This window comes from Streptomyces longwoodensis (genome assembly GCF_001514125.1).
Taxonomy (GTDB): domain Bacteria; phylum Actinomycetota; class Actinomycetes; order Streptomycetales; family Streptomycetaceae; genus Streptomyces; species Streptomyces longwoodensis.
Genome location: NZ_KQ948560.1, coordinates 223,134 through 280,185 on the forward strand (window position 1 = coordinate 223,134; position 57,052 = coordinate 280,185).

At 70.7% G+C, this 57,052-nt stretch carries 53 protein-coding genes (1 of these 53 running past the window's edge); 26 read left to right on the forward strand and 27 right to left on the reverse strand.

What is annotated here, in order from left to right; genetic code table 11:
• Together AQJ30_RS28380 and thiC are read right to left on the reverse strand one after the other, a co-directional pair.
• On the reverse strand, positions 1-579 hold a 579-nt coding region (locus AQJ30_RS28380; RefSeq protein ID WP_169808504.1), incomplete at its 3' end, for a TerD family protein.
• Between the two features lie 86 nt (positions 580-665).
• Positions 666-2,474, reverse strand: coding sequence for a phosphomethylpyrimidine synthase ThiC (thiC, locus tag AQJ30_RS28385; RefSeq protein ID WP_067239608.1), 1,809 nt, complete (start codon positions 2,472-2,474; stop codon positions 666-668).
• A 244-nt stretch (positions 2,475-2,718) separates the two neighbouring features.
• On the opposite strand from thiC, the gene AQJ30_RS28390 reads away from it, so the two are divergent.
• Entirely contained in the window at positions 2,719-4,350 is a 1,632-nt protein-coding gene (locus AQJ30_RS28390; protein ID WP_079084352.1) for a YibE/F family protein, read from the forward strand.
• Positions 4,351-4,516: 166 nt separating this feature from the next.
• Here the strand turns inward: AQJ30_RS28390 and AQJ30_RS28395 are convergent, their stop codons facing one another.
• The 4 genes from AQJ30_RS28395 to AQJ30_RS28410 all read right to left on the reverse strand — a co-directional run bounded on the left by AQJ30_RS28395 (position 4,517) and on the right by AQJ30_RS28410 (position 6,840).
• Positions 4,517-4,963, reverse strand: a complete 447-nt coding sequence (locus AQJ30_RS28395) for an SsgA family sporulation/cell division regulator (RefSeq protein ID WP_067239611.1) — start codon at positions 4,961-4,963, stop codon at positions 4,517-4,519.
• Between the two features lie 99 nt (positions 4,964-5,062).
• Positions 5,063-5,797, reverse strand: coding sequence for an IclR family transcriptional regulator (locus AQJ30_RS28400; protein ID WP_281200971.1), 735 nt, complete (start codon positions 5,795-5,797; stop codon positions 5,063-5,065).
• 334 nt (positions 5,798-6,131) lie between these two features.
• On the reverse strand, positions 6,132-6,344 hold the full coding sequence (locus AQJ30_RS28405) for a DUF5326 family protein (RefSeq protein WP_067239613.1): 213 nt from the start codon (positions 6,342-6,344) through the stop codon (positions 6,132-6,134).
• A 178-nt stretch (positions 6,345-6,522) separates the two neighbouring features.
• Entirely contained in the window at positions 6,523-6,840 is a 318-nt protein-coding gene (locus AQJ30_RS28410) for a cupin domain-containing protein (protein ID WP_067239615.1), read from the reverse strand.
• Between the two features lie 58 nt (positions 6,841-6,898).
• On the opposite strand from AQJ30_RS28410, the gene AQJ30_RS28415 reads away from it, so the two are divergent.
• From AQJ30_RS28415 to AQJ30_RS28430, 4 genes are all read left to right on the forward strand, one after another.
• Positions 6,899-7,276: a phage holin family protein gene (locus AQJ30_RS28415; protein ID WP_067239616.1), complete on the forward strand. Its 378-nt coding sequence runs from the start codon at positions 6,899-6,901 to the stop codon at positions 7,274-7,276.
• 4 nt (positions 7,277-7,280) lie between these two features.
• Entirely contained in the window at positions 7,281-7,772 is a 492-nt protein-coding gene (locus tag AQJ30_RS28420) for a low molecular weight protein-tyrosine-phosphatase (RefSeq protein ID WP_067239618.1), read from the forward strand.
• Complete coding sequence (locus tag AQJ30_RS28425; RefSeq protein WP_067239620.1) at positions 7,769-8,914, forward strand: cystathionine gamma-lyase; 1,146 nt, start codon at positions 7,769-7,771, stop codon at positions 8,912-8,914. Before AQJ30_RS28420 ends, AQJ30_RS28425 begins: the two co-directional genes overlap by 4 nt.
• 287 nt (positions 8,915-9,201) lie before the next feature.
• A complete protein-coding gene (locus tag AQJ30_RS28430; RefSeq protein WP_067239621.1) occupies positions 9,202-9,684 on the forward strand; it encodes an NUDIX domain-containing protein in 483 nt (160 codons plus the stop codon).
• Positions 9,685-9,700: 16 nt separating this feature from the next.
• On the opposite strand, the gene AQJ30_RS28435 is transcribed toward AQJ30_RS28430, so the two are convergent.
• Positions 9,701-10,966: a globin domain-containing protein gene (locus tag AQJ30_RS28435; RefSeq protein WP_079084353.1), complete on the reverse strand. Its 1,266-nt coding sequence runs from the start codon at positions 10,964-10,966 to the stop codon at positions 9,701-9,703.
• A gap of 286 nt (positions 10,967-11,252) precedes the next feature.
• Here AQJ30_RS28435 and AQJ30_RS28440 point away from each other — a divergent pair, with 286 nt between their 5' ends.
• The gene (locus AQJ30_RS28440) at positions 11,253-12,119 is read left to right on the forward strand and encodes a GNAT family N-acetyltransferase (RefSeq protein WP_067239623.1); all 867 of its coding nucleotides are present in this window, start codon (positions 11,253-11,255) and stop codon (positions 12,117-12,119) included.
• Positions 12,120-12,244: 125 nt separating this feature from the next.
• Here the strand turns inward: AQJ30_RS28440 and AQJ30_RS28445 are convergent, their stop codons facing one another.
• Positions 12,245-12,670: a GlcG/HbpS family heme-binding protein gene (locus AQJ30_RS28445; RefSeq protein ID WP_067239625.1), complete on the reverse strand. Its 426-nt coding sequence runs from the start codon at positions 12,668-12,670 to the stop codon at positions 12,245-12,247.
• 145 nt (positions 12,671-12,815) lie between these two features.
• Complete coding sequence (locus tag AQJ30_RS28450) at positions 12,816-14,027, reverse strand: MFS transporter (protein ID WP_067239627.1); 1,212 nt, start codon at positions 14,025-14,027, stop codon at positions 12,816-12,818.
• Positions 14,028-14,168: 141 nt separating this feature from the next.
• Here AQJ30_RS28450 and AQJ30_RS28455 point away from each other — a divergent pair, with 141 nt between their 5' ends.
• Both AQJ30_RS28455 and AQJ30_RS28460 read left to right on the forward strand, forming a co-directional pair.
• A complete protein-coding gene (locus AQJ30_RS28455; protein ID WP_067239628.1) occupies positions 14,169-14,633 on the forward strand; it encodes a MarR family winged helix-turn-helix transcriptional regulator in 465 nt (154 codons plus the stop codon).
• 10 nt (positions 14,634-14,643) lie between these two features.
• Positions 14,644-15,096, forward strand: coding sequence for a GNAT family N-acetyltransferase (locus tag AQJ30_RS28460; RefSeq protein ID WP_067239630.1), 453 nt, complete (start codon positions 14,644-14,646; stop codon positions 15,094-15,096).
• 83 nt (positions 15,097-15,179) lie between these two features.
• Here AQJ30_RS28460 and AQJ30_RS28465 read toward each other — a convergent pair whose 3' ends face one another.
• The gene (locus tag AQJ30_RS28465; protein WP_067239631.1) at positions 15,180-16,589 is read right to left on the reverse strand and encodes a serine hydrolase domain-containing protein; all 1,410 of its coding nucleotides are present in this window, start codon (positions 16,587-16,589) and stop codon (positions 15,180-15,182) included.
• Between the two features lie 99 nt (positions 16,590-16,688).
• Positions 16,689-18,167, reverse strand: coding sequence for a replicative DNA helicase (gene dnaB, locus AQJ30_RS28470; protein ID WP_067239633.1), 1,479 nt, complete (start codon positions 18,165-18,167; stop codon positions 16,689-16,691).
• Positions 18,168-18,626: 459 nt separating this feature from the next.
• Between dnaB and AQJ30_RS28475 the strand changes: the two genes are divergently transcribed.
• Complete coding sequence (locus tag AQJ30_RS28475; RefSeq protein WP_067239634.1) at positions 18,627-19,964, forward strand: MATE family efflux transporter; 1,338 nt, start codon at positions 18,627-18,629, stop codon at positions 19,962-19,964.
• A gap of 120 nt (positions 19,965-20,084) precedes the next feature.
• Here the strand turns inward: AQJ30_RS28475 and rplI are convergent, their stop codons facing one another.
• The 4 genes from rplI to rpsF all read right to left on the reverse strand — a co-directional run bounded on the left by rplI (position 20,085) and on the right by rpsF (position 21,789).
• Complete coding sequence (gene rplI / locus AQJ30_RS28480) at positions 20,085-20,531, reverse strand: 50S ribosomal protein L9 (RefSeq protein ID WP_067239636.1); 447 nt, start codon at positions 20,529-20,531, stop codon at positions 20,085-20,087.
• An 18-nt stretch (positions 20,532-20,549) separates the two neighbouring features.
• Positions 20,550-20,786: a 30S ribosomal protein S18 gene (gene rpsR, locus AQJ30_RS28485; protein WP_003949403.1), complete on the reverse strand. Its 237-nt coding sequence runs from the start codon at positions 20,784-20,786 to the stop codon at positions 20,550-20,552.
• Positions 20,787-20,831: 45 nt separating this feature from the next.
• Positions 20,832-21,419 carry a single-stranded DNA-binding protein gene (locus AQJ30_RS28490; RefSeq protein WP_067239637.1) on the reverse strand — a complete coding sequence of 196 codons (588 nt, stop codon included), beginning with the start codon at positions 21,417-21,419 and terminating at the stop codon, positions 20,832-20,834.
• Positions 21,420-21,498: 79 nt separating this feature from the next.
• Positions 21,499-21,789, reverse strand: coding sequence for a 30S ribosomal protein S6 (gene rpsF, locus AQJ30_RS28495; protein WP_005482942.1), 291 nt, complete (start codon positions 21,787-21,789; stop codon positions 21,499-21,501).
• A 242-nt stretch (positions 21,790-22,031) separates the two neighbouring features.
• Here rpsF and AQJ30_RS28500 point away from each other — a divergent pair, with 242 nt between their 5' ends.
• The 3 genes from AQJ30_RS28500 (at position 22,032) to AQJ30_RS28510 (ending at position 24,754) form a co-directional block, all read left to right on the forward strand.
• Entirely contained in the window at positions 22,032-22,343 is a 312-nt protein-coding gene (locus AQJ30_RS28500) for a hypothetical protein (protein WP_067239639.1), read from the forward strand.
• 182 nt (positions 22,344-22,525) lie between these two features.
• Positions 22,526-23,647, forward strand: coding sequence for a peptidoglycan bridge formation glycyltransferase FemX (gene femX / locus AQJ30_RS28505; RefSeq protein WP_067239641.1), 1,122 nt, complete (start codon positions 22,526-22,528; stop codon positions 23,645-23,647).
• A 75-nt stretch (positions 23,648-23,722) separates the two neighbouring features.
• On the forward strand, positions 23,723-24,754 hold the full coding sequence (locus tag AQJ30_RS28510) for an alanine racemase (RefSeq protein WP_067239643.1): 1,032 nt from the start codon (positions 23,723-23,725) through the stop codon (positions 24,752-24,754).
• A gap of 104 nt (positions 24,755-24,858) precedes the next feature.
• Here AQJ30_RS28510 and AQJ30_RS28515 read toward each other — a convergent pair whose 3' ends face one another.
• Positions 24,859-26,358 (reverse strand): glycosyltransferase family 87 protein, encoded by a 1,500-nt coding sequence (locus tag AQJ30_RS28515; protein WP_067239645.1) that lies wholly within the window; start codon positions 26,356-26,358, stop codon positions 24,859-24,861.
• A gap of 173 nt (positions 26,359-26,531) precedes the next feature.
• The gene (locus tag AQJ30_RS28520; protein ID WP_079084354.1) at positions 26,532-29,219 is read right to left on the reverse strand and encodes a transglycosylase domain-containing protein; all 2,688 of its coding nucleotides are present in this window, start codon (positions 29,217-29,219) and stop codon (positions 26,532-26,534) included.
• Between the two features lie 363 nt (positions 29,220-29,582).
• Between AQJ30_RS28520 and AQJ30_RS28525 the strand changes: the two genes are divergently transcribed.
• The 4 genes from AQJ30_RS28525 (at position 29,583) to AQJ30_RS28540 (ending at position 33,397) form a co-directional block, all read left to right on the forward strand.
• Positions 29,583-30,266 carry a PadR family transcriptional regulator gene (locus tag AQJ30_RS28525; RefSeq protein ID WP_067239646.1) on the forward strand — a complete coding sequence of 228 codons (684 nt, stop codon included), beginning with the start codon at positions 29,583-29,585 and terminating at the stop codon, positions 30,264-30,266.
• A 44-nt stretch (positions 30,267-30,310) separates the two neighbouring features.
• Positions 30,311-31,393 carry an inositol-3-phosphate synthase gene (locus AQJ30_RS28530; protein WP_067239648.1) on the forward strand — a complete coding sequence of 361 codons (1,083 nt, stop codon included), beginning with the start codon at positions 30,311-30,313 and terminating at the stop codon, positions 31,391-31,393.
• 91 nt (positions 31,394-31,484) lie between these two features.
• Positions 31,485-32,753 carry an MFS transporter gene (locus AQJ30_RS28535; protein ID WP_067239650.1) on the forward strand — a complete coding sequence of 423 codons (1,269 nt, stop codon included), beginning with the start codon at positions 31,485-31,487 and terminating at the stop codon, positions 32,751-32,753.
• Positions 32,754-32,878: 125 nt separating this feature from the next.
• Positions 32,879-33,397: an LppU/SCO3897 family protein gene (locus AQJ30_RS28540; protein ID WP_067239652.1), complete on the forward strand. Its 519-nt coding sequence runs from the start codon at positions 32,879-32,881 to the stop codon at positions 33,395-33,397.
• A 123-nt stretch (positions 33,398-33,520) separates the two neighbouring features.
• Here AQJ30_RS28540 and AQJ30_RS28545 read toward each other — a convergent pair whose 3' ends face one another.
• Positions 33,521-34,963 carry a CCA tRNA nucleotidyltransferase gene (locus tag AQJ30_RS28545; protein WP_067239654.1) on the reverse strand — a complete coding sequence of 481 codons (1,443 nt, stop codon included), beginning with the start codon at positions 34,961-34,963 and terminating at the stop codon, positions 33,521-33,523.
• Positions 34,964-35,241: 278 nt separating this feature from the next.
• Here AQJ30_RS28545 and AQJ30_RS28550 point away from each other — a divergent pair, with 278 nt between their 5' ends.
• From AQJ30_RS28550 to trxA, 7 genes are all read left to right on the forward strand, one after another.
• Entirely contained in the window at positions 35,242-37,659 is a 2,418-nt protein-coding gene (locus tag AQJ30_RS28550; RefSeq protein WP_067239656.1) for a DUF6049 family protein, read from the forward strand.
• Between the two features lie 43 nt (positions 37,660-37,702).
• A complete protein-coding gene (gene murJ, locus AQJ30_RS28555) occupies positions 37,703-39,994 on the forward strand; it encodes a murein biosynthesis integral membrane protein MurJ (protein WP_067239658.1) in 2,292 nt (763 codons plus the stop codon).
• Between the two features lie 138 nt (positions 39,995-40,132).
• Positions 40,133-41,818, forward strand: a complete 1,686-nt coding sequence (locus AQJ30_RS28560; RefSeq protein ID WP_067239660.1) for a protein kinase family protein — start codon at positions 40,133-40,135, stop codon at positions 41,816-41,818.
• Between the two features lie 20 nt (positions 41,819-41,838).
• Positions 41,839-42,588 carry an RNA polymerase sigma factor SigM gene (sigM, locus tag AQJ30_RS28565; protein ID WP_067239662.1) on the forward strand — a complete coding sequence of 250 codons (750 nt, stop codon included), beginning with the start codon at positions 41,839-41,841 and terminating at the stop codon, positions 42,586-42,588.
• Positions 42,585-43,523: an anti-sigma factor family protein gene (locus AQJ30_RS28570; RefSeq protein ID WP_067239664.1), complete on the forward strand. Its 939-nt coding sequence runs from the start codon at positions 42,585-42,587 to the stop codon at positions 43,521-43,523. The genes sigM and AQJ30_RS28570 overlap by 4 nt, the downstream gene beginning before the upstream one ends.
• Positions 43,524-43,682: 159 nt before the next feature.
• Entirely contained in the window at positions 43,683-44,654 is a 972-nt protein-coding gene (gene trxB, locus AQJ30_RS28575) for a thioredoxin-disulfide reductase (RefSeq protein ID WP_067239666.1), read from the forward strand.
• Between the two features lie 45 nt (positions 44,655-44,699).
• Positions 44,700-45,029: a thioredoxin gene (trxA, locus tag AQJ30_RS28580; protein WP_067239667.1), complete on the forward strand. Its 330-nt coding sequence runs from the start codon at positions 44,700-44,702 to the stop codon at positions 45,027-45,029.
• A gap of 110 nt (positions 45,030-45,139) precedes the next feature.
• Here trxA and AQJ30_RS28585 read toward each other — a convergent pair whose 3' ends face one another.
• The 9 genes from AQJ30_RS28585 to rpmH form a co-directional block, all read right to left on the reverse strand.
• Positions 45,140-45,757 carry a GNAT family N-acetyltransferase gene (locus AQJ30_RS28585; RefSeq protein WP_067239669.1) on the reverse strand — a complete coding sequence of 206 codons (618 nt, stop codon included), beginning with the start codon at positions 45,755-45,757 and terminating at the stop codon, positions 45,140-45,142.
• Positions 45,758-45,945: 188 nt separating this feature from the next.
• Complete coding sequence (locus AQJ30_RS28590) at positions 45,946-47,046, reverse strand: ParB/RepB/Spo0J family partition protein (protein ID WP_067239671.1); 1,101 nt, start codon at positions 47,044-47,046, stop codon at positions 45,946-45,948.
• The gene (locus AQJ30_RS28595; RefSeq protein ID WP_079084366.1) at positions 47,043-48,116 is read right to left on the reverse strand and encodes an AAA family ATPase; all 1,074 of its coding nucleotides are present in this window, start codon (positions 48,114-48,116) and stop codon (positions 47,043-47,045) included. Before AQJ30_RS28595 ends, AQJ30_RS28590 begins: the two co-directional genes overlap by 4 nt.
• Positions 48,117-48,365: 249 nt before the next feature.
• Positions 48,366-49,082 carry a 16S rRNA (guanine(527)-N(7))-methyltransferase RsmG gene (gene rsmG, locus AQJ30_RS28600; protein ID WP_067239675.1) on the reverse strand — a complete coding sequence of 239 codons (717 nt, stop codon included), beginning with the start codon at positions 49,080-49,082 and terminating at the stop codon, positions 48,366-48,368.
• A gap of 119 nt (positions 49,083-49,201) precedes the next feature.
• On the reverse strand, positions 49,202-49,714 hold the full coding sequence (locus AQJ30_RS28605; protein WP_067239677.1) for a Jag family protein: 513 nt from the start codon (positions 49,712-49,714) through the stop codon (positions 49,202-49,204).
• Between the two features lie 15 nt (positions 49,715-49,729).
• The gene (gene yidC / locus AQJ30_RS28610) at positions 49,730-51,028 is read right to left on the reverse strand and encodes a membrane protein insertase YidC (protein ID WP_067239679.1); all 1,299 of its coding nucleotides are present in this window, start codon (positions 51,026-51,028) and stop codon (positions 49,730-49,732) included.
• 3 nt (positions 51,029-51,031) lie between these two features.
• On the reverse strand, positions 51,032-51,385 hold the full coding sequence (gene yidD, locus AQJ30_RS37390) for a membrane protein insertion efficiency factor YidD (protein ID WP_079084355.1): 354 nt from the start codon (positions 51,383-51,385) through the stop codon (positions 51,032-51,034).
• On the reverse strand, positions 51,382-51,753 hold the full coding sequence (rnpA, locus tag AQJ30_RS37395; RefSeq protein ID WP_079084356.1) for a ribonuclease P protein component: 372 nt from the start codon (positions 51,751-51,753) through the stop codon (positions 51,382-51,384). The genes yidD and rnpA overlap by 4 nt, the downstream gene beginning before the upstream one ends.
• 21 nt (positions 51,754-51,774) lie before the next feature.
• A complete protein-coding gene (gene rpmH / locus AQJ30_RS37400) occupies positions 51,775-51,912 on the reverse strand; it encodes a 50S ribosomal protein L34 (protein ID WP_003956500.1) in 138 nt (45 codons plus the stop codon).
• Positions 51,913-52,310: 398 nt separating this feature from the next.
• On the opposite strand from rpmH, the gene dnaA reads away from it, so the two are divergent.
• From dnaA to gnd, 3 genes are all read left to right on the forward strand, one after another.
• Complete coding sequence (gene dnaA / locus AQJ30_RS28620; protein ID WP_079084357.1) at positions 52,311-54,401, forward strand: chromosomal replication initiator protein DnaA; 2,091 nt, start codon at positions 52,311-52,313, stop codon at positions 54,399-54,401.
• 915 nt (positions 54,402-55,316) lie between these two features.
• A complete protein-coding gene (gene dnaN / locus AQJ30_RS28625; protein ID WP_067239685.1) occupies positions 55,317-56,447 on the forward strand; it encodes a DNA polymerase III subunit beta in 1,131 nt (376 codons plus the stop codon).
• A gap of 203 nt (positions 56,448-56,650) precedes the next feature.
• Positions 56,651-57,052 carry the start of a phosphogluconate dehydrogenase (NAD(+)-dependent, decarboxylating) gene (gene gnd / locus AQJ30_RS28630; protein WP_067239687.1) on the forward strand. It continues 474 nt past the right edge of the window, so 402 of the gene's 876 nt are visible here — the first part of the coding sequence; its start codon is at positions 56,651-56,653; the stop codon falls past the right edge of the window.

The following is a 57,052-nucleotide window of genomic DNA, read 5'->3' on the forward strand; positions in this document are numbered from 1 at the left end:
GGGGGACGGGGTGGGGGACGGGGTCGGCGTCGGTGCCGCCGGGGCGTCGTCGTCCACGGTGATCCCGAAGTCCGTGGCCAGTCCGGCGAGTCCGGAGGCGTACCCCTGCCCGACCGCGCGGAACTTCCACCGTCCCGACCGCCGGTAGAGCTCGCCGCCGATGAACGCCGTCTCCGTGCCGGCCTCCATCGCGAACCGGGCCAGTTCGCTCCGGCTCCCGGCGTCCAGCAGCCGCAGGGTCAGCCCGGCCACCTGCCCGAACGTCCCGCCGTCGGCCGACGCGCACAGCACGACGCGGTCCACGGCACTCTCCAGCGCGCGCAGGTCCACGGCGACGGTGTCCGTCGTGACGGCACCGGAGCTGCCCTTGCCCAGGTGACGCACGGCGCCGGAGGCGTGATGCGGCTGGTTGTAGAAGACGAAGTCCCCGTCGTCCCGGACCCGTCCCGCCTCGGTCAGCAGCAGGGCCGAGGCGTCCACGTCCGGCGCACCGGGCCCGTGCTCCCAACTGAGTTCGGCCCACACCCCCGCCGCGTCGACGGGCAGATTGGCACCCTTGCTCAAGGATCGCGCTGTCATGGGCTCAGTGTGCCTACTTCCTGGGGGGAACGGGCGGCTCCGGGAACGAGATCCCGGAGCCGGACCCTGCGCGCCGGAGCGCGGCGTCAGTCCGCCAGCGGCAGGTACACCCGGTTGCCGGCGGCCGCGAACTCCTTGGACTTCTGGGCCATGCCCTCCTCGATTTCGGTCCGGCTGCCGCCGTGTTCGCGGCGGATGTCCTGGGAGATCTTCATCGAGCAGAACTTCGGCCCGCACATCGAGCAGAAGTGGGCGGTCTTGGCGGGCTCGGCCGGGAGGGTCTCGTCGTGGAACTCCCGTGCCGTGTCCGGGTCGAGGGCCAGGTTGAACTGGTCCTCCCAGCGGAACTCGAAGCGGGCGTCGGACAGGGCGTCGTCCCATTCCTGAGCGCCGGGGTGCCCCTTGGCGAGGTCGGCCGCGTGGGCGGCGATCTTGTAGGTGATGACGCCGGTCTTGACGTCGTCACGGTTGGGCAGCCCCAAGTGCTCCTTGGGGGTGACGTAGCAGAGCATCGCCGTGCCCCACCAGGCGATCATCGCGGCACCGATGCCGGAGGTGATGTGGTCGTACGCCGGCGCGACGTCCGTCGTCAGCGGCCCGAGCGTATAGAACGGAGCTTCATCGCAGATCTCCTGCTGCAGGTCGATGTTCTCCTTGATCTTGTGCATCGGGACGTGTCCCGGGCCCTCGATCATCGTCTGTACATCGAAACGCCTGGCGATCCGGTTGAGTTCCCCGAGCGTCCGCAACTCCGCGAACTGCGCCTCGTCGTTGGCGTCCGCGATGGAGCCGGGACGCAGGCCGTCGCCCAGCGAGTAGGTGACGTCGTAGGCGGCGAGGATCTCGCAGAGCTCCTCGAAGTGCTCGTAGAGGAACGACTCCTTGTGGTGGGCCAGGCACCAGGCCGCCATGATGGAGCCGCCACGCGAGACGATGCCGGTCTTGCGGTTCGCGGTCAGCGGCACGTACGCCAGGCGCACGCCCGCGTGGACCGTCATGTAGTCCACGCCCTGCTCGGCCTGCTCGATCACGGTGTCCTTGTAGATCTCCCAGGTCAGCTCCTCGGCCCTGCCGTCGACCTTCTCCAGCGCCTGGTAGAGCGGGACGGTGCCGATGGGGACGGGGGAGTTGCGCAGCACCCACTCGCGGGTGGTGTGGATGTTGCGGCCCGTGGACAGGTCCATGACCGTGTCGGCGCCCCAGCGGGTCGCCCAGGTCATCTTCTCGACCTCCTCCTCGATGGAGGACGTCACCGCCGAGTTGCCGATGTTGGCGTTGACCTTCACCAGGAACCGCTTGCCGATGATCATCGGCTCGATCTCCGGGTGGTTGACGTTCGCCGGGAGCACCGCCCGGCCCGCCGCGATCTCTTCGCGCACCACCTCGGGAGAGACGTTCTCCCGGAGGGCCACGAACTCCATCTCCGGCGTGATCTCGCCCCGGCGCGCATAGGCGAGCTGGGTGACCGCCTGGCCGTCGCGGCCGCGACGCGGCTGGCGCGGGCGGCCCGGGAAGACCGCGTCCAGGTTGCGCAGCCCACCACGCGGCGCGGTGTGCTTGATCCCGTCGTCCTCCGGACGGACGGGCCGCCCGGCGTACTCCTCGGTGTCGCCGCGGCTGATGATCCAGTTCTCCCGCAGCGGCGACAGCCCCCTGCGGACGTCGGTGTCGACGTGCGGATCGGTGTACGGGCCCGAGGTGTCGTACAGCGTGACCGACTGCCCGTTGGTGAGGTGCACCTGACGGACCGGCACCCGCAGGTCGGGGCGGGTGCCCTCGACGTACGCCTTGTGCCAGCCGATGGACTTCCCGGCCTCCGGGGACGTGGCGGAAGCCGTCTCGAGCGGCGTCCCGTCCTGGACGGAGGCAGGCGTGCGTGCGTCCTTGTTGGTCATGAGACCTACTCCCTACGCCGGCATTACCCGGTAACAGGTTCGGCGGTCGACGCAGCGGTCACCGTCCCTCATCGACGTCTCGTGTGGGACATCTCTCGTTCCACGTGAAACATCGCGAAGACGGAGGTCAGCGCCCTCTCAGCCCGGTGCTCCGAGCTCCCGCGTGTGCAAAGGTGCCCCCACGCTAGCGTCCGTTCTGGCGCGGTGAACAGAGGGCCCCTGCCGTTCTTGCGATGATCGGGCGGTGACCACGACATCCCGTCCCCCGTATCCGCCGCCGGAACCCCGCCGCCCGCCCACCGGCGAGACCTTCGGCCACGAGCACGCGCCGGGGTACGCCCCGGACCCCGGGGACGGGAACGGCTCGGGAAGCCCGGGGGACGGTGGTCACGGCGGATCCGGACACAGTGGCCACGGCGGACACGGCGGTCACGGCGGATCGGGACACGGAGGTCACGGGGGATCCGGACACGGCGGCCACGGAAGCCATGGCGGATCCGGACACGGTGGCCACGCGCACGGGCACAGCCACAGTCATGGTCCCGCCGCGCCCGTCTCCCAGCACCTGCGCAAGGTCATCGCGGCCATCCTGATCCCGTTCGGCGCGGCAGTGCTCATCGGGCTGGCGGTGCTCTGGCCGGGCGGTGCGCCCGCGCACGAGCGCACCGGCGTCGGATTCGACCGGCAGACGCAGCACGCCACGGTCACCCAGGTCGCCGAGGTCAGCTGCCAGTCGGTGAACGCCTCGGGAGGCGCCCCGACCGGTGACACCTCCACGGCCGAGGGCTCCTCCGCCCAGCAACAGGCGAACGGCACCTGCAAGAAGGCCACGATCCGGGTCGACACCGGCAAGGACGAGGGCCGTACGTTCACCGAGATCGTCCAGCCGGACCAGACACGGCAGTTGCACGAGGGCCAGAAGGTCGTGGTCGCCTACGAGCCCTCCGCCCCGAAGGACCTGCAGTACTCGGTCACCGACGTCGACCGCGGCTTCCCCATGGCGCTGCTGGCCGGCATCTTCGCCGTCGCCGTCGTGGTCGTCGGGCGCCTGCGGGGAGTCATGGCGCTGGTGGCGCTGGCGATCAGCTTCCTGATCCTGAACTTCTTCATCCTGCCGGCGATCCTCCAGGGCTCGAACCCCCTGGTCGTGGCGGTGGTGGGCGCCAGCGCGATCATGCTGATCGCGCTCTACCTGTGCCACGGCCTGTCGGCCCGTACGTCCGTGGCGGTGCTCGGCACGCTGATCTCCCTGCTGCTGATCGGCGTCCTCGGCTCGCTGTTCATCGACTGGGCCGCGCTCACCGGCAACACCGACGACAACACCGGCCTGATCCACGGGCTGTACCCGTCGATCGACATGAGCGGTCTGCTGCTGGCCGGCGTCATCATCGGCTCGCTCGGTGTCCTGGACGACGTCACGGTCACCCAGACCTCGGCGGTCTGGGAGCTGCACGAGGCCAACCCGGCGATGGGCTGGCGCGGGCTGTACCGGGCGGGCATCCGGATCGGCCGGGACCACATCGCGTCCGTGGTCAACACGCTGGTCCTCGCCTACGCGGGCGCCGCGCTGCCGCTGCTGCTGCTGTTCTCCATCGCGCAGAGCAGCGTCGGCACGGTCGCCAACAGCGAGTTGGTCGCCGAGGAGATCGTGCGCACGCTGGTGGGCTCCATCGGCCTGGTCGCCTCGGTACCGGTCACCACGGCGCTGGCGGCCTTGGTCGTCTCGGCCGACCGGCCGGCACCGGACGCGGGCCGAGGCCGGGAGGTGATGGCCGGCGCCACGGTACCGGGACCCGTCGGGCCCGGGTCCGGCCCGACGTCATCGGCGCCGGCTGCCCCGTCGCACGGTGGCCGCGGGCGGCGTCGCAAGCGCTGAGGGGTCGACGACGGCATCCGGCCGGGCGCCAGGCACTCAGCGGGGTGGGCCACGGCGCCCACCCGGGTGGTCTGGAGCCGCCCCTCCCGGCCGCTTCTGCAGAACCGTTCCTGCATGGGCCACCGTCCCGCGCTGAAGCGTTCCGCCACAGGTGCGGCGGTGCGGCTCAGCCGGCGCTCTGCTCCTCCGCCAGGATCCGGTCCAGCGCCTCGTCGAGGTGGGCGTCGAAGGCGGCCAGCGCGGTCTCCTGCCCCAGCGGCACCAGCTTGTCGGTGCGGTCCAGGAAGGCCACGAGCGGCGCGGCCGAGGAGCGGAACAGCGCCTGGTCCATGCCCACCTGGAGCCGGATCAGGACCTCGCCCAGCACGTCCGGTTCCACGGGAGCGACCCGCACGTCGCCCTCCCCGCACGGTCTGCCCACCCCGTCGATGAGCAGCTCCCGCCCGAACGCCCAGGTCACCGGGGCGTCCCCGGGAAGGTGGAAGGTGAGCCGGACGGCGTAGGGATCGCTGCTCTCGTAACTCAGCTCGACCGGGATGCGGAACGACAGCTCCTCGGACACGAGAAAGCTCATCATGACCTCTGCCTCTACCGCTTGTACGGACTCGCGCATCGCCTAACCCCGTCGTTGCCGTCGACTGGCCGGGAATGGACCCCTGACTCTGCCCCGCATCTTGCTGAACGTGTATGGCAGATCACAAGGAGTGAGTTTTCAGATGCTGATAGAGAGGGCGAGCGACCCCAGTTTCCGGCCCACCTCGCTCTGCAGGCGCTGTGCCGCCAGGAGGAGCCGGTCCTCCTGGTGGACGGGCAGGGACAGGGCCATCGTGGCCGCCGTGGTGCCCACGGTGATGGGGATCGCCGCGCAGACGGTACCGAGGGCGTACTCCTGACGTTCCGTCACCGGCTGCATCCTGCGCATGCGTTCGAGACGACGCAGAAGGGTGAGGTTGTCACGCACCGTGTACGGAGTGATGGACTGCACGGGGTAGCGGGACAGGTGGTCGCGGCGGGCCTCCACATCGAGCTGCGACAGCAGACACTGGCCGATGGCATGTGCGTGCCCGGTCTCGCGGAAGTCGGCCCACTCCTCGACGGCCGGATTGCCGGGGGTGTCGGAGACGCACATGACCTCGATCTCGCCGTCGCGGTACACGGCGTAGTACACGGGGACGCCGATCGAATCGCGCCAGTGCGCGAGGGCGTCCACCACGGTGCTGCGACGTTTCTGCGCTGCTCCGGTACTGCTCAGTCGTTCGGCTGCCTCGCCGAGGAAGAACAGGCCCTTGTCGCGGCGGAGATAGCCCTCGTGCACCAGGGTGCGCAGCAGGTGGTAGGCGGTGGGGAGCGCCAGGCCGGTCTCGCGGGCGAGTTGCTTGGCGGGAGCCCCGCACTCGTGCTCGGCCACGCACTCCAGCAGGCGCATGGCCCGCTGGACGGATCCGATGAGGGTGGTCGCGGGCTGCGGCTGCTCGGGGACGGCCGGTGCGGGGGCCCGCGGGAAGGTGACGGTACGCGGCCCGGTGAGGGGCGCGTGTGCTTCTCCAGATGCGGTGTCGACCGTGGCCAAGAGTCACTCCCGAGGCGCGAGGGGGAGCCCGTGCCGGGGAACACGGGAGGGGGGTGCGCGGGGTGCGCGGGGTGCGCTGCTCGCGGGGTGTCCCCGCGTCGAGTTCCGGACTCTAACCGTCCGCCACCGCCTGCGGCCGGGCTGCCCGGAAACTTCCCCCGCCCGAGGGAACCGCTGATCCGTGTTACCGGTCAGCGGTGTCCCGTTGCGCTCACCAGTCGCCGCGCGAGGAGGATCCCGCCTTGAACTTGCGTACGACGTACAGGAGTCCGCCGACCAGGGCGACGAAGATCAGCAGCTTGAACAGCAGGCCGATCAGGAAGCCGACGACGCTGGCTATCAGCCCGCCGAAGACGACCAGGGCGATGACCGGCACCGCGACCCACTTCACCCACCACGGCAGTCCCGCGAAGATCTCTCGCATCGCCCTCGTCCTACCTCTCCGCCCGTCGCTGTGCCGGGTCCGTGTCGGCCCGGTACGTCCGCGACCGGAGCCTTTCGTTGTCCTGCACCCGATGCTAGGGGCGGGGGGTGGCCCGGCGGGGGCCTCGCACCCCTTGTCCTCCCCTGACCGATCCCCTAGGGAATGCCGGGGTCGCGGCTCAGGCTTCCGGGGGAGAGAACACCACCAGGACCCGGAGGTCCTCGCTGATGTGGTGGAACTTGTGGGCGACCCCGGCCGGCACGTAGACCACGCTGCCGCGGGCCACCTGCGTGGTCTCCAGGCCGACGGTGAGGGAGGCGCGGCCGCTGACCACGAAGTACACCTCGTCCTGGTCGTGCGGGTTCTGCGGGTCGTGCGCGCCCGCGTCGAGGGCGTACAGCCCCACGGACATGTTCCGTTCCCGCAGGAACTGCAGGTAGGCACCGTCGTTGGCGGCCCGCTCCGCCTCCAGTTCGTCCAGCCGGAATGCCTTCATCGCCTTGGTCCGCCCCTGCCCGGTGCTCGTGTCCGATCTCTCTGCGACGATCAGACACATGAAGAATTTCGTAGTCAAGACGATCGCCAACGCGGGCGCCCTGGCGGTGGCCGTCTGGCTGCTGGACAAGATCACGCTGACCGGCGACAGCACGGGCAAGAAGGTCGGCACGCTGCTCGTCGTCGCCCTGTTGTTCGGCTTGGTGAACTCGTTCGTCAAGCCGGTGGTGCGGGTGCTGACCTTCCCGCTGTTCGTCCTGACGCTGGGTCTGATCACGCTGGTGGTGAACGCGCTGATGCTGCTGCTCACCTCCTGGCTGGCCGGCAAGCTCGACGTGAGCTTCCACGTCGAGGGCTTCTGGACCGCGGTCTTCGGCGGTCTGATCATCTCGATCGTGTCCTGGGCGCTGAACATGGTCCTGCCGGACGAGGACTGACCCCATGACCTACCGCGTCTGCTTCGTCTGCACCGGCAACATCTGCCGCTCCCCGATGGCCGAGGCCGTCTTCCGCGCACGCGTGGCGGAGGCCGGGCTGGACGGCGTGGTGGAGGTCGACAGCGCCGGCACGGGCGGCTGGCACGAGGGCGAGGGCGCCGATCCGCGCACCGTCTCCGTCCTCGAGGAGCACGGCTACCCCCTCGCACACACCGCCCGGCAGTTCCGGTCGGCGTGGTTCGACCGCCTCGACCTGGTGATCGCGCTGGACGCCGGTCACCTCAAGGCCCTGCGCCGCCTCGCGCCCACCGCGGAGGACGCCGCCAAGGTCCGCCTGCTGCGCTCGTACGACCACGGCGCGGGCCACGACCTGGACGTGCCGGACCCGTACTACGGGGGGCGTGACGGGTTCGAGGAGTGTCTTGAGATGGTGGAGGCGGCGAGCGAGGGCCTGCTCGCCGCGGTACGTGACGAGGTGGAGGGACGAGCGGCATGAGGGATTCCGAGGACGGTGTCACCGGCGGCGGGGAGAGCACGCGCGCGGTGCGGGCGGGGCTGCCCGAGCCGGTGAAGTACGAGCCGACGCTGCCCGGGCCCGTGTTCGCCGCCCACTACCACCTGCCGGGCGAGCCCACCGGGCCGTACACCTACGGCCGTGACGAGAACCCCACGTGGACGCGCCTCGAACAAGCCATCGGCGAGCTGGAGGCGCCCGGCCGGGAGGACGTGGAGACGCTGGTGTTCGCCTCCGGCATGGCGGCGATCTCGGCGGCGCTCTTCTCCCAGCTGCGCGCCGGGGACGCCGTGGTGATGCCCGACGACGGCTACCAGGCCCTGCCGCTGGTGCGCGCCCAGCTGGAGGCGTACGGCATCGAGGTGCGCACCGCGCCGACCGGCGGCGACGCCCAGCTCGCCGTGCTGGACGGGGCGAAGCTGCTGTGGATCGAGTCGCCGTCCAACCCCGGGCTCGACGTGTGCGACATCCGCCGGCTCGTCGACGCCGCGCACGGGCAGGGCGCCCTGGTCGCCGTGGACAACACGCTCGCCACGCCGCTCGGCCAGCGCCCGCTGGAGCTCGGCGCGGACTTCTCGGTGGCGAGCGGCACCAAGCAGCTCACGGGGCACGGAGACGTCCTGCTGGGGTACGTCACCGGGCGCTCCGGCGCGGCCATGACGGCGGTCCGGCGCTGGCGGAAGATCGTCGGTGCCGTTCCCGGCCCCATGGAGGCCTGGCTCGCGCACCGCTCGATCGCCACCCTGGCCCTGCGGGTCGAGCAGCAGAACGCGACGGCGCTGGCGGTGGCGGAGACGCTGCGGCAGCGTCCCGACGTGACCGGTGTGCGCTACCCGGGGCTGCCCGACGACCCGTCGCACAAGATCGCCGCGCAGCAGATGCGGCGCTTCGGCTGTGTGGTGTCCTTCGCGCTGCCCTCGCGCGAGCGGGCCGAGCGCTTCCTGGACGCGCTGCGCCTGGTGGACGACGCGACCAGCTTCGGCGGGGTGCGGTCGACGGCCGAGCGGCGCGGGCGCTGGGGCGGGGACGCGGTGCCGGAGGGCTTCATCCGGCTGTCGGTCGGCGCCGAGGACGCGGACGACCTGCTGGCGGACGTGGTGCGGGCGCTGGACGAGTCGGCGTGACCGGCTGATCATGCCGTCGCCCGGACCTCGTCCGGGCGGACGGACGGTCCGAGCCTCCCCCCCTGGTGGCCCGGACCGTCCTCGGTTCTCCGCGCGAAGAACCGTTCACCACAGGCTAGTTGACTAGGTGTCAGTAGCCAATGGCGCCTGCGGCCGCGGCGGGCGTCGTACACCTTTCCCGATACGGGAAGCGTCACTCACTGGCGCACTTTGGTGACGTTTTGCGATGTTTCACGTGAAACGCGGGACGATGTTTCACGTGGAACCCAGCGGGCCACATTTCTCCCATGACCGTCCGACCCGTGGTCAAGCGCACCGCCCGCGCCGTTCTGCTCGACGGTGACGACCTGATCCTGATCAAGCGCACCAAGCCCGGCGTGGATCCCTACTGGGTCACCCCCGGGGGCGGGGTCGAGCCGGAGGACACCACCGTCGTGGACGCCCTGCACCGGGAGGTGTACGAGGAACTCGGGGCGAAGATCACCGATGTGGTGCCCTGTTTCGTCGACACCGTCGAGCACATCGGCGAGGACAGCAGCACCACGGGCGTGAAGGTGCAGCACTTCTTCGTCTGCCACCTGGAATCCATGGACCCGGCCCTGCGGCACGGACCGGAGGTCGAGGAGCCCGCCGGGGAGTACGAGATCGTCCGGGTGCCGTTCACCCGTGTGGGGATCGCCTCCGTCCACCTCGTACCGCTGTCGCTGCGGCACTACCTGGACGGCAACATCGAGGGTGTGCGCGCCATGCACGCACCCGATCTGGGGTGAGATGCCCGGCTCCCGGTCAGTGTCCCGCGACGCCCAGCTCCTCGACCGCGTCGTGCCGGATCCGCTCCGGCGGGACGCCGATGTCCCGCAGGGCGTCCACCCCGCTGCGGATCATCGCGGGCGGCCCCGAGACGTAGGCCTCGTGTGCGTCCCAGGGACCGAAGGTCCATAACGCGTGGGACAGCTGGGGCCGACCGTCCCGGTCGACCACGGGACGGACCTCGAGCCAGGGGTGCGCCCGCTGGAGCCCGAGCATCGTGTCGATGTCGTAGAGGTCCCGCTGGGAACGGGCGCCGTAGAACACCTCGACCGGCCGCCGTACGGCGCGCTCGGCCAGGTCCTCGACGAGCGCCCTGATGGGGGCGATGCCCGTGCCCCCGCCCACACAGACCAGCCCGCTGTCCCCGGCGGCGTCGACGGTCATGGAGCCGGTCGGGGGGCCGAGGCGCAGCACGTCGCCGGGTCTGGCCCGGTGCACCAGGGCGCGGGAGACCCAGCCGGCCGATATCGCCTTCACGTGGAACGTGAGCAGTCCGTCGGAGCGGGGCGCCGAGGCGAACGAGTAGTGGCGCCAGATCCGGGGCCACCACGGGGTCTCCAGGGCCGTGTACTGCCCGGCGAGAAAGGGGTACGGCTTGTCGGGGCGGAGCGTGAGCACCGCCACGTCCGGTGTCCTGAGTTCGTGGGACACGATCTCGGCGTGCCACCAGGCCGGGGCGAGGAGCTCGTCCGCCGCGGCCGCGTCGATCATGACCTGGGAGATCCTGGTGTACGCGCGTACCCAGGCGGCTTCCGTCTCCGCGTCCCACACGGCGGCGGCGTACCGGCTCAGCGCGCCGATCAGGCACTCCCCGACCGCCGGATAGTGCTCGGGCCGGGTGCCGTACTTGCGGTGTCCGCGGCCGAGCCGCTGGAAGTGATCGGCGAGCGCGGGCGTGTCGTCGACGTGCTCGACGGCCGTGAGCAGGGCCCTGAAGAGCCGGTCGCGCTGGACGTCCATGGCCGGCGGGAAGAGCGGCCGCAGACCGGGGTAGCGCACGAAGAGCAGTGCGTAGAAGTACGACGTGACCTCGTCGGCCACGGGGGTCAGCTCGACCATGGTCCGGCGGATGAGGGCCGCGTCCGGGGAGGCCTGGGGCACCGGGAGGGCCCGTTGGGGCAGTAACCGCGAGTCCGGCGCGCCGTCACCCGGAGCGGAGGGTGGCCGCGTGCGCGACCCGAACCAGCCGTCCTCCCCGCGGGACGAGCCGTTGTCGGCCGACCTGCTGGTCGGAACGTCCATGCTGTGCCTCGCCTACTCTCACAGTCGACCTTACCGTCCGTCGCCCCGACCCCATGTACCCGCTTCGCCCCGCGGAACGCTCGAGGCCGGCCCTCGCCCTTTCGCTCAACTGACCTACTGGGCAGTCCGGTTCACAGGTTTCGTACAGGCGTTGTTTCACGTGGAACAGCGAATCGGTCCCGGCCGCCGTGCGGGAGCACGAGGTGGCCGAAAGCGCGTACGTCTTCGGGGAAAGAAAAGGGAAACGGGTGGACGCCGCGGGCGCGGGTCGGAGAGCCTGACCTGCGTGCTCACTCCTTCCCCCACCGCTCCGCCCGTCCGTCGGCTGACCCACCGTGACCTCATCGCGTGCGCCGACTTGTCCGAGGATCGCGGGTGGCCCCGTGAGGAGCACAAGTGGGGCCTGCTGCTGACGGCCGGGCAGGGGTACGGCATCGACGATCCGGCGGGCGGGCTCATGGCCGCCTGCGCCGTGACCCGGTACGGCCCGCAGGAGCGACCGGAGCTGGGTGCCATCGGCATGATGCTGGTCGCGGAGCGACACGCCCGGCGGGGGCTCGGGCGTCATCTGCTGCGCCATGTCGTCTCCGCGCTGGGCCCCACCCCGCTGACCCTGCACGCCACGCCCCTCGGACGTCCGTTGTACGAGGAGCTGGGCTTCAAGACCACGGGCCGGGCCGAGATGGTGAGCGGGCGCTTCCTCCCCGGTGGGCCGGCGCCCACGGTCCCGACCCGCGCGGCGACGGCCGGGGACCTTCCAGCGATCATCCGGCTGGACGGAGACGTCTTCGGCACCGACCGCACCCACATGATCACCCGTCTGCCCGCTTTCGCCGACCGGCTGCGCGTCGCCGTGGAGGACGGCCGGATCATCGGCTACGCGGCGGCCTGGCCCAACATGGACACCCATGTCATCGGCCCGCTGATCGCCCGGGACACGGAGACCGCACGGGCCCTGGTCGCCTCCCTCGCCGCGCACACCGACCGGCCCCTGCGCACCGACGTCGACGTGCGGCACGAGGAACTGCTGGCCTGGCTGAAGGAACGGGGCCTGGCCTCGGTCGCCTTCAACTCCGTCATGACCCACGGCATCACGGAGCTGCCGGGTGACTGGACGCGCCGCTTCGCCCCGCTGACGGTGGCGGCCGGCTGACGGCGGCCCCCTGACCCCTTCTCCTGCATACGGGAACGCCGGCTTCCCTGGAAGCCGGCGTTCCCGCTGGTGCGGATGCGGCGCGACGAGTCGTCGAGGTTGTCGGCGCGCGGGGAGGGCGGTGGTCAGGCGAGGTTCGCCACGGCCGCCGTGGCGAAGGCGTGGTCCTGCTCCGGGGCACCGCCCCCGACGCCGATCGCGCCGATCAGCCGGCCGTCCCGGCGGACCGGTACTCCACCGGCGATGAAGAGCAGCGGCCGGTCGAGGGCGGTGGGCAGCGTGTGGAAGGGGCCGCCGGGCTGGACCGCGTCGACGAGGTCGGCGGTGGGCGCGTTCAGCTGCAGCGCCGTGTAGGCCTTGCGGGTGCTGGTCTCTCCGGAGATCAGCACGGCCCGGTCGTCGCGGCGGAAGGCCAGCAGGTGACCGCCGGCGTCCAGGACGGTGACACTGACCGTGACGCCGGCCGCCTCGGCGGCGCGGTGCGCGGCCGACACGAGGGCTTCCGCGTCCTGGATGGTCAGCGGGGCGACGGGGGCGGTGGTGGTGCTCATCGGGGTTCCTCCTTGCGGGTGGTGCGGTGAGGGATCCGGGTGAGGTGGTCGCGGATCCGGTCGGGTGGTCGGGGGGGGGCCGACCCGGCAGGTGGTCGAGCGGAACGGCCCCGGTCAGTTCGTCGAGGGGAAGCGGCCGGGTGGCTCAGCGCTGGTGGGCCGGGACGCGCGTCCCGGTGGGCGCGGAGCCCGCGGCGACGGCGCCCCCGGCGTGGTCCCGGCGTTCGAGGGCCGCGGACAGGACGGCGAGCAGCAGGGCGCCCGCGGCGAGGGCGGCGCCGACCCAGTTGGGGGCGGTGTAGCCGAGGCCGGCCGCGATGACGAGGCCGCCGAGCCAGGCGGAGAGTGCGTTGCCCAGGTTGAAGGCGCCGATGTTGACGGCCGAGGCGAGGGTCGGGGCGCCGTGCGCCTGGTCCAGGACGCGCTTCTGCAGCGGCGGCACGGTGGCGAAGCCCAGGGCTCCGATCAGGACGATCGTGACGGCCGCGAGGAACTTGTGGTGCGCCGTGACCGTGAACAGGGCGAGGATGATCGCCAGCGCGCCCAGGGAGACGTACAGCATGGGCATCAGGGCGCGGTCGGCGAACCTGCCGCCGACGAGGTTGCCGCCGACCATGCCGAGGCCGAAGAGGACCAGGAGCCAGGTGACGGAGCCGTCGGCGAAGCCGGCCACGTGGGTCATCATCGGCGCGATGTAGGTGATGGCCGCGAAGACTCCGCCGAAGCCGAGGACCGTCATCGCCATGGCGAGCAGGACCTGGGCGTTCTTGAACGCGGCGAGCTCGTGGCGCAGGCGCACGCCTTCCGGCCGGGGCACGTCGGGGACGAGCTTGGCGATGCCGACGAGGCCGATCACGCCGAGGGCGGCGACGATGCCGAAGGTGACGCGCCAGCCGATGCTCTGTCCGACGAGGGTGCCCAGCGGGACGCCGACGACGTTCGCGACGGTCAGACCGGTGAACATCATGGCGATGGCGCCGGCCTTCTTCTCCGGTGCGACCAGCTCGGCCGCGACGACGGAGCCGATGCCGAAGAAGGCACCGTGGGCCAGCGAGGCGACCACGCGCCCGATCAGCATGACGCCGAACGCGGGGGCGAGGGCCGAGAGCACATTGCCGACGACGAACAGGCCCATCAGCAGCATCAGCATCCGCTTGCGGGGGACCTTGGTGCCGAGGACGGTCATCAGCGGGGCGCCGAACATCACGCCGAGCGCGTAGCCCGTCACGAGGAAGCCGGCCGTGGGGATGGAGACCCCGAAGTCACCCGCGACCTCGGGCAGGAGCCCCATGATCACGAACTCGGTGGTTCCGATGCCGAAGGCCCCGATCGCGAGGGCCAGGAGCGCGAGAGGCATGAGGGGGTAGACCTTCCGAACGATTGCAGGTGCGCTTTACGTGCGTCCACAATAGTTGCAGACGCGTGTTAATTGCAAACGCCGTATATTTCGCTGTTGCTCTATCCTGGGAGACAGCCGCTCCGGACGGAGGAATCGCCCATGACCGCGACGGACCCCTCGCTCACCGCACTCGCCCAGAGCTGGTGCGTGCTCTCCCTGCTGCACGGGAGGATCGAGGCCCACATCGAGCGCGCGCTGCAGGCCCGGCACGACCTGAGCGCGCGCGAGTACTCCCTGCTCGACGTGCTCAGCCGACAGCACGACGGCGAGGGCGGCCACCTGCAGATGAAGCAGGTCGCCGACGCGGTCGTCCTCAGCCAGAGCGCCACGACGCGGCTGGTCACCCGGCTCGAGGACCGCGGCCTGCTGGAGCGCTACCTGTGCCCCACCGACCGGCGCGGCATCTACACGAACGTCACGGACGCGGGCCTGAAGCTGCTGGAAGAGGCCCGGCCCACCAACGACGCCGCCCTGCGCGAGGCGCTCGACGAGGCGGCGAAGAATCCCGAGCTGGCCCCGCTGGTCCGGGTCGTGGAAGACCTGAAGGTACCGGCCACCGCTTAGGGTGCGGGGCATGGGAGATCTTGAGATACGGCCCGCCGTCGCCGACGACGTGCCCGCGATCGTGGCCATGCTCGCCGACGACCCCCTGGGGGCCCAGCGCGAGTCCCCCGACGACCTGGCGCCCTACGTCGCCGCGCTGGAGCGCCTCAGCTCCGACCCCAACCAGCGCCTGGTCGTCGCCGTCCGCGAGGGCCGGGTCGTGGGCACGCTGCAGCTCACCCTCGTTCCCGGGCTGTCCCGGCGGGGTGCGACCCGGTCGATCATCGAAGGGGTGCGGGTGCACGCCGACGAGCGGGGCAGCGGGCTCGGTACCCGGTTCATCCAATGGGCGATCGAGGAATCCCGTGCCGCCGGGTGCCAGTTGGTACAGCTGACGTCCGACCGGAGCCGTACCGACGCCCACCGCTTCTACGAACGGCTGGGCTTCGAGGCGTCCCACGTGGGGTTCAAGCTCCAGCTCTGACACCGAAGGGGTGTGTTCCCCGGGGGGTGTGTTTCACGTGAAACACACCCCTTTCGCTCGGGCGGGAACCAGTCGGCGGCGGGTCAGCCGGTCCGCCCGCCCGAGACCTGACCGATCCCCCGCCATCCCTCCGGGTCCACCCCGCCGGGCACGTCCGCCGTCTCCTCGTACGGCTCGCGGGTGAACACGAACGATCCGACGTCCAGGTGGTCCACGCTCCCGTCCGCCCGCCGGACCACGCGCAGCGGTTCCCCGGCGAAGTACCCCTCCAGCCCGGTCCAGGTGCCGTCGCCGAGCGGCTGGAAGCGGGAACGCCGGCCGACGCCGGACAGCGGCCCCAGCGAGACGAGGCCGTCGGCCGTCACGCGCAGCGCGAAGGCAGCGGTCCCCCAGTACCACTGGCCCGCCAACTCCAGCACGCCGTGGTCCACTTCCCGCAGCGCACGCCAGGGCGCGGGGATCCGCGGCTCCGCCTCGGCGACGATCCGGACGAGGTCGGCGGCGACCTGGGACACCGCCGGGCCGGACGTGCAGTTGGTCAGCACGACGGCGGCGACGTCGTCGTCCAGCGCGATCGTGAGGTTGGCGAGGAAGCCGGGCACCGAGCCGGAGTGGCCGACGAGCAGCCGGCCGTCCCGGTGCAGGACCTGGAGTCCGAGGCCGTAGGCGGAGCCCTCGGCCAGGTCCGCCGCCTCGGCCGGGGCGGCGGGGGCCCGCATCTCCCGCAGCGTGTCGGCGGCGAGGACACGGTCGTCGCCCCGCATCAGGAAGGCCGCGAAGCGTGCCAGGTCACCGGTCGTGGACCAGAGCTGCCCGGCCGGCGCCATCGGCCCGTACTCCTCGACCGGCTCCGGCTGCACCACGTCGGCCCACGGGTGCACCGCCCAGCCGCCCGCGTGCGGCGCCTCCGGGCGCATGCTCGTCCGGTGCAGGCCCAGGGGTTCCAGCACCTCCCGGCGCAGCACCTCCTCCCAGGACGCCCCCCGCACCTGCTCGACGAGCGCGCCGAGCAGGGCGTACCCGGGGTTGGAGTAGTGGTGGCGCCGGCCGGCCGGATGGCGCAGCGGCCGGTCGCCCAGCACGTCGGCCAGCCCGGGCCGCAAGGAGCCCGGGGTCCGCTCCCACCAGGGCTCGGGGGTCTCCGCCGCCAGGCCGCCGGTGTGGGAGAGGAGCTGGGCGAGGGTGGCCTCCCCCACTCCGGTCCCCGGCAGGTGCTTCTCCAGGGGGTCGTTCAGGTCGAGCACCCCCTCGTCGCGCAGGCGCAGCACGAGCACGGCGGTGAAGGTCTTGGTGATCGAGCCGATCCTGTACTGCACGTTCTCGTCCGGCGCGTGCCCGTCCACCGATGTCCGCGCCCCGTGCCAGACGGCCCGGCCGTCACGGACGACCGTGGCGACCAGCGAGGGCGTGCGGCCCTCGGCCTGGGCGACGGCGATCCGGTGCAGCAGCGCGCGCCGGGTACCGGGCAGCAGCTCTTCGTGAGGTGTCGTCATGGGCCCAGTCCATCCCGCACGACCGCACCGCGTCGACCGCAATCCGGTGGGCGGTCCGCCGGCCGGGTCCGGGCGGGACCGGGTCCGGGCCGGGTCGGGTCAGGTCTGGGCCATGTCCACGAAGCGGGAGTAGTGGCCCTGGAAAGCGACGGTGATGGTCGCCGTCGGACCGTTACGGTGCTTGGCCACGATCAGGTCGGCCTCGCCCGCGCGCGGTGACTCCTTCTCGTAGGCGTCCTCGCGGTGGAGCAGGATGACCATGTCGGCGTCCTGCTCGATGGAGCCGGACTCACGCAGGTCGGACACCATCGGCTTCTTGTCGGTGCGCTGCTCGGGACCACGGTTGAGCTGGGACAGCGCGATCACCGGGAGTTCCAGCTCCTTGGCGAGGAGCTTGAGGTTTCGGGACATGTCCGAGACCTCCTGCTGACGGCTCTCGGCGCGCTTGGAGCCGCCGGACTGCATCAGCTGGAGGTAGTCGATGACGACCAGCCGCAGGTCGTTGCGCTGCTTCAGACGGCGGCACTTGGCGCGGATCTCCATCATGGACAGGTTGGGCGAGTCGTCGATGTAGAGCGGCGCGGCCGAGACGTCCGGCATGCGCCGGGCCAGCCGGGTCCAGTCCTCGTCGGTCATCGTGCCGGAGCGCATGTGGTGCAGGGCCACGCGGGCCTCGGCGGACAGCAGGCGCATCGCAATCTCGTTACGCCCCATCTCCAGGGAGAAGATCACGCTCGGCAGGTTGTTCTTGATCGAGGCGGCCCGGGCGAAGTCCAGCGCGAGGGTCGACTTGCCCATCGCGGGGCGGGCGGCGATGACGATCATCTGGCCGGGGTGCAGGCCGTTGGTGAGCGAGTCGAAGTCGGTGAACCCCGTCGGCACGCCGGTCATCTCGCCGCTGCGCGAGCCGATCGCCTCGATCTCGTCGAGGGCGCCCTCCATGATGTCGCCGAGCGGGAGGTAGTCCTCGCTGGTGCGCTGCTCGGTGACCGCGTAGATCTCGGCCTGGGCGCGGTTGACGATCTCGTCGACGTCGTCGTCGGCCGCGTATCCCATCTGCGTGATGCGGGTTCCCGCCTCGACCAGGCGGCGCAGGACCGCCCGCTCGTGCACGATCTCCGCGTAGTACTCGGCGTTGGCCGCCGTGGGGACCGTCTGGACGAGGGTGTGGAGGTACGAGGCGCCGCCGACCTTGTTGATCTCGCCGCGCTTGGTCAGCTCGGCCGCGATCGTGATCGGGTCGGCCGGCTCGCCCTTGGCGTAGACGTCGAGGATCGCCTGGAAGATCGTCTCGTGGGCCGGCTTGTAGAAGTCGTGGCCCTTGAGGATCTCGACGACATCCGCGATGGCGTCCTTGGACAGGAGCATGCCGCCGAGCACGGACTGCTCGGCGTCCAGGTCCTGGGGCGGTACCCGCTCGAAGGCGGGGCCCCCGCCGTCCCAGGCGTCGCTGTCCCGGCCCCGGTCGTGCTGGTCGTCGCGGCTCCGGCCGCCGTCCCCGCGTCGGCGGGAGGCCGGCAGACGATCACTCGGACCGCTGTCGGCCCACGGGTCGTCCAAGGGCTCGGAAATGCTCACCGAGCGACCTCCTCCCGTCCGCCGAGCGGACCTCGCCGTGCCCCTCATTTCTACGGCACGGCACTGACAATCGAGAGGCCCAACTCCGTTTGTGGCGCGTCGGTTTTGTGCTGGTTTCCCAACCGGCGGACGGAGCGGGCGCCGGACCACGGTAGGCCCGCGGGCACCGTCAGCCAATCTGGTTATCCACAGGCCATGTGGACGACGGCCCGGATGTTGTGGAGAACTCCGCGAAACCTGTGCACGAGCCGGTGGACAGCCCTGTGAACAAGACCTCGATCTTTCGTGCGGTACCTCGCTGACCTGCGCCTTCCGCGTCCACCGGCTGTGCAGAAGAAAAACTTTCCCGGTCGGCGCAAGATCGGTTCGAACTGTGCGCACCAGCACGTACGACCGCACGGCGCGTAAGGGTCAGTGACTCATTGCATCTCTTACCTGTGGACGGTTAGATTGGTGCTCATGACACAGGCCCCCGCGACCCCCCAGAGCCTCCGGCGCCGGCACGACCGCGAGATCGTCACCCTGGCCGTTCCCGCCTTCGGCGCCCTGGTCGCGGAGCCCCTCTTCGTCATGGCCGACAGCGCCATCGTCGGCCACCTCGGCACCGCCCAGCTGGCCGGGCTCGGCGTCGCCTCCGCCCTCCTCACCACCGCCGTCAGCGTCTTCGTCTTCCTCGCCTACGCCACCACCGCGGCCGTCGCCCGGCGGGTGGGTGCGGGCGACCTCCAGGCCGCCATCCGCCAAGGCATGGACGGCATCTGGCTCGCCCTGCTGCTCGGCGCCGCCGTGATCGTCGTCGTCCTGCCCACCGCCCCCGCGCTCGTCGGCCTCTTCGGCGCCTCCGACACGGCCGCCCCCTACGCGACGACCTACCTGCGGATCTCGTCGCTCGGCATCCCCGCCATGCTCACCGTCCTCGCGGCGACCGGCGTCCTGCGCGGGCTCCAGGACACCAGGACACCGCTCTACGTGGCCGTCGCGGGCTTCGTCGCCAACGCGGCCCTGAACGCGGGGCTCGTCTACGGCGCCGGCCTGGGGATCGCCGGCTCCGCCTGGGGCACGGTCATCGCCCAGTGCGGCATGGCCGCGGTCTACCTGGTCATGGTCGTCCGGGGCGCCCGGCGCCACGGCGCGTCCCTGCGGCCCGACGCCGCCGGGATCCGGGCCTCCGCCCAGGCCGGCGCGCCCCTGCTGGTGCGGACGCTGTCCCTGCGGGCGATCCTGATGATCGCCACGGCCGTCGCCGCACGACTCGGCGACGCCGACATCGCGGCCCACCAGATCATCCTGTCCCTGTGGAGCCTGCTGGCCTTCGCGCTCGACGCCATCGCCATCGCCGGACAGGCCATCATCGGCCGCTACCTCGGGGCGGGCGACGCCGACGGCGCCCGTGCCGCCTGTCGGCGCATGGTCCAGTGGGGCATCGCCGTGGGCGTGGTCCTGGGGGCGCTGGTCGTCGTCAGCCGGCCGGTGTTCCTGACGCTGTTCACCAGCGACGCCGCCGTCCAGGACGCCGCCCTGCCCGCTCTGGTGATCGTGGCGCTCTCCCAGCCGGTCTCCGGGATCGTCTTCGTCCTCGACGGCGTCCTGATGGGCGCGGGCGACGGGCCCTACCTGGCCTGGGCGATGCTGGTGACACTCGCGGTGTTCGCGCCGGTGGCGTTCCTCGTGCCGGTCTTCGGCGGTGGGCTCACCGCGCTGTGGGCGGCCATGACGCTGATGATGATCGTGCGCATGGTGACGCTGTGGCTGCGGTCCCGCTCCGGCCGCTGGATCGTCACGGGCGCGACGCGCTGAGCGTTTCACGTGAAACACCGGGCCCCGGCCCGCCCCGGGAGACCCACCCGGGCACGGACACAGAACTGGGGCCGCATCCCGGAGGATGCGGCCCCAGTCAGTGCTCAGCGAGCAGACCGCTTACGCGGCGACGACCTCGATGTTGACCTTGGCGGCCACCTCGGGGTGCAGACGCACGGACGTCTCGTGGGCGCCCAGCGTCTTGATCGGCGTACCGAGCTCGATGCGGCGCTTGTCGACCTCGGGACCACCGGCGGCCTTGATCGCGGACGCGACGTCGGCCGGGGTGACGGAACCGAAGAGCCGGCCGGCGTCGCCGGAGCGAACGGCCAGACGGACCTTCACGCCCTCGAGCTGGGCCTTGATGGCGTTGGCCTGCTCGATGGTCTGGATCTCGTGGATCTTGCGAGCACGACGGATCTGCTCGACGTCCTTCTCGCCACCCTTGGTCCAGCGGATCGCGAACTTCCGCGGGATCAGGTAGTTGCGGGCGTAGCCGTCCTTGACGTCGACGACTTCGCCAGCGGCGCCGAGGCCGGAGACCTCGTGGGTGAGGATGATCTTCATGAGTCGGTCACCCTTCCCTTATCGCGCGGTGGACGTGTAGGGCAGCAGCGCCATCTCACGGCTGTTCTTGACGGCCGTGGCGACGTCACGCTGGTGCTGCGTGCAGTTGCCGGTCACGCGGCGGGCACGGATCTTGCCGCGGTCGGAAATGAACTTCCGCAGCATGTTCGTGTCCTTGTAGTCCACGTACGTGACCTTGTCCTTGCAGAAAGCGCAGACCTTCTTCTTCGGCTTGCGCACAGGCGGCTTCGCCATGGGGTTTCTCCTGTGTGATCAAGAAGGGGGGGTATCGAGCCGTCCCTAGAAGGGGGGCTCGTCCGAGTAGCCGCCACCGCCGCCGGAGCCGCCGCCCCAGCCGCCGCCGCCCTGCTGGGCGCCACCGGCGGGAGCACCGGTCGCCCAGGGGTCGTCGGCCGGAGCGCCGCCACCCTGCTGGCCGCCACCGGGGCCACCGCCCCAGCCGCCGCCCTGCTGGCCGCCACCGCCACCGCCGAAGCCGCCGCCCCCGCCCTGGCCACCGCGGCCGGCGGTCTTGGTGACCTTGGCCGTGGCGTTGCGCAGGCTGGGACCGACTTCCTCGACGTCCAGCTCGTAGACCGTGCGCTTGACGCCCTCACGGTCCTCGTAGGACCGCTGCTTCAGCCGGCCCTGCACGAGGACGCGCATGCCTCGCTGGAGCGACTCGGCGACGTTCTCCGCCGCCTGACGCCAGACCGAGCAGGTCAGGAACAGGCTCTCGCCGTCCTTCCACTCGTTCGTCTGGCGGTCGAAGGTGCGGGGGGTGGACGCGACACGGAACTTCGCGACCGCCGCACCGGAGGGGGTGAAGCGCAGCTCGGGGTCATCGACAAGGTTGCCGATGACCGTGATGACGGTCTCGCCTGCCATGGGGGAACCTCTCGGCGGGTTTGCTGCTGCTGGCTGCTGGTGGTGCTACTCGATTCCCGGGACTGGCTGAGCCGGAGGCTCAGTGGGTCTCGGGACGGAGGACCTTGGTCCGGAGGACCGACTCGTTCAGGTTCATCTGGCGGTCGAGCTCCTTGACGACCGCAGGCTCGGCCTGCAGGTCGATGACCGAGTAGATGCCCTCGGGCTTCTTCTTGATCTCGTACGAGAGACGACGACGGCCCCAGGTGTCGACCTTCTCCACCTTTCCGTTGCCCTCACGGACGACGGAGAGGAAGTTCTCGATCAGGGGGGCGACAGCGCGCTCCTCCAGATCGGGGTCGAGGATGACCATCACCTCGTAGTGACGCATGTGGAACCCACCTCCTTCGGACTCAGCGGCCACGGTCGTTCCGTGGCAGGAGGGTTGTGATGCGTTCGCAACGGTATCGGCCGCCACTGACAATCGGTCGGGCGTGGGCAGACACCGGTGCAGACGGTACACAGTACCCGCACCCACGCTTCCGGTTGAAATCCGGCCGGGAAGCCCGTCAGTCTTGTACACGTCGGGTGTGTACGGCGCTACGATGCGCCGCCTTCCGCAGGAGGTGCCCCATGGCACAACAGGCATTGCAACCCAACACCGCCGGATCCCTCTTCGCCACCGACGGCAAGCGCCACCCGGTCCAGGACGCCCTCACGGCGCTCACCCTGGTCCTCGGGGTGGTGTCCTTCGTCACGGCGCAGTTCGACAGCCTCCACCTGCTGAGCTCGTGGACGGGTCTGGTGGGGATCGTCACCGGCGCCTACGGGCAGTGGATCTCCGTGACCACCCGCGAGCGCTTCGGACTGATCCTGGGCCTCGGTGCCTCCGGCGTCGGCTTCCTGCTGGGGATGGCCAACGGCGGCCTCTTCGGCGGCCTCTAGTGATCTGACCGCGACCGGCGGCCGGGCCCCTCCGGCCGCCCCGCGCACGCCCCCGCCGCACCCGGGTCGGGGCGAAGGTGCCGTACGCCCAAACGGGGTGCTCCCCGGGCGCAGTAGGCTTCGGCGCGAGAGCCGGAGCCCCTGAACCCATGGGGACACACCAGCCCGAGGAGCGCCCCGACATGAGCCTGACCCTGAGGACGATCAGCCGCGAGCAGCATCTGGCATTCATCCAGAGCCTGCCGGCGGCGAGCCACATGCAGGTCCCGGCCTGGGCTGACGTCAAGGCCGAGTGGCGGTCGGAGAACCTCGGCTGGTTCGACGAGCGCACCGGCGCGCTGGTCGGCGCGGGTCTCGTCCTCTACCGGCAGCTCCCCAAGATCAAGCGCTACCTGGCCTACCTGCCCGAGGGCCCGGTCATCAACTGGTACGCGCCGAACCTGACCGAGTGGCTGGAGCCGATGCTCGCGCACCTCAAGCAGCAGGGCGCGTTCTCCGTGAAGATGGGCCCGCCGGTCGTCATCCGGCGCTGGGAGGCCAACTCCATCAAGCAGGGCATCCAGAACCCGGACGTGAAGCGGCTGCGCGACATCGAGGCCGACTTCATCGAGCCGCGCGCCTTCGAGGTGGCCGACAAGCTGCGCCGGATGGGCTGGCAGCAGGGCGAGGACGGCGGCGCCGGCTTCGGTGACGTCCAGCCGCGCTACGTCTTCCAGGTGCCGCTGGCGAACCGTTCGCTCGAAGAGGTCCACAAGAACTTCAACCAGCTGTGGCGCCGCAACATCAAGAAGGCCGAGAAGGCCGGCGTCGAGGTCGTCCAGGGCGGCTACCACGACCTGGAGGAGTGGCAGCGTCTGTACGAGATCACGGCCGTGCGCGACCACTTCCGGCCGCGCCCGCTGTCGTACTTCCAGCGCATGTGGACGGCCCTCAACTCCGAGGACCCCAACCGGATGCGGCTGTACTTCGCCCGCCACAACGGGGTGAACCTGGCGGCGGCGACCATGCTGATCGTCGGCGGGCACGTCTGGTACTCCTACGGCGCCTCCGACAACATCGGCCGTGAGTTCCGCCCGTCGAACGCCATGCAGTGGCGGATGCTGCGCGACGCCTACGCGCTCGGCGCGACGGTCTACGACCTGCGCGGCATCTCCGACTCGCTGGACGAGAGCGACCACCTCTTCGGTCTGATCCAGTTCAAGGTCGGCACCGGCGGGGAGGCGGCCGAGTACCTGGGCGAGTGGGACTTCCCGCTCAACAAGCTGCTCCACAAGGCCCTCGACATCTACATGTCGCGCCGCTGACGCGTCGCGTCGGGTGCTTCGATACACACAGCCACCACAGCCAACACAGTCACGAGAAAGGTCCCGGGTCCGGCCATGGCGCTCACGCTCTACGTCGACACCGCGCGCTGGCGGGCGCACCACAAGCACGTGCAGGAGCAGTTCCCCGGTCTGGTCCCGGTCTGCAAGGGCAACGGCTACGGCTTCGGGCACGAGCGGCTGGCCGAGGAGGCGACCCGCCTCGGCTCGGACGTCCTCGCCGTCGGGACGACGTACGAGGCCGCGCGCATCAAGGACTGGTTCGGCGGTGACCTGCTGGTGCTGACGCCGTACCGGCGCGGCGAGGAGCCGGTGCCGCTGCCGGACCGCGTCATCCGCTCGGTGTCCTCCATCGACGGCGTGTTCGGCCTCGTCGGGGCCCGGGTGGTCATCGAGGTGATGTCCTCGATGAAGCGCCACGGGGTGAGCGAGCAGGACCTGCCCCAGCTGCACTCCGCCATCGAGAACGTCCGCCTGGAGGGCTTCGCCATCCACCTGCCGCTCGACCGCACCGACGGCTCCGACGCCGTCGAGGAGGTCATCGGCTGGATGGACCGGCTGCGCGCGGCCCGGCTGCCGCTGCACACCATGTTCGTCAGCCACCTGAAGGCCGAGGAACTGCAGCGGCTGCAGCAGCAGTTCCCGCAGACCCGCTTCCGCGCGCGGATCGGCACGCGGCTGTGGCTGGGCGACCACGACGCCACCGAGTACCGCGGTGCGGTGCTGGACGTCACCCGGGTCGCGAAGGGCGACCGCTTCGGTTACCGCCAGCAGAAGGCGGCCTCCGACGGCTACCTGGTGGTCGTGGCGGGCGGCACCTCGCACGGGGTGGGCCTGGAGGCGCCGAAGGCGCTGCACGGTGTCATGCCGCGCGCCAAGGGCGTCGCCCGGGCCGGTCTCGCCACGGTCAACCGGAACCTCTCGCCGTTCGTCTGGGGCGGCAAGCAGCGCTGGTTCGCCGAGCCGCCGCACATGCAGGTGTCCATCCTGTTCGTGCCCTCGGACGCGCCGGAGCCCCAGGTCGGCGACGAACTGGTGGCCCACCTGCGGCACACCACCACGCAGTTCGACCGGCTCGTGGACCGCTAGCCGCTCCGGCGCCGCCGGCAGGACAACACGAAAGGCCGTACACGGGCTGTGTACGGCCTTTCGCACGCCCGGGGCCCCGTGGGGCCTCCCGCTTCCCCGACGGCTCACAAGGGGCCGTCGGACGCCTCCTCGCGGCCCCACTCCACCTGCGGGCCGTCGACGTGAGCGGCGTGCCGCGGCGGATGGGCCGCGGCCCCGAGGACGAACTTGTCCGGTGCGCCGTCGAGGACGCCCCCGGAGGGATCGTCGTCCCCGGCCTGCCGGACGACGTCCCGCTCGGGCATGAGGATGTCGCGGACGACGACGGCGCACAGGTAGAGCGTCCCGGCGATGTGGAGGCCGATGGCGTACTGGTAACCGTCGGTCGGCAGGCCCTTGTGGGCGTCGCCGCTGGTCGTGTAGGCGAGGTACAGCCAGATGCCCAGGAAGTACGCCACCTCGCAGGCCTGCCAGATCAGGAAGTCCCGCCACTTGGGACGGGCCAGCACCGCCAGCGGCACCAGCCACAGCACGTACTGCGGGGAGTAGACCTTGTTGGTGACGATGAAGGCCGCCACCACCAGGAACGCCAGCTGGGCGAAGCGGGGCCGGCGCGGCGCGGTCAGGGTCAGTCCGGCGATGCCCAGGAAGCACAGCACGACCAGCGCCGTGGCGAGCGTGTTGACGCTGTCGGTGGTCAGCGGGTCGGAGGACTTCTGCGCCAGGACCAGCCAGAAGGAGCCGAAGTCGACGCCCCGCTCCTGGCTGAACGTGTAGAACTTCGACCAGCCGTCGAAGGCGAACAGCATGACCGGCACGTTGACCGCCAGCCAGGCGACCACGGCACCGGCCAGGGCCCTGCCGAAGGGCCGCCAGGTGCCGGCCCGCCAGCACAGCAGGAACAGCGGTCCGAGCAGGAACACCGGGTAGAGCTTGGCGGCCGTGGCGAGCCCCAGCAGGACGCCGAACGCGAGGGCACGGCCCCGGGACCACATCAGCATCGCCGCGGCCGTCAGGGCGACCGCGAAGAGGTCCCAGTTGATGGTGGCGGTCAGCGCGAAGGCGGGGGCGAGCGCGACCAGCAGACCGTCCCAGGGACGGCGGGCGTGGGTGCGGCTCACGCAGACCACGATCACGGCCGCGCAGGCCATGAGCATCCCCGCGTTGACCATCCAGTACCACTGGGCCTGGTGCTGGAGGCTGCCGCTGCCGGGGGTGAGCCAGGCGGCGACCTCCATGAAGAGGCCGGTCAGCACCGGGTATTCGAGGTACTGCATGTCGCCGGGCAGCTTGTCGAAGTACGGCACCAGGCCGTCCGCGAAGCCCCGCCCCTGGTACAGGTGCGGGATGTCCGAGTAGCAGGCGTGCGTGTACTGGGAGCTGGCGCCGAAGAACCACCCCGAGTCGTAGCAGGGCAGCTTCTGGACCATGCCGAGGGCGAACATCCCGATCGCCACCAGCGCCACCACGCGCACCGGCGTCCACCAGGAGGCGCCGAGCAGGGCGCGCCGGCCGATGGGGCCGCCGATCAGCTCGCTGCCGGCCCGGGAGACCGCGTCGTCCCTGGTGGGGCACACCGGGTCCGCTTCGTGCACGCTCGCTTGCGTCGAATCTGCGCTGGGCATGGCTCACATCCTGCCGTACGGACCCAGGAAATGACTGAGGGCCGCCCCACCTGGTGCGGTGTGACGGCCCTCGACTCCTGGGGGCACCGGCTCCTGCCCGCTGGGGGACAGACCGTGTTTCACGTGAACAGGCGCATGTTTCACGTGAAACACCCGGTGCCGGGCGAACGGCGCTAACCGCTGCGGCCTCCGAAGAGGCCACCGTCCTGCCCCCTGGGGTTGCCGACGTCGGACGGCGATTCCGAGGGCGACGGTGAGGTGCCGTCGCCGCCCGGGCCGCCGTTGGAGGTGCCCTGGTCGGTACCGCCGTTGGTCTGGCACTGCCAGTCGAACTTGTTGCAGGTGTCGCTGGGCGACGGCGAGGGCTCGACCTCGCTCTTGCTCGGGCTCGGGGACGGGCTCGGCGAGGACTCCTCGGACTCGCTCACCGACGGCGTCGGGCTCGGCAGCGGGTCCTCGTTCAGGACCTCACCGATGGGCTCGGGTGTCGGGAACGACTTCGCCTTCTCGCCCTTGAGCGCCTCGGCCATGTAGTCGTGCCAGATCTGGGCCGGGAACGACGCACCGTGGATCTTCTTCTGGCCGCCCGTTCCGTACATCTCCAGGAACGTGCGGTTCTTGTTGGACTCGTTGTCGTCGTACCGGAACATCGTGATCGCGGTCGACAGCTGCGGCGTGTAGCCGACGAACCAGGCCGACTTGTTGCCGTCGGTGGTACCGGTCTTGCCGGCCACGTCCCGTCCGGGCAGCTGGGCGGCCGTACCGGTGCCCTTGTCGACCACGGTCTTCAGGATGTCCGTGACGTTGTCGGCGACCGGCGAGGTGAACGCCTCCTTGGTCTCGGTCTTGTGCGTGAAGGTCACCCCGTCCTTGCTGGTGACCTTCTCCACCGAGTACGGGTCGCGCTGCTTGCCGCTCGCGGCGAAGGTGGCGTAGGCGCCCGCCATGCGGATCGCGCTCGGGTCCGAGATGCCGATGGAGAAGGACGGGAAGCCGGTGCCCGTCAGGCTCTTCTCCTTCAGGCCGGCGCTGACGGCCGCGTCCTTGACCTTGTCCAGGCCGACGTCCATGCCGAGCTGCACGAAGGCGGAGTTCACCGACTCCCGCATGGCCTCCCGCAGGTCGATCTTGAAGTTGGGCGGGCTGCCGTACGAGGCCTGGCCGTCATTGGTCTGCAGCCACTCCTCGCCCTTCTCGTTCTTCCAGACCGACCCGTCGTAGTTCCTGATCTTGAGCTTGTTCTTGCCCGGGTACAGGCTCTTGGGGGAGACGATGGTGCGCTCGTCCTGCGCCTGCGACGAGCCGAGGTCGGGATCGCGCACGCCCCAGGTCATGGCGGCCGCGAGGACGAACGGCTTGAACGTCGAACCGACCTGGGCACCGGTCTGGTCGGCGTTGTTGGTGAAGTGCTTGGTCGCGTCCTCACCGCCGTAGATCGCCCGGATGGCGCCGCTGTCCGGATCCACCGAGGCGCCGCCGAACTGGACGTGGGTGTCCGTCTCCGGGCGTTCCTTCGGCTTGATGTTGGACTTCTGGACCTTGGTGACCGCGGCGGTGAGTTCCTTGACCTTGTTCTTGTCGAAGGTCGTGTAGATCGACAGGCCGCCCGCGCGCAGCTTCTCCTCGGTGATCCCGGTCTTATCGCTGTTGTTGACCAGGTAGCTGTTGGCAAGGTCGACGAGGTAGCCGATCTGACCGCTCAGCGCCGTGTTCGACCGGGGGTTCTGCCACTTCGGGAGCTGGGTGTACTTGGCCCGCTCGGTGGCGTTCAGGTGGCCGTACTCGACCATCTTGTCGAGCGTGTCCTGCATCTGGACGAACGCGCGCTTCGTGTTCGCCTGGGGCGTCGCCGCGGTGTCGATGGACTCGGCGCCCGCCGGGTCGTAGTAGGTGGCGCCCTTGAGCATGGCCGCCAGGAAGGCGCACTCACCGGGGTTGAGCTTGATGGCGTCCTTGTTGAAGTACGCGCGGGCGGCGGCCTGGATCCCGTAGGCGTTGCGCCCGTAGTAGGCCGAGTTCAGGTACCCGGCCATGATCTCGTCCTTGTCGATCGTGGCGCCCACCTTGATGGCGACGAAGATCTCCTTGAACTTCCGGGACACCGTCTGGGACTGGTCGTCCAGCATGGCGTTCTTGACGTACTGCTGGGTGATGGTCGAGCCACCCTGCGTCTGTCCGCCCTTCGCCATGTTGAGGAACGCGCGGGCGATGCCCTTGGGGTCGACGCCGCGGTCCGTCTCGAAGGTCTTGTTCTCCTGTGAGATCACCGCGTAGCGCATCGCCGCGGGGATCTGGGAGTAGTCGATGATCTGCCGGTTGGTCTCACCGCCGGTGGCGACCATCTCGGTGTCGTCCGACCAGTAGTAGACGTTGTTCTGGGCCTTCGCGGTCTTCGCGATGTCCGGGACGCCCACCATGGCGTAGCCGATGCCCGCCACGGCCACCAGGGTGCCGAAGAAGCCGAGGCACAGGCCGCTGACGAGCTTCCAGGAGGGCGTCCAGCGGCGCCAGCCGTCCTTGCCGTAGCGCGGGTAGTCGATCAGGCGCTTGCGCTCGGGCCCCTGGCGGCCCCGGGCGCGACCGGGTCCCGCCGCGCCGCCGCGGCGGCCTCCGCCCGGCTCGGGCGCCCGGCGCCGGCCGCCGGCGTTCCGCTGGGCCGCGCGCCGGGCCTCGGCCCGGCCGCCGTAGGACTGCTGCTCGCCTCCCGCGCCGTACTGACCCGACCCGTACGAGTCGGAGGGAGATCCGGTGGCGCCTCCCGGTGCCGCGCGGCGACCGGAGGACGCACCGGACTGGCCGCGTCGGCCCGCGGCACGTCCGCCTCCCTGCGGCTGCGGCGGTTTGCGACGGTGCTCGCTCATCGAACGACTACTCCTCGGGCAGGCGCACCCGTGCGCGCCTGGAAACGGCAGCTGGTTTCCGGTCCCCCCGAAGTACGGACGGGGTCGGTTCCCCATTCACCCGTACGGCACCAAGAGCCTCGACGCCCCCCGGCGTCCCACGGTTCCCGGTGGTGTGCATGCCGCACAGACTACGGGCCGTCAAAACCCGCCGAGTTCCGAAGTTCACCCCAAACCCGGCAACTTGCTGCGAACGAAACGGTGATGTGATCCCGTTCACCATCTCCCCTCTTGTCCCGTGCGCAAGGCCGTTCTATCGTCGTGATGTATCGAGTCGATACATCAGCGCGAGATAAAGCAGGACGACAGCAGAGGAGGCGAGCGATGAGCCGGCGTTCCGGCATCCTCGAGTTCGCCGTCCTCGGCCTGCTCCGCGAGTCTCCGATGCACGGCTATGAGCTGCGCAAACGACTCAATACGTCCCTGGGGGTGTTCCGGGCGTTCAGCTACGGGACGCTCTACCCCTGCCTCAAGACGCTGCTCGCCAACGGCTGGTTGACGGAGGAACCGGGGCACAGCCCCGAGGACGCCCTCGCCACCACCCTCGCGGGCCGCCGCGCCAAGATCGTCTACCGGTTGACGGCGGAAGGTAAGGAGCGCTTCGAGGAGCTGCTCTCCCAGACGGGGCCCGACGCGTACGAGGACGAGACGTTCGCCGCGCGCTTCGCCTTCTTCGGGCAGACCTCCCGCGACGTGCGCATGCGCGTCCTGGAGGGCCGCCGCAGCCGTCTGGAGGAGCGCCTGGAGAAGATGGGCGCCTCGCTGGCGCGCACCCGGGAGCGCCTCGACGACTACACACTCGAGCTCCAGCGCCACGGAATGGAGTCCGTGGAGCGCGAAGTGCGCTGGCTGAACGAGCTCATCGAGAGCGAGCGGGCCGGACGGGACCTGAAGGGTGCCGGCTCCGGGGGGACCGCTCAGCAGGACACCACCACTGGATCGACGGGCGGCCTGCCCCGTCCCGGGAACACTCCCGGTACGGATACGCCCGGCGACACCGCCACGTGAGCGCCCAGTCAGGGCCTCACTCGTACACACAGGGAGCAACCGGAATGGGTTCGGTTCGCGTAGCCGTCGTCGGCGTGGGCAACTGCGCCGCTTCGCTGGTGCAGGGCGTCGAGTACTACAAGGACGCCGACCCGGCGTCCAAGGTGCCGGGCCTGATGCACGTCCAGTTCGGCGAGTACCACGTCAAGGACGTCGAGTTCGTCGCCGCCTTCGACGTGGACGCCAAGAAGGTCGGCCTCGACCTCGCGGACGCGATCGGCGCCTCCGAGAACAACACCATCAAGATCTGCGACGTCCCCACCACCGGTGTGACGGTCCAGCGCGGTCACACCCTCGACGGCCTCGGCAAGTACTACCGCCTGACCATCGAGGAGTCCGCCGAGGAGCCGGTGGACGTCGTCCAGGTCCTGAAGGACAAGCAGGTCGACGTGCTCGTCTGCTACCTGCCGGTGGGTTCCGAGGACGCGGCGAAGTTCTACGCCCAGTGCGCCATCGACGCCAAGGTCGCCTTCGTCAACGCCCTCCCGGTCTTCATCGCCGGCACCAAGGAGTGGGCCGACAAGTTCACCGAGGCCGGTGTCCCGATCGTCGGTGACGACATCAAGTCGCAGGTCGGCGCGACCATCACGCACCGCGTCATGGCGAAGCTGTTCGAGGACCGCGGTGTCATCCTGGACCGCACCATGCAGCTGAACGTCGGCGGCAACATGGACTTCAAGAACATGCTCGAGCGTGAGCGCCTGGAGTCCAAGAAGATCTCCAAGACGCAGGCCGTCACCTCCCAGATCCCCGACCGGGACCTCGGCGAGAAGAACGTCCACATCGGCCCGTCCGACTACGTCGCGTGGCTCGACGACCGCAAGTGGGCCTACGTCCGCCTCGAGGGCCGCGCCTTCGGTGACGTCCCGCTGAACCTGGAGTACAAGCTCGAGGTCTGGGACTCCCCGAACTCCGCCGGCGTCATCATCGACGCCGTGCGCGCCGCGAAGATCGCCAAGGACCGCGGCATCGGCGGCCCGATCCTGTCGGCCTCCAGCTACTTCATGAAGTCCCCGCCGGTCCAGTACTTCGACGACGAGGCCCGCGAGAACGTCGAGAAGTTCATCAGCGGCGAGGTCGAGCGCTAAGCACGGCACCGCACACACCGCTCCTGCCAGGGCGCACAGGGTCCCCGGGTCACTCGATCCGGGGACCCTGCCGTATGTGAGGCTGTCCGCCATGGCCGTCGTCCCTGATCTGCGCGTCCTGCTGCGCTTCGGCACCTTCCGGCGGCTGCTCGCCGTGCGGCTGCTCTCCCAGTGCGCCGACGGTGTGTTCCAGGTGGCGCTCGCGACGTACGTCGTCTTCTCCCCCGAGAAGCAGACCTCGGCCGCGGCCATCGCCTCCGCGATGGCGGTCCTGCTGCTGCCCTACTCGCTCGTCGGCCCCTTCGCCGGCGTCCTGCTGGACCGCTGGCGCCGCCGGCAGGTGTTCCTGTACGGCAACCTGCTGCGCGCCGTGCTCGCGACGGCCACCGCAGCCCTGATGGTCACGCACGTCCCCGACTGGCTGTTCTACGTCTGCGCGCTGTGCGTGACGGCCGTCAACCGCTTCGTCCTGGCCGGGCTGTCCGCGGCCCTGCCTCGCGTGGTGGACGCGGACCGGCTCGTGCTGGCCAACTCGCTGTCCCCGACCGCCGGGACGCTCGCCGCGACCGCGGGCGGCGGACTCGCCTTCCTCGTACGGCTGGTCGTCGCCGACTCCGACGCCGCCGTGGTGCTGCTGGGGGCCGGCCTGTACCTGTGCTCCGCGCTCGCCTCGCTGCGCATGGCGCCCGACCTGCTCGGCCCCGACCTCGCGCTGGTGCGCCCGCGCCTGTCGGTCGCCCTCCGGGGCACGGCGAGCGGCCTGGCCGCCGGGGTACGGCACCTGACCGAGCCGCGGCGCCGGGCGGCCGCGTGGGCGCTGGGCGCCATGACGCTGATGCGGTTCTGCTACGGCGCGCTGACCGTGATGGTGCTGATGCTGTGCCGGTACGCCTGGTCGTCCGGCTCCGACCCGGACGAGGGGCTGGCGCTGCTGGGCCTGGCGGTGGGCGTCTCCGGCGCCGGCTTCTTCGTCGCGGCCCTCGTGACGCCGTCGGCGGCGGGGAGGCTGGGCCCGGTCCGCTGGATCGTCGTGTGCGCCGCCGCGGCGGCCGTCCTGGAACCGGTCCTCGGGCTGCCGTTCCGCCGGGGCCCGGTCCTCGTCCTCGCCTTCCTGCTGGGCCTCGTGACCCAGGGGGCGAAAATAGCCACCGACACCGTCGTCCAGTCTGGCGTGCAGGACGGCTATCGCGGCCGGGTCTTCTCCCTCTACGACGTCCTGTTCAACGTCGCCTTCGTGGGCGCCGCCGGGGTGGCCGCCCTCATGCTGCCGCAGGACGGCCGGTCAGCGGCCCTGGTGATAACGATCGCCGTGACCTACGGAGCGGTTGCAGCGGCTATGGCCCGCTTTGGGCGCCGCTGAGTGTCACATCCGAGCCACAGAGTCCCGCCAGGTGTCAGCAGTGTCAGTGGTGGCCGGTAACTTACGTGCGTCTTATGCGCTTCTTATGCGAGCGCTCACCAACTTTTTCGCAGGGGGACCCCTCCGTGACCACGACGCCGCCCCAGGGCCAGAACCCTTACGCACAGGGCCAGCAGCCGTACGGCCAGCCGCAGCAGCCCCAGGCCCCGTACCCGCCGCAGGGCGGCCAGCCGCAGCAGCCGAGCCAGGTGCCCTACGCCCCGTTCCCGAACCAGGGTGTCCCCGCGCCGCAGCCGCCCCGCCGCAAGGTGAGCTTCAAGCTCATCAAGAACATCGTCATCGTCGTGGCGGTCCTCGGTGTGGCCATCGGCAGCTTCATAGCGAGCCGGGACGACGCGGACACCGCCTCGGTCGGCGACTGCATGCACCGCGGCAGCAGCTCCTCCACCGACCCGGACCTCGAGGTCGTCGACTGCAAGTCGACGAAGGCCCAGTACGTCGTGCTGGCCAAGATCAAGGGCAAGTACGCGGGCGAGGTGGCCGCCTCGACGAAGTGCGAGGCCGAGGCCAAGGACTTCGAGTACACCTACACCGAGTCCGGCGACGGCAGCGACTTCCTGCTCTGCCTGAAGGACAAGAAGTAGGGCGACCCACTCAGTGTGGGGCGATGTTTCACGTGAAACATCGCTCCGCACGCGGGTGACAGCAAGACAGCAGCAACACGACGGGGCCATGTTTCACGTGAAACATGGCCCCGTCGTGTTCCCTCAGCTCTGCTCGGCCCACCACTCCTTCAGGGCCGCCACCGCGTCGTCGCGCTCCATCGGCCCGTTCTCCAGGCGCAGCTCCAGCAGGTGCTGGTAGGCCTTGCCCACGACCGGGCCGGGGCCGACGCCCAGGACCTCCATGATCTGGTTGCCGTCGAGGTCGGGACGGATGGCGTCCAGCTCCTCCTGCTCCTGCAGCTGGCCGATCCGCTCCTCCAGCCCGTCGTACGCCCGCGAGAGAGCGGCCGCCTTGCGCCGGTTGCGGGTCGTGCAGTCGGAGCGGGTCAGCTTGTGCAGGCGGTCGAGGAGCGGGCCGGCGTCCCGGACGTAGCGGCGCACCGCCGAGTCCGTCCACTCCCCGGTGCCGTAGCCGTGGAAGCGCAGGTGAAGCTCCACGAGCCGGGAGACGTCCTTCACCAGCTCGTTGGAGTACTTCAGCGCGGTCATGCGCTTCTTGGTCATCTTCGCGCCGACCACCTCGTGGTGGTGGAAGGAGACCCGGCCGTCCTTCTCGAAGCGGCGCGTGCGCGGCTTGCCGATGTCGTGCAGCAGCGCGGCCAGCCGGAGCGTGAGGTCGGGGCCGTCCTGCTCCAGGTCGATCGCCTGCTCCAGGACGATCAACGTGTGCTCGTAGACGTCCTTGTGCCGGTGGTGTTCGTCGCTCTCCAGCCGCAGCGCGGGCAGCTCGGGCAGCACCCGGTCGGCGAGGCCCGTGTCCACCAGCAGGGTCAGGCCCTGACGGGGGTGTGCGGACAGGACCAGCTTGTTGAGCTCGTCCCGGACCCGCTCGGCGGAGACGATGTCGATACGGTCCGCCATCTCGGTCATGGCCGTGACGACCTCCGGGGCCACCGCGAAGTCGAGCTGGGCGGCGAACCGCGCGGCCCGCATCATGCGCAGCGGGTCGTCCGAGAACGACTCCTCGGGGGTGCCCGGCGTACGGAGCACCCGGGCCGCGAGGTCGACGAGGCCGCCGTGCGGATCCACGAACTCCTTCTCCGGCAGCGCGACGGCCATCGCGTTCACGGTGAAGTCACGGCGGACGAGGTCTTCCTCGATGGAGTCGCCGTAGGACACCTCGGGCTTGCGGGAGGTGCGGTCGTAGGCCTCGGACCGGTAGGTCGTGACCTCGATCTGGTAGCCGTCCTTCTGGGCACCGACGGTGCCGAAGGCGATCCCGACCTCCCACACGGCGTCCGCCCAGGGCCGGACGATCTTCAGGACGTCCTCGGGGCGGGCGTCGGTGGTGAAGTCCAGGTCGTTGCCGAGCCGCCCGAGCAACGCGTCCCGGACCGAGCCGCCGACCAGGGCGAGCGAGAACCCCGCCGCCTGGAAGCGGCGGGCGAGGTCGTCGGCGACCGGGGCGACCCGCAGCAGCTCGTTGACCGCGCGGTGCTGCGCCTGGCTCAGGGCACTGGTGTTGTCTTCGTTGGCGTTCGGCACAACAGGAAAGGGTACGTGGCCCCGGAGGCCCCCCGCGCCCCGGCGAGCCCCGGGCCGCTGCGCCCCCGCGGGGCCGGACACCTCCCTCGATACACCCACAAGATCAGCACTTGTGGTGTTCGACGGCGCTCCTCTTTATACGGGCACATAGAGGACGGCCCGGGGGCTCCTCGCCGATCTTGTGGAGGGCTCCGCGGCACTTCCTCTCAGCGCACCTCGTTACCATGCGTGGACGCACTTTCCGACGACCACTGACGACGACGAGGGACGGCGAACGCGTGGCCGAGGCGGCAGACACCCCGGGGACGACTCCCTCACCTGCCCGCCGGTGGCTTCGGCGCACCGGCGCACTGCTCGCCGGAGCGCCGCTGCTGGCCGGGCTGCTCCAGCTGCCCACGGCCGGTCCCGCACAGGCGGCCGGCCCCGAGGGCGCACGGGAGGCGTCGCGCTCCGGTCCGGTGGCCGTGTCCGTGGACTCGCTCACCCCGGGCGCCCCCAGCGACGGCGACACGGTGACCGTGTCCGGCACGGTGACGAACAAGGGCAAGCAGGCCGTCACCGACGCCCACGTCGACCTGCGGGTGGGGTCGGTGCTGACCACGCGGTCGGGGATCGCCGACGTCGCCAAGCGCGCCGACGACCTCCCGGGCACCGACGGCACCGCGGTGGGCGGCGCGTACAAGGCGTCGTTCGACAAGCTCACGCCCGGCGTCGCCGAGCACTTCACCATCTCCGTGCCCGTCGACAAGCTCAACCTGGGCGGGGACGGCGTCTACCCGCTGGGGGTCGCGCTGTCCGGTGAGACGTCCGCCCAGCCGTGGGACCAGGTGCTGGGCATCCAGCGCACCTTCCTGCCGTGGCAGGCCGACGAGGCCGACACGACCACCCGGACGACGGTGCTGTGGCCGCTGATCTCCACCGTGCACATGACGGCGGAGACCGGGTCCAACCAGCAGCAGACGCCGGTGTTCCTCGACGACGACCTCGCCACGGAGATCGCCCCCGGCGGCCGCCTGGACCAGCTGCTGGCGCTCGGCAAGGAACTCGACGTCACCTGGGTGATCGACCCCGACCTGCTGGCCTCCGTCGACGCCATGGCGGGCGGCTACCGCCTCCGCGTGGACGGCGACACCACCGAGCCGGGCACGCACCAGGCGGTGGCCCAGCAGTGGCTCGCCAAGCTCCAGGACGCGGTGGCCGGCAAGGAGGTCGTGGCCCTGCCGTTCGCGGACCCGGACCTGGCCTCCCTCGCCCACAACGGAACCCGCGTCACCGGCTCGCTCAGCCAGCTCAAGGCCGCCACGGACGTCGCCGCTACCACGGTGGAGACCGTGCTGCACGTGACGCCGAGCACCGACTTCGCCTGGCCCGTGCAGGGCGCCGTCGACCCGTCGATCGTCAAGGTCGCCACCTCCGCCGGCGCCGACAAGGTCATCGCCCGCAGCGACAGCCTGCAGGAGACGGGCGGCCTGACCTACACGCCGTCCGCCGCCCGCCCCATCGGCGGGGGCACCACGGCGGTCGTCGCGGACAGCAAGCTGTCGCGGGCCTTCGAGGGCGACCTGACGAACGCGTCCGCGGCCACCCTGGCGGTGCAGCAGTTCCTCGCGCAGAGCCTCGCCCTCAACCTGCAGACCGACAAGCAGCGCAGCGTCGTCGTCGCGCCGCAGCGCCTGCTCACCGCGGGGCAGGCCCGGGCGATGGCCGAGGCGGTGTCGGCCCTGCAGGGCAGCACCTGGTCGCAGCCGCAGGACCTCACCGCGACCGCCAAGGCCAAGCCCGACCCGGACGCCACGACCAAGGTGCCCGCCCGCTCGGCGTACCCCGCCTCGCTGCACAAGCAGGAGCTGGCCCGGACGGCGTTCCAGGAGACCGCCACCACGCAGGAGCGGCTCGACCGGTTCAAGGTGATCCTCAGCGACCAGTCCCGGGTGGTGACCCCCTTCGGGCGGGCCGTCAACCGTGAGATGTCCACGTCGTGGCGCGGTCGGCCCGGCGCGGCCGGTGTGTTCCGCCAGGCGGTGCGCGGCTACCTCGACACGCTCGCCGGCCGGGTCAGGCTGATCGACAAGTCACCGACGAAGCTGTCCGGGCGCAGCGCCACCATCCCGGTGACCGTGCAGAACAACCTGGTGCAGGGCGTCGATCACCTGGTGCTGCGGCTCAGCTCCACCAACCCGACCCGCCTGGAGATCAGCGGCAAGGACTATGAAGAACAGCCGATCGCCGTCTCGGGCGGGCACAGCACGACGGTGAAGTTCACCACCTCCGCCAACGCCAACGGCCAGTCCACGCTCGTCGCCCAGCTGTACACGCAGGACGGCCAGGCGTACGGCGCCCCGGTCACGTTCGACGTGAAGGTCACCGAGATCACGGCCACGGTGATGCTGGTCATCGGCGGCGGTGTGCTGCTGCTCGTGCTGGCCGGCTTCCGGATGTACACCCAGCGCAAGCGCGCGGCCGCCCGCGAGGCGGAGGCGACGCCGGAGGACGACGGCACGGAAGAGGCCGCGGCCGAGGAGGCCGACGAGCCTGCGGACGCCGCCCGGAACCCCGAGGGCGCCGAGGACCGTCTCCCGGACGGGACCACCGCCCGCCCCCGGGCCGGTGGCCCGCAGCAGCCGAGTGACGGGAGGCCGGACACCGCAGCGGAAAACGCCGACCCGTCCGGCACGGGTGAGAGAGTGGACCGTTGAGACTGTCGTGGCCGGTGGCCCGGAACGATGAGGTGGGGTAACCATGAACGCGCCGTACGACGGTGACCGCGGTCAGGCCGCGGGCAGCTCGGGGTACCCCGACGGCCCGCCGCCCGAGCACGGCCAGGTGCCCCAGCAGCACCCCGCGGACATGTACCTCCAGGACGCCTACGACGAGGACCCCTACCGCGCGCAGGACCTCACCGCGCAGGACCCCGTCGCCGAGGCGCTGTACGACCGCGCCGCGCACCCCCCGCCGCCGCCCGGCACCTACCAGCAGCCGCAGCAGCCGCTGTACGGGCGGCCGCAGCAGTCGCCGTACGCGCCCGACCCGCGGGTGTGGGCGCAGACCCCGGCGCCCGAGCCGGACGGCGCCACCCAGTACCTGCCGTACGGCGACGACCCGCGCACGACCCAGTACGTGGGCGTGGACGACCTGGTGTCGCACTCCGGCGAGGAGCAGCACGAGCCGGACGCCTTCGCGCACCTCTTCCGCGACCAGCAGCAGAGCGGCACCCGCCCGCTCACGGACTCCCCGGCGGTGCCCGGCCCGGCCGCGGCCCCCGGCGGACCCGGCCCGGCGCAGCAGTACGCGGCGGCGTCGGCGCCCGCCGACGACCGGACGATGAACCTGGGCACCGCCCCCGCCGAGGCCACGGCACCGGTCGCCGCCGCGTCGGCCGCCGCACCGGCCGCCAAGAAGGGCGGCCGGGCCGGGGGGCTGCTGAAGTCCAGCGCCGTCATGGCCGCCGGCACGATGGTCTCCCGGCTCACCGGCTTCATCCGCTCGGCGCTGATCGTCTCCGCGCTCGGCGTGGGCCTGCTCGGCGACACCTTCCAGGTGGCCTACCAGCTGCCGACGATGATCTACATCCTGACCGTCGGCGGCGGCCTGAACTCCGTCTTCGTGCCGCAGCTGGTGCGCGCCATGAAGGAGGACGAGGACGGCGGCGAGGCCTACGCCAACCGGCTGCTCACCCTCGTCATGGTGGCGCTCGGCCTGCTCACGGTCGCCGCGATCTTCGCCGCGCCCCTGCTGATCCGGCTGCTGTCGGACCGCGTCGCCAGCGACCCGGCGGCCAACGACGTCGGCGTCACCTTCGTGCAGTACTTCCTGCCCTCGATCTTCTTCATGGGCGTGCACGTGGTGATGGGACAGGTCCTCAACGCGCGCGGCAAGTTCGGCGCGATGATGTGGACGCCGGTCCTGAACAACGTCGTCATCATCGTGACGCTCGGCATGTTCATCTGGGTCTACGGCACCGCCGCCGACTCCGGCATGAAGGTCACCACCATCCCGGCGGAGGGCCAGCGCCTCCTCGGCGTGGGCATCCTGCTGGGCCTGGTCGTCCAGGCGCTCGCCATGATCCCGTACCTGCGGGAGACCGGCTTCCGGATGCGGCTGCGCTTCGACTGGCGGGGCCACGGCCTCGGCAAGGCGGTCACGCTCGCCAAGTGGACCTTCCTGTTCGTCCTCGCCAACCAGGCGGGCGCACTGGTCGTCTCCCAGCTGTCCACCGCCGCCGGTGACAACTCGCCCGTCGACGGCACCGGCTTCGCCGCCTACGCCAACGCCCAGCTGATCTGGGGCCTGCCGCAGGCCATCATCACCGTCTCGCTGATGGCAGCCCTGCTGCCGCGCATCTCCCGCTCGGCCGCCGAGGGCGACGGCGGCGCCGTCCGCGAGGACATCTCGCAGGGGCTGCGCACCACGGCCGTCGCGATCGTGCCGATCGCCTTCGGCTTCCTCGCGCTCGGCATCCCGATGTGCACCCTGATCTTCGGCTCCTCGGGCACCAGCGAGGCCACCAACATGGGGTACATGCTGATGGCCTTCGGCCTCGGCCTGATCCCGTACTCGGTGCAGTACGTCGTCCTGCGCGCCTTCTACGCCTACGAGGACACCCGGACGCCCTTCTACAACACGGTCATCGTCGCCGCCGTCAACGCGGGCGCCTCCACCCTCTGCTTCTTCGTCCTCCCGGCCCGCTGGGCCGTGGTCGGCATGGCCGCCTCCTACGGGCTCGCCTACGCCATCGGCGTAGGCGTCGCCTGGAACCGGCTGCGCAAGCGGCTCGGCGGCGACCTCGACGGCGCCCGGGTGCTGCGGACGTACGCGCGGCTGTGCATCGCCTCCGTCCCGGCCGCCCTGCTCAGCGGCGCGGCCTGCTACGGCATCGGCCGCACCCTGGGCCAGGGCGCCGGCGGGTCCTTCGTCGCGCTGCTGGCCGGCGGGGCGGTCCTGCTCGCCGTCTTCTACGTCGGCGCCCGCCGGATGCGCATCGAGGAGCTCAACTCGCTCGTCGGTACCGTCCGGGGACGCCTGGGTCGTTGAGTCGGGGGGTAGGCGCACAACCATCGTCCGTCGCCGCGTGTCGTGCATAGCGCCGGACTGTGGGCACAATTGGGTTCGGCGTCGGACGGCGTGCTCGAGGTCGGAGGGCACGCACTGGATGGGGAGGCAGGAACGACGGTGGCGGAACGGAGCACGGCTGCCGTCGACGTGGCAGACAACAGCGGCGACGAGCCGCTGACCGCACAGGCGGACCAGGCCACGGCCGACGGGGTGGCCACGAACCGGGAGCGGGACACGGACAACGACGAGGCTCAGGGGAGCGGGGGGACGGAACGTCCCGGGAAGGCCTCACCGCCCGAGCTGCACAGCGGTCACAAGCTCGCCCGGCGCTACCGGCTCGAGGAGTGCGTCACCCGCCTGGACGGGTTCAGCAGCTGGCGCGCGGTCGACGAGAAACTCCGGCGTGCCGTCGGCGTCCACATCCTGCCCGCGGACCACTCACGGGCCCGCTCCGTCCTCGCCGCCGCCCGCTCCTCCGCGCTGCTGGGTGACCCGCGCTTCGTCCAGGTGCTGGACGCCGTCGAGGAGAACGACGTCGTCTACGTCGTCCACGAATGGTTGCCCGACGCCACGGAGTTGACCACCCTCCTCGCCACCGGACCGCTGGAACCGCACGACGCCTACCAGATGGTCAGTCAGGTCGCCGCCGCCATGGCCGCCGCGCACCGCGAGGGCCTGGCGCACCTGCGGCTGAACCCCAACGCCGTGCTGCGCACCTCCACCGGCCAGTGGCGCATCCGCGGCCTCGCCGTGAACGCCGCCCTGCGCGGCGTCTCCTCGCAGACGCCGCAGCGCACGGACACCGAGTCGATCGGCGCCCTGCTGTACGCGGCGCTCACCCAGCGCTGGCCGTACGAGAACGACGCCTACGGACTGTCCGGGCTGCCCAAGCAGATCGGTCTGATCGCCCCCGACCAGGTGCGGGCCGGTGTCCACCGCGGGCTGTCCGAGCTCGCCATGCGCGCGCTCGCCAACGACGGGGCGACCGCCTCGCGCCACGAGGCCCCGTGCACCACGCCCGAGGAACTGGTCAAGGCGATCGGTGAGATGCCCCGCATCCGCCCGCCGGAGCCCGCGTTCACGGCGCCGCCGGAGTACCAGCGCACGACGTACCAGCAGGGCACCTACGGCCGCCCCGCGCCCGCGGGCGTCACGCAGCCGCTCACCGCGCCGCCGCCGCTGCAGAGCCGCACCGGCCGCGCCCTGAAGTGGGCCGTCTCGGCCCTGCTCATCGCCGCGCTGGGACTCGGCAGCTGGCAGCTGGCGGACGCCCTCATGGACCAGGGCAACCAGTCCGACGACAACAACCAGACCCAGACGACGGACGGCAACGACAAGAGCCCCGTCAAGCCCATCAGCCGGCCGGTCGGCATCGTCGGCGCCCGGGACTTCGACCCGTTCGGCGACGGGTCGGAGAAGCCGTCCGACATAAGCAAGACGTACGACGACAGCACGGCGACGTACTGGCAGACGGACTACTACCAGGGTGCCGCGTTCGGCAACCTGAAGCCCGGTCTCGGCGTCGTCCTCGACCTGGGCAAGGTCCAGGAGGTCGGCACGGTGACCGTGACCTTCGTGGGCTCTACGTCGGTCGACCTGCGGACCGCGTCCGCCGACACGGCGTCGGAGCCGACGTCGTTCGACTCCTTCACCAAGGTCGCCTCGGGCACGGGCTCGACCGTGACGCTCAAGCCGGGCCGCACCGTGAAGACCCGCTACCTGCTGGTGTGGCTGACCAAGCTGCCGATGACCGAGGAAGGCACCTACCGCGGCCGGGTGGCGGACATCAAGGTGACCAGCTAGGCCGAGCGGGGAGGGGTCGAATGGCCGAGGGCGACGGGTACGACGGGGTGGGCGATCAGGACCTTCTCGCCCGGCACCTGGAGGGTGACCCGCATGCCTTCGGCGAGATCGTGCGCCGGCACCGGGACCGGCTCTGGGCCGTCGCGCTGCGGACGCTGGGCGACCGCGAGGAGGCCGCCGACGCCGTGCAGGACGCCCTCGTCTCCGCCTACCGGGCCGCCCACACCTTCCGGGGCCAGTCGGCCGTCACGACCTGGCTGCACCGGATCACGGTGAACGCCTGCCTCGACCGGGCCCGCAAGGCCGCCTCCCGCAAGACCGCGCCCGTCGACGACACCGAGCGCCTGGAACAGCTCCTGGAGCCCCACGAGTCGGCCTCGGCCCCCGCGGAGCGCAACGACCTCCACCGCCAGCTCCTGGAAGCGCTCGGCACCCTCCCTCCCGACCAGCGGGCCGCCCTCGTCCTGGTGGACATGCAGGGTTACCCGGTCGCCGAAGCCGCGCGCGTGCTCGACGTGCCCGTCGGCACGGTCAAGAGCCGCTGCGCCCGGGGCAGGGCCAGACTCCTGCCCCTGCTGACCCACCTCCGGCCCGACCGCCCCGAGCAGAGCGAGGAACGGGACGCCGACGGCGGAGAAGAACCCGGCGCGGGACGGAACCGGGCGCAGGGGACATCCGTCCCACCCGCAGCGGGTCCTCGCGGTGAGGGTCCGGGTGGGGCCGGAACAGGCGACTCAGCCGCAGTGAAGGGCGGAGGTGGGCGAGCGTGACATCGACGACGGACACGACGGGGCACCCGGACGTCACCGAGATCTCCGATCTCACCGACGGCCTGCTCGGCCAGCCCCGCAGCGAGGAGATCCGGCGGCACCTGGCGGCCTGCGAACTCTGCGCCGACGTCCAGGCCTCCCTGGAGGAGGTCCGCGGGCTGCTCGGCACACTACCCGGGCCGGCCCGTATGCCGGACGACGTCGCCCAGCGCATCGACGCGGCCTTGGCGGCCGAAGCCCTGCTCGACGCCGAGGCTCTGAACACGGTCGGGTCCGCCGAGACGTCTGGTTCCTCCGAGGCGACCGGGTCCTCCGAGACGAGCGGTGCCACCGCTCTTGTTTCACGTGAAACCACGCCTGTTTCACGTGAAACATCGGTGCCCGCGCCCGACCGTCCGTCGGGACACGCCCGCAGCTCCTCCACCGGACCGGGTCGCAAAGAGCGCAAGCGCCCCGGGCGCCGCAAGATCGCTGTCCTGGGTGCGGTCTTTGGCGCGGCCGCACTGGGTCTCGGATCCGTGCTGGTGGCCTCGCTCAGCGGGGGCGGGGACGGCGGCACCACGGCGAGCAGCACCCACTCCACCGCGGCGGACACCTTCTCCCGGACGGCCCTGGAACGTCAGGTGACGGCTCTCCTCTCGAAGAACGAGGGGTCCCGCGCTCCGCACAGCCTGGGCCTCGACGGCGACTCCGAGCCGCCCCGCGTCTTCACGCAGCCGACCGTGCCCGCCTGCGTCCAGCAGGGCATCGGCCGGCAGGACACGGCCCTGGCCACCCAGACCGGCGTGTACCAGGGGCGCGACGTCCTGCTGGTCGTGCTGCCCGACCCCGCGGACACCGGCAAGGTGACCGCCTACCTGGTGGACACGCGCTGCGTGCAACACCCGGGAGCCCGCGCGAAGGTGCTGTTGCAGCACACCTACGCACGTCCCTGATCCGCACGTCCTGGGACACTGTGCCGACGCCCTTGGCCACCCTCCGTGTGCCCGGACACACCGGGAATGCACGCCCCTTAGGATCCGTTGGGTGGGGTGAGAGTTCCGAGCAACTCCCACCGGTCGAACTGACGTAGACCAGAGACGAGGAATCCAGCCGTGAGCGACGTCCGAAACGTGATCATCATCGGCTCCGGGCCCGCCGGCTACACGGCGGCGCTCTACACCGCGCGCGCGTCGCTGAAGCCGCTGGTGTTCGAGGGTGCTGTCACCGCGGGTGGTGCGCTGATGAACACCACCGAGGTCGAGAACTTCCCGGGCTTCCAGGACGGCATCATGGGGCCCGAGCTCATGGACAACATGCGCGCCCAGGCCGAGCGTTTCGGTGCGGAGCTCGTCCCGGACGACATCGTCTCCGTCGACCTCACCGGTGACATCAAGACCGTCACGGACACCGCCGGCACCGTCCACCGCGCCCGGGCCGTCATCGTCACGACGGGCTCGCAGCACCGCAAGCTCGGCCTGCCGAACGAGGACGCGCTCTCCGGGCGTGGTGTGTCCTGGTGTGCCACCTGTGACGGCTTCTTCTTCAAGGACCAGGACATCGCCGTGATCGGCGGCGGCGACACCGCGATGGAGGAGGCCACCTTCCTCTCGCGCTTCGCCAAGTCCGTGACCATCGTGCACCGCCGGGACACCCTGCGCGCCTCCAAGGCAATGCAGGAGCGCGCCTTCGCCGACCCGAAGATCAAGTTCATCTGGGACAGCGAGGTCGCCGAGATCCACGGCGACCCGAAGCTGGCCGGGCTGAAGCTGCGCAACCTCAAGACCGGTGAGCTGTCCGACCTGCCGGTGACCGGCCTGTTCATCGCGATCGGCCACGACCCGCGCACCGAGCTCTTCAAGGGCCAGCTCGACCTGGACGCGGAGGGCTACCTCAAGGTCGCCGCCCCGTCCACGCGGACGAACGTGACCGGTGTGTTCGCCGCTGGCGACGTGGTGGACCACACCTACCGCCAGGCGATCACCGCCGCCGGCACCGGCTGCTCCGCCGCTCTGGACGCCGAGCGGTACCTCGCCGCGCTGGCCGACACCGAGCAGCAGGCCGAGCCCGAGAAGACCTCCGTCTGATCCCCCTTCCCGCCCCACGCACCGACCAGTGAAGGAGAGCCCGCCGTGGCCGACCTGAAGAACGTGACCGACGACTCCTTCGAGCAGGACGTCCTCAAGAGCGACAAGCCCGTCCTGGTGGACTTCTGGGCCGCCTGGTGCGGTCCGTGCCGCCAGATCGCCCCGTCGCTCGAGGCGATCGCCGCTGAGCACGGCGACAAGATCGAGATCGTCAAGCTCAACATCGACGAGAACCCGGGGATCGCGGCCAAGTACGGCGTCATGTCCATCCCGACGCTCAACGTCTACCAGAACGGCGAGGTCGCCAAGACCATCGTCGGCGCCAAGCCGAAGGCCGCGCTCCTGCGCGACCTCGAGGACTTCATCGCCGAGTAGTCCCCGGAGCCGTCTGCCGACGGCCCGATGTTTCACGTGAAACACGGTGACGAACGAAGGGGCCGCCCCTCAGGGGCGGCCCCTTCGTCATGCCCGGTCGGCCACCGCGCTCAGAGCGGCCGCAGCACGGGTTCCTTCTGTACCGCTCCGAGGAGCCGGTCGAGCGCCATCTCCACGTCTTCCTTCCAGGAGAGCGTGGACCGCAGCTCCAGCCGCAGCCGCGGGTGGGCCGGATGGGACCGCACCGTCTTGAAGCCCACCGCCGTGAGGTGCTCGGCCGGCAGCAGACAGGCGGGCTCCTTCCACCGCGCGTCGCCGAACGCCTCGATCGCCTTGAAGCCCCGGCGCAGCAGGTCCTTCGCCACCGTCTGCACCATCACCCGGCCGAGTCCCTGTCCCTGGTAGCCCGGCACGATGAACGCCGTGATCAGCTGCACCGCATCCGGGGAGATCGGGCTCGTCGGGAACGCCGACGACCGGGGCACGTACGCGGGCGGGGCGTAAAGCACGTAGCCCACGGGAGCGTCGTCCACGTAGACGACCCGGCCGCAGGAGCCCCAGTCGAGCAGTACGGCGGAGATCCATGCCTCCTTCTCCAGCGTGGCCGTGCCGCCCTTCACCGCTGCTTCGCCGCTGACGGGGTCCAGCTCCCAGAAGACGCACGAGCCGCAGCGCTGGGGGAGGTCCTGGAGGTTGTCCAGCGTGAGCGGTACGAGCCGTCGCCCCATGAAGGCCGTTCCTCGCTTCCTTCGTCCGCGCTCCCGCGGACGGCCGTCGGAGCACTCCGTTCCTTGAGCGTATCCACGATGCGTTTGCGTCGAAACTGACGAAAAGCAAAGAGCGGGCCCTGTTCCGGTACACACCGGACAGGGCCCGCTCCGGGCCGGCCGGGCGGCCTCCGCCCGGCCGGCGCCCGTCAGGACTCCGCTTCGTCGGAGCCGCCCTCCGCGAGGCCCTTGTGCAGCGCCGGCCCCTCGCCCGGGGCGAGGGTGCCCAGGATGCGCTCGAGGTCCTCCATCGAGGCGAACTCGACGGTGATCTTCCCCTTCTTCTGCCCCAGGTCGACCTTCACCCGCGTCTCGAAGCGGTCCGAGAGCCGGGTGGCGAGGTCGGTGAGCGCCGGGGAGACCCGGGCACCGGCGCGCGGCCCCTTGGCCCGCTGGGCCGACTGCGGCCGGGACCCCATCAGGGTCACGATCTCCTCCACCGACCGCACCGACAGCCCCTCGGCGACGATGCGGTGGGCCAGCCGGTCCTGCTCCTCCGGGTCGTTCACGGACAGCAGCGCCCGCGCGTGCCCGGCCGAGAGCACCCCGGCCGCGACCCGGCGCTGCACGGCCGGCGAGAGCTTCAGCAGGCGCAGCGTGTTGGAGACCTGCGGACGGGAGCGTCCGATACGGTCCGCCAGCTGGTCATGGGTGCAGTTGAAGTCCTTCAGCAGCTGCTCGTAGGCGTTGGCCTCTTCGATCGGGTTCAGCTGCGCCCGGTGCAGGTTCTCCAGGAGCGCGTCCAGGAGGAGCTTCTCGTCGTCCGTCTCGCGGACGATCGCCGGAATCGCCTCCAGCCCCGCCTCACGGCTGGCCCGCAGACGCCGCTCGCCCATGATGAGCTCGTAGCGCTCGGGGCCCAGCTGCCGTACGACGACGGGCTGGAGGAGGCCGACCTCCTTGATGGAGGTGATCAGTTCGGCGAGCGCGTCCTCGTCGAAGACCTCACGCGGCTGGCGCGGGTTGGGGGTGATGGCGTCGAGGGGGAGCTCCGCGAAGTGCGCGCCCACCGGAGGCGCGGGGACCTCCGCGGCGCCGCTCGTCGACGACCCCTCCGTGGTTTCCCGTGGAACCGGCGGCAGCGTCGCCACCCTGGCCGCGGCCACTCCGCGGTCCGTCAGCACCGGGACGGCGGCCGGGGAGACGGGTGCGCCGCTTCCCACCGCTGCCGAGGCCGGGTTCTTCTCCGTCGGAGCAGCAGGGATCAACGCGCCGAGCCCACGGCCCAACCCCCTCCGTCGCTCGCTCACTGGATCCCCTCCACCATGCTCGGATTGTTCTGGGCGCCGATGTGGGCGTGGGTGGCGTCGTAGCTGACGCCGACACCCCTCAGCGCGATCTCTCGTGCCGCCTCAAGGTAGGACAGGGCACCGCTCGATCCGGGATCGTAGGTCAGCACGGTCTGTCCGTAGCTCGGTGCCTCGGAGATGCGGACGGAGCGGGGAATGCTCGTCCGCAGCACCTCGTCACCGAAGTGGGTGCGCACCTCTTCCGCGACCTGGGAGGCGAGGCGCGTCCGGCCGTCGTACATAGTGAGCAGGATGGTCGACACGTGCAGGTGGGGGTTGAGGTGCCCCCGCACCAGGTCGACGTTGCGCAGCAGCTGTCCCAGGCCCTCCAGTGCGTAGTACTCGCACTGGATCGGGATGAGGACCTCGGCCCCCGCCACGAGGGCGTTCACGGTCAGCAGGCCGAGGGAGGGCGGGCAGTCGATGAGGATGTAGTCCAGGGGCTGCTCGTACGCCTGGATAGCGCGCTGGAGCCGGCTCTCGCGGGCCACCAGGGACACCAGCTCGATCTCCGCACCGGCGAGGTCGATCGTGGCGGGCGCGCAGAAGAGACCTTCGACGTCGGGGACCGGCTGGACGACCTCGGAGAGCGGCCTGCTGTCCACCAGCACGTCGTAGATGGAGGGGACCTCGGCGTGGTGGTCGATCCCGAGCGCCGTGGACGCGTTGCCCTGGGGGTCGAGGTCGACCACCAGGACCCGGCCCCCGTGCAGGGCCAGGGAGGCCGCCAGGTTCACGGTGGTCGTGGTCTTGCCGACCCCGCCCTTCTGATTGGCCACCACGATGATGCGTGTCTGCTCGGGCCGTGGCAGGCCCTCGCCGGCACGACCCAGAGCCTCTACCGCCAGTTGGGCAGCACGACCGATCGGAGTGTCGTCCATCGGGGGCGGTGTTTCACGTGAAACATCCTCCTCCATCGACTCGGTACGGGGACCGGGGACCGGATCGGTCATCGGTCCCGCGATGTTGGCGTCGGACCGCAAGGATTCACTCTCCTCGACTTCAGGCTCGCAATGAACAGAGCCTCCCATGCCCGCAGGGTCAGGAACCAGTGAGGCCTGGTGTTCTGTGGAGAAATCCACCTCTGTGGACAACTCCGCCCCCTCATCGAGGGACCCGAGAGGCTTGCGGTCGCGGGGGTCGGCCGCGGCGCGGCCCCGACTGATGATGCCGTGCAGCAGTGAGCGACGTTTCACGTGAAACACGATGCACAGCGCCGACGACCGTTGTGTCGCGACACTCCGTCAGGCACGGGTGGGGCAGCTTGTGTGGAGTACGGGTCAGCGCCGGCGACGCGTCCGGCCGGTCCGTGCGGCCTTCGCCCGCTTGGCCGCGAAACGCACGCCACCCGGGCTCTCCCCGACCTCGACCCGGACGACCGTGGACAGGGGATCCACGACACCCTCGCCGACCTGCACGACGGAGGTGTCGACGGCTCCGAGCTTGCTGAGGGCGGTCGCCGCGCTCTTCAGCTCCTCCTCCGCCGTGTCCCCCTTGAGGGCGAGCATCTCGCCGTAGGGGCGCAGCAGCGGGATGCCCCAGGTGGCCAGCCGGTCCAGGGGAGCCACGGCCCGGGCCGTCACCACGTGGACCGGGTTCAGCTTGCCCATGACCTCTTCGGCCCGGCCACGCATCACGGTCACGTGGTCGAGGCCCAGGAGCTCGACGACCTCGGTGAGGAAGTTCGTGCGGCGCAGCAGCGGCTCCAGCAGCGTGATCTTCAGGTCCTCCCGGACGAGCGCCAGGGGGATGCCGGGGAGTCCGGCCCCCGAGCCGACGTCGCACACGGTCACGCCCTCGGGCACGACCTCGGAGAGCACCGCGCAGTTCAGCAGGTGCCGCTCCCACAGGCGGGGCACCTCCCGCGGGCCGATGAGCCCGCGTTGCACGCCTGCCTCGGCCAGCAGCTCGGCGTACCGGACCGCATCAGCGAAGCGATCACCGAATACCTCGCGAGCCTGCTCGGGCGCAGGGGGGAGCTCCGCTGCCTCCGTCACGGGGACCGTCCTTCCGTACCGCACCGGCGCTTCTCACGCCGGTGACCAGAACTATCAGGCTGACAAAGAGCGGCCCCGTCTGCGCAACAGACGGGGCCGCGGGTGGTGCAGGTACCGAGTCAGTTGGGGAGCACGACGACGAAGCGCTGCGGCTCCTCGCCCTCGGACTCGCTGCGCAGGCCCGCCGCCTTCACCGCGTCATGGACGACCTTGCGCTCGAACGGCGTCATGGGCTTCAGCCTGACCGGCTCACCGCTGTTCTTCGCGTCGGCCGCGGCCTTGGCGCCCAGCTCCGAGAGCTCGGCGCGCTTCGTGGCGCGGTAGCCCCCGATGTCCAGCATCAGCCGGCTGCGGTCGCCGGTCTCCCGGTGCACGGCCAGGCGCGTCAGCTCCTGAAGCGCCTCCAGCACCTCGCCGTCGCGGCCGACCAGCTTCTGGAGGTCGCGGCCGCCCGTGTCGCTGATGATCGACACGGAGGCACGATCGGCCTCGACGTCCATGTCGATGTCGCCGTCGAGATCGGCGATGTCCAGCAGACCCTCGAGGTAGTCCGCCGCGATCTCGCCCTCCTGCTCCAGGCGGGTCAGGGTGTCTGCACCCTCGGCGGCAGCGGAGGTGGTGCCTTCCGTCACGGGACGGTCTCCTTCTTACTTCTTGGACGGGGACTTGGGGCGCTGCGGGCCACCCTTGCGCTGCCCGGACTGTGCCCTGCTGCGGCCACCGCCGGACTTGGCGGTGGACTGCTTGGCTGCGGGCTGCTTCGGGGCGGCCGGCGGGGCAGCGGCGGCGGGCTCGTCGTCCTCCGGCTCGTCGGACTTGGACAGCGAGGTGGTGGGCTCGCCGGCCGCCTTGACGGTCGACTGGCGCTGGGACTTGGACTGCCGCTTGGGCTGCTGGCGCTTGGCGGCGGTCGCGGTGGTGGTCCCACCGTCCTCCGTCCCCTCGACGGCCCGGGCCTCGCTCTTGACGATGTTTCCGTCCGCCTGGGCGGCGAGACCCGCCTTGGTCAGACCGTTGATGAACTTGCGCTCGGCCTCGTTGCGGTCCCGGCCCTTGGCCACGATGGCCTTGACGATGGCCCGCTCGCCCCGTCCGCGGGTGCCGCCGTGGTGCGTGACGCGCTTGTACAGGCGCTCCAGGTACGCGGCCTGGGCCTTGGAACCCGGGGTCGGGTTGTTGTGGATGACGTACATCTGCTGGCCCATGGTCCACACGTTGGTGGTCAGCCAGTAGACGAGGACACCGACGGGGAAGTTGATGCCGAAGATGGCGAACATCAGCGGGAAGACGTACATCAGCATCTTCTGCTGCTGCATGAACGGGGTCTTCACCGAGGTGTCGACGTTCTTCGTCATCAGCTGGCGCTGGGTGAAGAACTGCGAGGCCGACATCAGGACGATCATGATGACGGTCACGACGCGCACGTCCGTCACCGAGGCGCCGAGGGCCTCGATGGTGGAGGCGCTGTCCTTGAACTTGGCGGCCAGCGGGGCGCCGAAGATGTGCGCGTTCCGCGCGCTCTCCAGCAGCGAGTCGTTGATGACGCCGATGGTCTTGCCCGACGCGATGCCGTTGAGCACGTGGTACAGGGCGAAGAAGAACGGGGACTGCGCCAGGATGGGAAGGCACGAGGAGAGCGGGTTGGTGCCCGTCTCCTTGTACAGCTTCATCATCTCTTCGGACTGGCGCTGCTTGTCGTTCTTGTAGCGCTCCTGGATCTTCTTCATCTCGGGCTGCAGCGTCTGCATGGCCCGGGTCGCCTTGATCTGCTTCACGAAGAGCGGGATCAGGCAGATGCGGATCAGGATCACCAGGGACACGATGGACAGGCCCCAGGCCCATCCGGTGTCCGGGCCGAAGATGGCCCCGTACACCTTGTGGAACTGGACGATGACCCAGGAGACGGGTGTCGTGATGAAACTGAAGAGGCTGGCAATCGTGTCCACTAATCATGCTCCTTGGGCATGGGACGGTGTCTCTGCGGCCGGGCTCGGGGAACGATTGTCCCCGGTGGCCGTTTCGGCGGCGGAGGGCCCGCCCCTGCGTGCACGCCAGGCGTCGCGCAGCATCTCGTGCCACCGCGGACGCTTGCGCGGTGGAACATGGTCCACACCGCCGAGCGACCACGGATTGCACCGGAGGATCCGCCAGGCGGTGAGCGCCGTTCCCTTGATCGCGCCGTGCCGGTCGATGGCCGTGTAGCCGTAGTGGGAGCACGACGGGTAGTACTTGCAGACCGGCCCCAGCAGAGGACTGATCGTCCACTGGTACAGCTTGATCAGAGCCAGCAGCGGGTACTTCATCGCGCGCCCCCTCCCAGCAGCCGTCGAAGGGCGGCATCCAGGTCTTGGGCCAGCTGTGCATGGTCGGCGTCGCCCGCGCCGGGCAGCGCTCGTACGACTACCAGGCTACCGGGCGGGAAAAGGGCGATCCGGTCACGCAGGAGGTGCCGCAGTCGGCGCTTCACCGTGTTGCGGACGACGGCGCCGCCCACGGCCTTGCTCACGACGAAACCCGCACGCGTCGGGGGAGCGCTCTCCCCAGGCGCGTGCGGGTCCGTGGCACCGCTTCGTAGGTGGACGACGAGCGTCGGGCGTCCGGCCCGGCGCCCCCGTCGTACCGCGGTCGCGAAGTCCTCGCGCCGCCTCAGCCGGTTCTCGGTGGGCAGCACGACGGCATGACCTGACCGGGATCAGGCGGACAGACGGGCGCGACCCTTGCTACGGCGGGACGCGAGGATCGCGCGGCCGGCACGGGTGCGCATACGCAGCCGGAAGCCGTGGGTCTTCGCGCGACGACGGTTGTTCGGCTGGAAGGTGCGCTTGCTCACTCGGGGGCTCCAGAAAAGAATCGGTGGTGGCGGGGTGCCGTCCTGGCTGTCACCGTGCGCCCACGAGTAGCTCGCGTCACGCCCGAGTGCACCGCTTCCCGATCACCTTCAAGCGATCTGTGCCCATCGGAGGCAGGCGGCAGCAGCCATCGACAACTCGACCTGGTTACGGTACGCGCGGCTACGCCATCCGGTCAAACCGGTGGGCGCCGGGGGACACTGTCCACAGCCTGGGGACAACAACTTGAACCGTACCCGCCGCGCTGACTACCGTGGCTGGACTCCGATTCGTTCCCTTGTCACCCGCACCAGCGGATTAGTCCCCGCCCGTCCACCCGAGAACATCCCGACCCGTCCCACGATCACACGAACGTGGGACCTGTGAGAGAGCGTGCCCTGTGGCTGACGTACCTGCCGATCTTGCCGCAGTGTGGCCACGCGTACTGGAGCAACTCCTCGGGGAAGGACGCGGCCAGGGCGTCGAGGTGAAGGACGAGCACTGGCTGCGGCGCACCCAGCCGCTGGCGCTGGTCGCGGACACCGCGCTGCTCGCCGTGCCGAACGAGTTCGCCAAGAACGTGCTGGAGGGCCGGCTCGCGCCGATCGTCAGCGAGTCCCTGACCCGTGAGTGCGGCCGTCCGATCCGCATCGCGATCACCGTCGACGACTCCGCGGGCGAGCCCCCGGCCCCGCCTGCGCCCTCCGCCCCGCAGCAGCAGCGCTACGAGGACGAGTCGGCCCAGCCCGAGCTGCCGACCGGTCCCTACGACACCCCCTATGACGGGGGCCGCGGCAACCACGCCGGCCGCAGCTCGTACGAGACGTCCTACGACGGCTCCTACGAGGGGTACGGCCGCCACCGCGCGGAACCCCTGCCCGGGCCGCCCGGCGACCAGCACGGCGGCGGGCGGGACCAGCACCCGGGCGGCCGGGACCAGCACGGCGGCGGCCGCGAGCAGCATCCCGGAGGGCGCGACCAGCACCCCGGCGGCCGGGACCAGCGTCCCGGTGGCCGCGAGCTGCCCTCGGCCCGGCCGGCCTACCCCTCGGAGTACCAGCGCCCCGAGCCGGGCGCCTGGCCGCGTCCCCAGCAGGACGACTACGGCTGGCAGCAGCAGCGCCTCGGCTTCCCCGAGCGCGACCCGTACGCCTCGCCCTCCCAGGATGGCTACGGCGGCCCCGGCGGCCGGGACTCCTACGACGCCCCCACCTCCGACTACCGCCCGAAGCCGCCGGAGCGGTCCGGGTACGAGTCGCCGTACGAGAAGGCACGCGGGGACTACGAGCCGTCGCGGGACTACGACCAGCGGGACGGCGGCCGGCGCGAGTTGTCCGAGCAGGGCGGCGGTCCGGGCCGCCGCGGCGGGCCGGGCGGCCCTGTGCCGTCCTCCGGCGGGACCGGCGGACCCGGACCGTCGGCCGCCCCGCCCGCGCCGTCCGGCGGGCCCGGTGAGCCCACGGCGCGGCTGAACCCCAAGTACCTCTTCGACACGTTCGTCATCGGCGCGTCCAACCGCTTCGCGCACGCGGCCGCGGTGGCCGTCGCCGAGGCGCCCGCCAAGGCGTACAACCCGCTGTTCATCTACGGCGAGTCCGGCCTCGGCAAGACGCACCTGCTGCACGCCATCGGGCACTACGCGCGCAGCCTGTACCCCGGCACGCGCGTGCGGTACGTGAGCTCCGAGGAGTTCACCAACGAGTTCATCAACTCCATCCGCGACGGCAAGGGCGACAGCTTCCGCAAGCGCTACCGCGAGATGGACATCCTGCTCGTCGACGACATCCAGTTCCTGGCGGACAAGGAGTCGACGCAGGAGGAGTTCTTCCACACCTTCAACACGCTCCACAACGCCAACAAGCAGATCGTGCTCTCCAGCGACCGGCCGCCCAAGCAGCTGGTCACGCTGGAGGACCGGCTGCGCAACCGCTTCGAGTGGGGCCTGATCACCGACGTCCAGCCGCCCGAGCTGGAGACGCGCATCGCGATCCTGCGCAAGAAGGCGGTCCAGGAGCAGCTGAACGCCCCGCCGGAGGTGCTGGAGTTCATCGCGTCCCGCATCTCGCGCAACATCCGCGAGCTGGAGGGCGCGCTGATCCGGGTGACGGCGTTCGCCTCGCTCAACCGGCAGCCGGTGGACCTGGGGCTGACCGAGATCGTCCTGAAGGACCTGATCCCGGGCGGCGAGGACTCGGCCCCGGAGATCACGTCGACGGCCATCATGGGCGCCACGGCGGACTACTTCGGGCTGACCGTCGAGGACCTGTGCGGCACCTCGCGCGGGCGCGCGCTGGTCACCGCCCGGCAGATCGCCATGTACCTGTGCCGGGAGCTGACGGACCTGTCGCTGCCGAAGATCGGCGCGCTCTTCGGCGGCCGGGACCACACGACGGTCATGCACGCCGACCGCAAGATCCGCAATCTGATGGCCGAGCGGCGGTCGATCTACAACCAGGTGACCGAGCTGACGAACCGGATCAAGAACGGCTGACGCCGCCGGCGGTGCTGACGCCGCCGGCGGCCCCACGCGGCCCGTGCAGGCGCTCCCGGAGGGTTCCGGGGGCGCCTTTCACGTGCCGTGGCCGTCCCGGGACGCGTCCGCGGACCGCCCCGCGCCGCACCTGCTGTTCGATTACGTGGCAGGTCACGGCCTCCCTCCACAGATTCGGCGACTTTCTCCCGTCCACAGACTGGGGACTGCGGAGTTGTCCCGATCCTGTCCACAGACAGGCCTGTTGAGGGACCATCAGGCGAGGTCAGGTGGCTGTGGATTCGTGGACGAAGGATCTCCACAGACTGTGGACGACGCCGTGATCCACAGGCTGTGCGCAAAGTTGTCCACGGGCGGCCCACAGGCTGGAGCCGGTTGTCCCCAGCGATCCCCAGCTTCTCCACATGACTGTCCACTGTTCGGCAACCCGGCACGCCTCCTCACCGAGTCGAGTGAAAGGCGTCACACGAAGGTGCCGGATTGGGCTGTGGGAAAGGCGGGTAAACCTGGGGACGCCGCTGGGGAGAAGTCGCCCCGGCCTGTGCACGGGGTGTGCAGAACTTTCCGTTCTCCACAGCGACCCCGAGTTGTCCACCGGCTCCACCCACAGGCCCCGTGGACAAAATTTCGCCTCTGAGCTGGGCAAACGGGGTTATCCACGGTTTCCACAGCCCCTACTACTACTCCCGACCAGTAAGAGCCCGGAAATCGCTTCGAAGGGGGTCCTGTGCACAACTCGCCCTCCGGTGCCCGGCTGCCCCTCGTCACGACTTGACCCCGAGAGGCGCCGACTGTCAGTGAGGTGCGTCAGACTGGTCCCCGGTGTCCTTCCCGACCCAGGGAGCAGCGACACCCAGACAGACGACGAAGCGAAGCAGGGCGAGAAGCGCCGGCAACAGCAGGAGGCGGCTTACGGTGAAGATCCGGGTGGAACGCGACGTACTCGCGGAGGCAGTGGCCTGGGCGGCGCGCAGCCTCCCGGCCCGTCCGCCGGCGCCGGTCCTCGCCGGCCTGCTCCTGAAGGCCGAGGACGGTCAGCTGAGCCTGTCGAGCTTCGACTACGAGGTCTCGGCCCGGGTGAGCGTCGAGGCAGAGGTCGAGGAGGAGGGCACGGTCCTCGTCTCGGGCCGGCTGCTCGCCGACATCTCCCGCGCCCTCCCCAACCGGCCGGTGGAGATTTCCACAGACGGTGTTCGGGCGACGGTGGTCTGTGGATCCTCGCGGTTCACGCTCCACACCCTGCCGGTGGAGGAGTACCCGGCACTGCCGCAGATGCCGAACGCCACGGGCACCGTCCCCGGCGAGGTCTTCGCGGCCGCCGTCTCCCAGGTGGCCATCGCGGCCGGCCGGGACGACACGCTGCCCGTGCTGACCGGTGTGCGCATCGAGATCGAGGGCGACACGGTCACGCTGGCCTCCACCGACCGCTACCGCTTCGCGGTCCGCGAGTTCCTGTGGAAGCCGGAGAACCCGGACGCGTCCGCGGTCGCCCTGGTGCCCGCGAAGACGCTGCTGGACACCGCCAAGTCCCTCGGCGCCGGTGACAGCGTCACGCTGGCGCTCTCCGGCTCCGGTGCCGGTGAGGGCCTGATCGGCTTCGAGGGCGCCGGCCGGCGCACCACCACGCGCCTGCTCGAGGGCGACCTGCCGAAGTACCGGACGCTCTTCCCCACCGAGTTCAACTCGGTCGCCGTGATCGAGACCGCGCCCTTCGTGGAGGCCGTCAAGCGCGTCGCGCTGGTGGCTGAGCGCAACACCCCGGTGCGGCTGAGCTTCGAGCAGGGCGTGCTGATCCTGGAGGCCGGCTCCAGCGACGACGCACAGGCTGTGGAAAGGGTCGACGCCCAGCTGGAGGGCGACGACATCTCGATCGCCTTCAACCCGACGTTCCTGCTGGACGGCCTGAGCGCGATCGACTCCCCGGTGGCGCAGCTGTCGTTCACCACGTCCACCAAGCCCGCGCTGCTGAGCGGCCGGCCCGCCCTGGACGCGGAGGCGGACGACGCCTACAAGTACCTGATCATGCCGGTGCGGCTCAGCGGCTGACGTCGTCCACAGGTGTGCACGGTGCCGGTCCGCCCCTGTGGGTGACCGGCACCGTGGCCGACGCCGTGACGAGCCCGGAAGCCACAGGTCAGGCGCCACGTCTGAGCGCGTATGCCCACAGCTGTGCACAACCCTGCGGGATTAGGCTCATACGTCGGCACGAAGGTGCCGCACACGCCACAGCGACCTAAGGAACACAACTGATGGAGCTCGGTCTCGTCGGCCTCGGCAAGATGGGCGGCAACATGCGCGAGCGGATACGCCGCGCGGGCCACACCGTCATCGGGTACGACCGCAACGCGGACGTCGCGGACGTCCACAGCCTGGAAGAGCTCGTGGGCAAGCTCAGCGCCCCGCGCGTGGTCTGGGTGATGGTCCCGGCGGGCGAGCCCACCCAGTCCACCGTCGACCAGCTGGCCGAGCTGCTGGAGCCCGGTGACGTGGTCGTCGACGGCGGCAACTCCCGCTGGACGGACGACGAGAAGCACGCCGAGCAGCTGGCCGCCCGCGGCATCGGCTTCGTCGACTGCGGCGTCTCCGGCGGTGTGTGGGGCCTGGAGAACGGCTACGCGCTGATGTACGGCGGCGACGCGGAGAACGTCGCC

Coding starts and splice junctions, on each gene's coding strand:
- thiC (WP_067239608.1), bottom strand. CDS start 2,474: ATGACCAACAAGGACGCACGCACGCCTGCCTCCGTCCAGGACGGGACG.
- AQJ30_RS28395 (WP_067239611.1), bottom strand. CDS start 4,963: ATGCGCGAGTCCGTACAAGCGGTAGAGGCAGAGGTCATGATGAGCTTT.
- AQJ30_RS28405 (WP_067239613.1), bottom strand. CDS start 6,344: ATGCGAGAGATCTTCGCGGGACTGCCGTGGTGGGTGAAGTGGGTCGCG.
- AQJ30_RS28410 (WP_067239615.1), bottom strand. CDS start 6,840: ATGAAGGCATTCCGGCTGGACGAACTGGAGGCGGAGCGGGCCGCCAAC.
- AQJ30_RS28415 (WP_067239616.1), top strand. CDS start 6,899: ATGAAGAATTTCGTAGTCAAGACGATCGCCAACGCGGGCGCCCTGGCG.
- AQJ30_RS28420 (WP_067239618.1), top strand. CDS start 7,281: ATGACCTACCGCGTCTGCTTCGTCTGCACCGGCAACATCTGCCGCTCC.
- AQJ30_RS28425 (WP_067239620.1), top strand. CDS start 7,769: ATGAGGGATTCCGAGGACGGTGTCACCGGCGGCGGGGAGAGCACGCGC.
- AQJ30_RS28430 (WP_067239621.1), top strand. CDS start 9,202: ATGACCGTCCGACCCGTGGTCAAGCGCACCGCCCGCGCCGTTCTGCTC.
- AQJ30_RS28435 (WP_079084353.1), bottom strand. CDS start 10,966: ATGGACGTTCCGACCAGCAGGTCGGCCGACAACGGCTCGTCCCGCGGG.
- AQJ30_RS28445 (WP_067239625.1), bottom strand. CDS start 12,670: ATGAGCACCACCACCGCCCCCGTCGCCCCGCTGACCATCCAGGACGCG.
- AQJ30_RS28450 (WP_067239627.1), bottom strand. CDS start 14,027: ATGCCTCTCGCGCTCCTGGCCCTCGCGATCGGGGCCTTCGGCATCGGA.
- AQJ30_RS28455 (WP_067239628.1), top strand. CDS start 14,169: ATGACCGCGACGGACCCCTCGCTCACCGCACTCGCCCAGAGCTGGTGC.
- AQJ30_RS28460 (WP_067239630.1), top strand. CDS start 14,644: ATGGGAGATCTTGAGATACGGCCCGCCGTCGCCGACGACGTGCCCGCG.
- AQJ30_RS28465 (WP_067239631.1), bottom strand. CDS start 16,589: ATGACGACACCTCACGAAGAGCTGCTGCCCGGTACCCGGCGCGCGCTG.
- AQJ30_RS28475 (WP_067239634.1), top strand. CDS start 18,627: ATGACACAGGCCCCCGCGACCCCCCAGAGCCTCCGGCGCCGGCACGAC.
- rplI (WP_067239636.1), bottom strand. CDS start 20,531: ATGAAGATCATCCTCACCCACGAGGTCTCCGGCCTCGGCGCCGCTGGC.
- rpsR (WP_003949403.1), bottom strand. CDS start 20,786: ATGGCGAAGCCGCCTGTGCGCAAGCCGAAGAAGAAGGTCTGCGCTTTC.
- AQJ30_RS28490 (WP_067239637.1), bottom strand. CDS start 21,419: ATGGCAGGCGAGACCGTCATCACGGTCATCGGCAACCTTGTCGATGAC.
- rpsF (WP_005482942.1), bottom strand. CDS start 21,789: ATGCGTCACTACGAGGTGATGGTCATCCTCGACCCCGATCTGGAGGAG.
- AQJ30_RS28500 (WP_067239639.1), top strand. CDS start 22,032: ATGGCACAACAGGCATTGCAACCCAACACCGCCGGATCCCTCTTCGCC.
- femX (WP_067239641.1), top strand. CDS start 22,526: ATGAGCCTGACCCTGAGGACGATCAGCCGCGAGCAGCATCTGGCATTC.
- AQJ30_RS28510 (WP_067239643.1), top strand. CDS start 23,723: ATGGCGCTCACGCTCTACGTCGACACCGCGCGCTGGCGGGCGCACCAC.
- AQJ30_RS28515 (WP_067239645.1), bottom strand. CDS start 26,358: ATGCCCAGCGCAGATTCGACGCAAGCGAGCGTGCACGAAGCGGACCCG.
- AQJ30_RS28520 (WP_079084354.1), bottom strand. CDS start 29,219: ATGAGCGAGCACCGTCGCAAACCGCCGCAGCCGCAGGGAGGCGGACGT.
- AQJ30_RS28525 (WP_067239646.1), top strand. CDS start 29,583: ATGAGCCGGCGTTCCGGCATCCTCGAGTTCGCCGTCCTCGGCCTGCTC.
- AQJ30_RS28530 (WP_067239648.1), top strand. CDS start 30,311: ATGGGTTCGGTTCGCGTAGCCGTCGTCGGCGTGGGCAACTGCGCCGCT.
- AQJ30_RS28535 (WP_067239650.1), top strand. CDS start 31,485: ATGGCCGTCGTCCCTGATCTGCGCGTCCTGCTGCGCTTCGGCACCTTC.
- murJ (WP_067239658.1), top strand. CDS start 37,703: ATGAACGCGCCGTACGACGGTGACCGCGGTCAGGCCGCGGGCAGCTCG.
- sigM (WP_067239662.1), top strand. CDS start 41,839: ATGGCCGAGGGCGACGGGTACGACGGGGTGGGCGATCAGGACCTTCTC.
- AQJ30_RS28585 (WP_067239669.1), bottom strand. CDS start 45,757: ATGGGGCGACGGCTCGTACCGCTCACGCTGGACAACCTCCAGGACCTC.
- AQJ30_RS28595 (WP_079084366.1), bottom strand. CDS start 48,116: ATGGGAGGCTCTGTTCATTGCGAGCCTGAAGTCGAGGAGAGTGAATCC.
- yidD (WP_079084355.1), bottom strand. CDS start 51,385: ATGAAGTACCCGCTGCTGGCTCTGATCAAGCTGTACCAGTGGACGATC.